The organism is Trichocoleus sp. AS-A1 (genome assembly GCF_039962015.1).
In the GTDB taxonomy this organism is placed as follows: domain Bacteria; phylum Cyanobacteriota; class Cyanobacteriia; order Cyanobacteriales; family FACHB-T130; genus FACHB-T130.
This window is the reverse complement of record NZ_JAMPKG010000015.1, coordinates 1-57,671: the sequence shown is the minus strand read 5'-3', so window position 1 is coordinate 57,671 and position 57,671 is coordinate 1. Positions and strand designations below refer to the sequence as shown.

Annotated in this window: 44 protein-coding genes and 1 pseudogene (1 of these 45 running past the window's edge); 23 read left to right on the top strand and 22 right to left on the bottom strand. The window is 47.8% G+C overall.

Going from position 1 to position 57,671, the window contains the following annotated elements:
- Positions 1–778, top strand: partial view of a signal recognition particle-docking protein FtsY gene (ftsY, locus tag NC994_RS13405; RefSeq protein WP_190434110.1) — the 3' end only. The gene continues 1,103 nt to the left of window position 1, outside the view; 778 of the gene's 1,881 nt are visible here — the last part of the coding sequence; the start codon falls outside the window, past its left edge; its stop codon occupies positions 776–778.
- 122 nt (positions 779–900) lie between these two features.
- Here ftsY and NC994_RS13400 read toward each other — a convergent pair whose 3' ends face one another.
- Positions 901–1,398 carry a pentapeptide repeat-containing protein gene (locus tag NC994_RS13400; protein ID WP_190434108.1) on the bottom strand — a complete coding sequence of 166 codons (498 nt, stop codon included), beginning with the start codon at positions 1,396–1,398 and terminating at the stop codon, positions 901–903.
- 277 nt (positions 1,399–1,675) lie between these two features.
- On the opposite strand from NC994_RS13400, the gene NC994_RS13395 reads away from it, so the two are divergent.
- Complete coding sequence (locus NC994_RS13395) at positions 1,676–3,031, top strand: glycoside hydrolase family 10 protein (protein ID WP_347276566.1); 1,356 nt, start codon at positions 1,676–1,678, stop codon at positions 3,029–3,031.
- Positions 3,032–3,065: 34 nt separating this feature from the next.
- Positions 3,066–3,680, top strand: coding sequence for a hypothetical protein (locus NC994_RS13390; RefSeq protein WP_190434106.1), 615 nt, complete (start codon positions 3,066–3,068; stop codon positions 3,678–3,680).
- 332 nt (positions 3,681–4,012) lie between these two features.
- Here NC994_RS13390 and NC994_RS13385 read toward each other — a convergent pair whose 3' ends face one another.
- The 5 genes from NC994_RS13385 to tig form a co-directional block, all read right to left on the bottom strand.
- The gene (locus NC994_RS13385; protein ID WP_190434104.1) at positions 4,013–4,918 is read right to left on the bottom strand and encodes a hypothetical protein; all 906 of its coding nucleotides are present in this window, start codon (positions 4,916–4,918) and stop codon (positions 4,013–4,015) included.
- A gap of 136 nt (positions 4,919–5,054) precedes the next feature.
- Complete coding sequence (locus NC994_RS13380; protein ID WP_190434102.1) at positions 5,055–5,960, bottom strand: alpha/beta hydrolase; 906 nt, start codon at positions 5,958–5,960, stop codon at positions 5,055–5,057.
- Between the two features lie 114 nt (positions 5,961–6,074).
- On the bottom strand, positions 6,075–7,415 hold the full coding sequence (clpX, locus tag NC994_RS13375) for an ATP-dependent protease ATP-binding subunit ClpX (protein ID WP_190414672.1): 1,341 nt from the start codon (positions 7,413–7,415) through the stop codon (positions 6,075–6,077).
- 9 nt (positions 7,416–7,424) lie between these two features.
- Positions 7,425–8,117 (bottom strand): ATP-dependent Clp endopeptidase proteolytic subunit ClpP, encoded by a 693-nt coding sequence (clpP, locus tag NC994_RS13370; RefSeq protein ID WP_190414673.1) that lies wholly within the window; start codon positions 8,115–8,117, stop codon positions 7,425–7,427.
- Positions 8,118–8,274: 157 nt separating this feature from the next.
- Positions 8,275–9,729, bottom strand: coding sequence for a trigger factor (gene tig, locus NC994_RS13365; RefSeq protein WP_190434100.1), 1,455 nt, complete (start codon positions 9,727–9,729; stop codon positions 8,275–8,277).
- Positions 9,730–10,177: 448 nt separating this feature from the next.
- Between tig and NC994_RS13360 the strand changes: the two genes are divergently transcribed.
- From NC994_RS13360 to NC994_RS13350, 3 genes are all read left to right on the top strand, one after another.
- A complete protein-coding gene (locus NC994_RS13360; protein ID WP_190414675.1) occupies positions 10,178–11,221 on the top strand; it encodes an aspartate-semialdehyde dehydrogenase in 1,044 nt (347 codons plus the stop codon).
- 106 nt (positions 11,222–11,327) lie between these two features.
- A complete protein-coding gene (gene dapA, locus NC994_RS13355; RefSeq protein WP_190434099.1) occupies positions 11,328–12,212 on the top strand; it encodes a 4-hydroxy-tetrahydrodipicolinate synthase in 885 nt (294 codons plus the stop codon).
- Positions 12,213–12,416: 204 nt separating this feature from the next.
- On the top strand, positions 12,417–14,246 hold the full coding sequence (locus NC994_RS13350) for a ribonuclease J (protein WP_190434097.1): 1,830 nt from the start codon (positions 12,417–12,419) through the stop codon (positions 14,244–14,246).
- 154 nt (positions 14,247–14,400) lie between these two features.
- Here the strand turns inward: NC994_RS13350 and NC994_RS13345 are convergent, their stop codons facing one another.
- Both NC994_RS13345 and NC994_RS13340 read right to left on the bottom strand, forming a co-directional pair.
- Positions 14,401–17,592, bottom strand: a complete 3,192-nt coding sequence (locus tag NC994_RS13345; protein ID WP_190434096.1) for an efflux RND transporter permease subunit — start codon at positions 17,590–17,592, stop codon at positions 14,401–14,403.
- Positions 17,593–17,701: 109 nt separating this feature from the next.
- Positions 17,702–19,087 carry an efflux RND transporter periplasmic adaptor subunit gene (locus NC994_RS13340; RefSeq protein ID WP_190434094.1) on the bottom strand — a complete coding sequence of 462 codons (1,386 nt, stop codon included), beginning with the start codon at positions 19,085–19,087 and terminating at the stop codon, positions 17,702–17,704.
- Between the two features lie 228 nt (positions 19,088–19,315).
- Here NC994_RS13340 and NC994_RS13335 point away from each other — a divergent pair, with 228 nt between their 5' ends.
- From NC994_RS13335 to psbM, 6 genes are all read left to right on the top strand, one after another.
- Positions 19,316–19,882 carry a PadR family transcriptional regulator gene (locus NC994_RS13335; protein WP_190429054.1) on the top strand — a complete coding sequence of 189 codons (567 nt, stop codon included), beginning with the start codon at positions 19,316–19,318 and terminating at the stop codon, positions 19,880–19,882.
- A 259-nt stretch (positions 19,883–20,141) separates the two neighbouring features.
- Positions 20,142–21,833 carry a TolC family protein gene (locus NC994_RS13330; RefSeq protein WP_242029014.1) on the top strand — a complete coding sequence of 564 codons (1,692 nt, stop codon included), beginning with the start codon at positions 20,142–20,144 and terminating at the stop codon, positions 21,831–21,833.
- Between the two features lie 127 nt (positions 21,834–21,960).
- Positions 21,961–22,260 carry a 2Fe-2S iron-sulfur cluster-binding protein gene (locus NC994_RS13325; protein WP_190414681.1) on the top strand — a complete coding sequence of 100 codons (300 nt, stop codon included), beginning with the start codon at positions 21,961–21,963 and terminating at the stop codon, positions 22,258–22,260.
- Between the two features lie 313 nt (positions 22,261–22,573).
- A complete protein-coding gene (locus NC994_RS13320) occupies positions 22,574–22,714 on the top strand; it encodes a hypothetical protein (protein ID WP_348225585.1) in 141 nt (46 codons plus the stop codon).
- A gap of 63 nt (positions 22,715–22,777) precedes the next feature.
- On the top strand, positions 22,778–22,930 hold the full coding sequence (locus NC994_RS13315) for a hypothetical protein (protein WP_348225584.1): 153 nt from the start codon (positions 22,778–22,780) through the stop codon (positions 22,928–22,930).
- A 45-nt stretch (positions 22,931–22,975) separates the two neighbouring features.
- Positions 22,976–23,092 carry a photosystem II reaction center protein PsbM gene (gene psbM / locus NC994_RS13310; RefSeq protein ID WP_190414683.1) on the top strand — a complete coding sequence of 39 codons (117 nt, stop codon included), beginning with the start codon at positions 22,976–22,978 and terminating at the stop codon, positions 23,090–23,092.
- A gap of 111 nt (positions 23,093–23,203) precedes the next feature.
- On the opposite strand, the gene NC994_RS13305 is transcribed toward psbM, so the two are convergent.
- On the bottom strand, positions 23,204–24,049 hold the full coding sequence (locus tag NC994_RS13305) for a universal stress protein (protein ID WP_190414684.1): 846 nt from the start codon (positions 24,047–24,049) through the stop codon (positions 23,204–23,206).
- A 293-nt stretch (positions 24,050–24,342) separates the two neighbouring features.
- Positions 24,343–26,313 carry an adenylate/guanylate cyclase domain-containing protein gene (locus tag NC994_RS13300; RefSeq protein WP_242030454.1) on the bottom strand — a complete coding sequence of 657 codons (1,971 nt, stop codon included), beginning with the start codon at positions 26,311–26,313 and terminating at the stop codon, positions 24,343–24,345.
- Between the two features lie 514 nt (positions 26,314–26,827).
- Here NC994_RS13300 and NC994_RS13295 point away from each other — a divergent pair.
- The 7 genes and pseudogenes from NC994_RS13295 (at position 26,828) to coaE (ending at position 39,446) form a co-directional block, all read left to right on the top strand.
- Positions 26,828–28,276 (top strand): folate/biopterin family MFS transporter, encoded by a 1,449-nt coding sequence (locus NC994_RS13295; protein ID WP_190434090.1) that lies wholly within the window; start codon positions 26,828–26,830, stop codon positions 28,274–28,276.
- Between the two features lie 273 nt (positions 28,277–28,549).
- Positions 28,550–30,070 carry a carotenoid oxygenase family protein gene (locus tag NC994_RS13290; RefSeq protein WP_190434088.1) on the top strand — a complete coding sequence of 507 codons (1,521 nt, stop codon included), beginning with the start codon at positions 28,550–28,552 and terminating at the stop codon, positions 30,068–30,070.
- Positions 30,071–30,245: 175 nt separating this feature from the next.
- Positions 30,246–31,139: pseudogene (locus NC994_RS13285) on the top strand (glycosyltransferase family A protein); the annotation flags it as partial.
- A gap of 942 nt (positions 31,140–32,081) precedes the next feature.
- Positions 32,082–36,074, top strand: a complete 3,993-nt coding sequence (locus tag NC994_RS13280; protein WP_190434083.1) for a PAS domain S-box protein — start codon at positions 32,082–32,084, stop codon at positions 36,072–36,074.
- Entirely contained in the window at positions 36,067–36,510 is a 444-nt protein-coding gene (locus NC994_RS13275) for a response regulator (protein ID WP_190413703.1), read from the top strand. The genes NC994_RS13280 and NC994_RS13275 overlap by 8 nt, the downstream gene beginning before the upstream one ends.
- A gap of 147 nt (positions 36,511–36,657) precedes the next feature.
- Complete coding sequence (locus tag NC994_RS13270) at positions 36,658–38,859, top strand: EAL domain-containing protein (protein WP_190434081.1); 2,202 nt, start codon at positions 36,658–36,660, stop codon at positions 38,857–38,859.
- Positions 38,856–39,446, top strand: coding sequence for a dephospho-CoA kinase (coaE, locus tag NC994_RS13265; RefSeq protein WP_190434080.1), 591 nt, complete (start codon positions 38,856–38,858; stop codon positions 39,444–39,446). The genes NC994_RS13270 and coaE overlap by 4 nt, the downstream gene beginning before the upstream one ends.
- 142 nt (positions 39,447–39,588) lie before the next feature.
- Here the strand turns inward: coaE and NC994_RS13260 are convergent, their stop codons facing one another.
- The 4 genes from NC994_RS13260 to NC994_RS13245 form a co-directional block, all read right to left on the bottom strand.
- The gene (locus NC994_RS13260) at positions 39,589–40,986 is read right to left on the bottom strand and encodes a TldD/PmbA family protein (RefSeq protein ID WP_190434077.1); all 1,398 of its coding nucleotides are present in this window, start codon (positions 40,984–40,986) and stop codon (positions 39,589–39,591) included.
- A 198-nt stretch (positions 40,987–41,184) separates the two neighbouring features.
- On the bottom strand, positions 41,185–41,745 hold the full coding sequence (locus NC994_RS13255) for a DUF1269 domain-containing protein (RefSeq protein ID WP_190434075.1): 561 nt from the start codon (positions 41,743–41,745) through the stop codon (positions 41,185–41,187).
- 248 nt (positions 41,746–41,993) lie between these two features.
- A complete protein-coding gene (locus NC994_RS13250; RefSeq protein WP_190434074.1) occupies positions 41,994–42,512 on the bottom strand; it encodes a BON domain-containing protein in 519 nt (172 codons plus the stop codon).
- Positions 42,513–42,590: 78 nt separating this feature from the next.
- Entirely contained in the window at positions 42,591–43,274 is a 684-nt protein-coding gene (locus tag NC994_RS13245) for a general stress protein (RefSeq protein ID WP_242028870.1), read from the bottom strand.
- A gap of 519 nt (positions 43,275–43,793) precedes the next feature.
- On the opposite strand from NC994_RS13245, the gene NC994_RS13240 reads away from it, so the two are divergent.
- Entirely contained in the window at positions 43,794–45,356 is a 1,563-nt protein-coding gene (locus NC994_RS13240; protein ID WP_190434072.1) for a hypothetical protein, read from the top strand.
- Positions 45,357–45,431: 75 nt separating this feature from the next.
- Here the strand turns inward: NC994_RS13240 and NC994_RS13235 are convergent, their stop codons facing one another.
- Positions 45,432–47,081: an alpha/beta hydrolase gene (locus tag NC994_RS13235; RefSeq protein ID WP_190434070.1), complete on the bottom strand. Its 1,650-nt coding sequence runs from the start codon at positions 47,079–47,081 to the stop codon at positions 45,432–45,434.
- Between the two features lie 382 nt (positions 47,082–47,463).
- Here NC994_RS13235 and NC994_RS13230 point away from each other — a divergent pair, with 382 nt between their 5' ends.
- Positions 47,464–47,766, top strand: coding sequence for a Dabb family protein (locus NC994_RS13230; protein ID WP_190434068.1), 303 nt, complete (start codon positions 47,464–47,466; stop codon positions 47,764–47,766).
- Between the two features lie 132 nt (positions 47,767–47,898).
- Here NC994_RS13230 and aspS read toward each other — a convergent pair whose 3' ends face one another.
- Both aspS and NC994_RS13220 read right to left on the bottom strand, forming a co-directional pair.
- Entirely contained in the window at positions 47,899–49,704 is a 1,806-nt protein-coding gene (aspS, locus tag NC994_RS13225; protein WP_190434066.1) for an aspartate--tRNA ligase, read from the bottom strand.
- 373 nt (positions 49,705–50,077) lie between these two features.
- Positions 50,078–50,383, bottom strand: a complete 306-nt coding sequence (locus tag NC994_RS13220) for a hypothetical protein (RefSeq protein ID WP_190434064.1) — start codon at positions 50,381–50,383, stop codon at positions 50,078–50,080.
- A gap of 207 nt (positions 50,384–50,590) precedes the next feature.
- On the opposite strand from NC994_RS13220, the gene NC994_RS13215 reads away from it, so the two are divergent.
- Positions 50,591–51,112 carry an orange carotenoid protein N-terminal domain-containing protein gene (locus NC994_RS13215; protein WP_190413679.1) on the top strand — a complete coding sequence of 174 codons (522 nt, stop codon included), beginning with the start codon at positions 50,591–50,593 and terminating at the stop codon, positions 51,110–51,112.
- A gap of 107 nt (positions 51,113–51,219) precedes the next feature.
- Here the strand turns inward: NC994_RS13215 and NC994_RS13210 are convergent, their stop codons facing one another.
- The 3 genes from NC994_RS13210 to NC994_RS13200 form a co-directional block, all read right to left on the bottom strand.
- Complete coding sequence (locus NC994_RS13210; protein ID WP_190434062.1) at positions 51,220–51,984, bottom strand: ABC transporter ATP-binding protein; 765 nt, start codon at positions 51,982–51,984, stop codon at positions 51,220–51,222.
- 76 nt (positions 51,985–52,060) lie between these two features.
- The gene (locus NC994_RS13205; protein WP_190434060.1) at positions 52,061–53,278 is read right to left on the bottom strand and encodes an ABC transporter permease; all 1,218 of its coding nucleotides are present in this window, start codon (positions 53,276–53,278) and stop codon (positions 52,061–52,063) included.
- Positions 53,279–53,365: 87 nt separating this feature from the next.
- A complete protein-coding gene (locus NC994_RS13200) occupies positions 53,366–54,952 on the bottom strand; it encodes an efflux RND transporter periplasmic adaptor subunit (RefSeq protein WP_190434058.1) in 1,587 nt (528 codons plus the stop codon).
- A 320-nt stretch (positions 54,953–55,272) separates the two neighbouring features.
- On the opposite strand from NC994_RS13200, the gene NC994_RS13195 reads away from it, so the two are divergent.
- Positions 55,273–56,157, top strand: a complete 885-nt coding sequence (locus NC994_RS13195; protein WP_347276127.1) for a tetratricopeptide repeat protein — start codon at positions 55,273–55,275, stop codon at positions 56,155–56,157.
- Positions 56,158–56,513: 356 nt separating this feature from the next.
- Here the strand turns inward: NC994_RS13195 and NC994_RS13190 are convergent, their stop codons facing one another.
- Both NC994_RS13190 and NC994_RS13185 read right to left on the bottom strand, forming a co-directional pair.
- Positions 56,514–56,837, bottom strand: coding sequence for a hypothetical protein (locus NC994_RS13190; RefSeq protein WP_190413671.1), 324 nt, complete (start codon positions 56,835–56,837; stop codon positions 56,514–56,516).
- 372 nt (positions 56,838–57,209) lie between these two features.
- Positions 57,210–57,671 (bottom strand): transposase (locus NC994_RS13185; protein ID WP_190434056.1); only part of this gene is annotated, 462 nt, incomplete at its 5' end.

Here is a 57,671-nt window from a genome sequence, read left to right as displayed (position 1 = left end):
TGAGGCGACAGACTCTATCATCAATACGCTCCAAAAGAGGCTGCGAGATGAGGTGTTACCGCCAGAACAAGCGATCGCCTACCTCAAGCAAATCTTGCGCGACTTACTCGACCAACCCATTCAGGAATCCTACAGCCCCACCTTTGTCCCGACAAAAGACACCCTGAATATCTGGCTGATGACTGGGGTGAATGGTGCAGGTAAAACAACTACGATTGGCAAAATTTCCCATTTAGCCCAAAAATCCGGCTATAACTGCTTAATTGGCGCTGCCGATACGTTCCGAGCTGCTGCTGTAGAACAGGTCAAGATTTGGGGACAGCGCAGTGGCGTTGAGGTGATCGCCAACCCAGGGCAGAATACCGATCCGGCTGCTGTTGTGTTTGACGCGATCGCGGCAGCCCAGGCACGGGGTACAGAATTACTCCTCATCGACACCGCAGGGCGTCTCCAGAACAAGAAAAATCTGATGGACGAACTGAGCAAAATCCGCCGTATTGTCGATAAAAAAGCTCCCGACGCCCAAGTAGAAGCCCTCTTGGTGCTTGATGCTACCCTCGGTCAAAATGGCTTACGTCAAGCACAAGTCTTCTCAGAAGCCGCAAAACTCAGCGGCGTCGTCTTGACAAAACTAGATGGAACGGCAAAGGGAGGCGTGGCTCTAGCCGTAGTGCAACAGCTTGGCTTGCCCATCCGCTTCATCGGTGCGGGGGAAGGGATAGAAGATTTACGTCCCTTTTCTAGCTACGAATTTGTAGAAGCCCTGCTGAGTGGCTGATAGTCTGCTAACCTAATTTTTTAGCTTGAAAAACCCGTTTTCTTCGAGAAAACGGGTTTTTGATTTGTCAGCAAATTTGTGTATGAAAACCGATAGCCCCGAATATCTAGATAAACAGGTTTTTACCGACAGCCTAAAGATTCGCGAGTTACCACTTTCGTCTTTGAATTAACACCTGTTGCTCTGGCACACAGTTTTTTTACTTGGACACCATCTAAAATCGCATTAGTAAAATCGGAACCTGTAATGTCCGCATCGTTAAAGCGCGATCGCAACATCATCGCGTCTTCAAACACTGCATCACTTAAATCTGCATTCGTGAAGTCAGCTAAATAGGCGATTCCATTGGTAAAGTCTGCTCCATGTAGATTCGCCTTGCTCAACACTGAACCATTAAACACCACACCCCGTAAGTCGGCATTGCTAAAGTTAATATTTTCCAGGTTGGCATTGGAAAACTCAATTGCTTGTAAGTTTTGACCGGAGAAATCCTTACCCGTAAGTTCCCCTTGACTAGCTGAACGGGAAATGGAAGAAGAGCTAGCGGCGAGTGCTGAAGGGGAAAAACAGATAAGCACGAGTGCCAAAACCAATGCTGTTAGTCGGAGAAAATGCTTCATACTAGATCGATTTTTTACGAGCCGCTTGAAAAACTATAACGATGTTTCGAGAACAGTCAAGTTCGCGACAATTAGATTAATCATGCCATGACTGGCTCAATGCTAGGTGATTGGATATTAGAGTTCCCGATCAGGCATTTTAAATTAGGATTTACTCAGCAAATGGCAGCGTTGCGGTTCAATTTCAAATTTTTGAACAAAAATTTCAGCTGAGGTGGACTCAACTTATGCCATTTTGGATGTTGGATTGACCGAAGCAATCTAGCAGGTATTTTTCGTGGTTAGAAATTATGCAAGTTCAAAGCCCAATGGTTTAAGGAGGTCGCGCCGCCGACAAAGGAAGGGGATTCATACCTGGTTCATTTCTTTGCTCTGTTTGGGGCTAGCGATCGCGTTCTCCATTTATTCTCCCCAGTTTAGAACCAACTCCCCGCCTTCTGTAGCTTCCACTGAATTGCGGGGCGTTTGGTTGACCAATGTTGCGAGTTCCGTGCTATTTATGCCCTGGGGAGTCAACCGGGCGATGCACCAGTTATCTCAACTACATTTCAATACCGTCTACCCTGTAGTCTGGAATCGGGGACACACTTTTTACCCCAGCACTGTGGCAAGACGGAAGACGGGTCGCCCTCAAGACCAAGGGTTAGAGCTTCTGGGGCTGGGGCGAGATGTCCTGGCTGAGATAATCAAGCAGGGAAATCGACAGCAAATTCGAGTGATTCCTTGGTTTGAGTATGGTTTTATGGCTCCTGCGAGTTCAGAACTGGCGAAGCGCCACCCAGACTGGATCTCACTTCGTCAGGACGGCACCAAGAATATCTTGCCGGAGATTTTGGAACAGGGCTTGCGCGACCCGGCAAAGCCAAATGTTCAGCCTTCTTCTCGAAAAATAGAACAATTTATCCGCAACCATTTTGCCAGGAAAGTCGTGTGGCTCAACCCCCTGCATCCAGAAGTGCAGCAGTTTATCCTAAATCTGATGGTTGAAGTCGTCACTGAGTATGATGTAGCTGGCATTCAGATGGACGATCACTTTGGTTTACCAGTTGAGTTTGGCTACGACCCTTTTACAGTCGAGCTTTATCAGCAAGAACACCAGGGTAAAAGCCCTCCCACCAACCCCAAAGATGCTGAGTGGATGAGCTGGAGAGCAAACAAGATTACTGATTTTATGCAGCGCCTCTTTCAGTCTATTAAGTCTGTCAAACCTGGCTGCTTGGTGTCTTTGTCTCCTAACCCCTACTCTTTTGCTTACAGATTCTATCTTCAAGATTGGCAGACTTGGGTACAACGGGGTTTGGTGGAGGAGTTGGTACTGCAAGTGTATCGAGATGACCTAAAAAGTTTTTTGGCTGAATTGTCGCAACCCTCTGTGCAGATCGCGCGTCGTCAGATTCCAGTGGGTGTCGGGATCTTATCAGGCTTAGTGAGTCGTCCGGTTGACATGAAGCAGATTCAGCAGCAAGTTCAGGCGGTGCGCGATCGCGGTTTTAGTGGGGTATCCTTCTTCTACTGGGAAAGCTTGTGGGGTTATATGTCTCCAGAGCCACCAAAGCGACGCCGAGAGGCATTCCGGGCACTTTTTCCTGCCAGCGCTACACGACCCCAGGTTTTGCCATCCGGTAATCGGTGATGAACAATTAGCAATTAGCCATCCGCAATTAGCAATGACCAATGACCAATCGCCGATTACCAATTACTACATTTTTTGGTTCCAGTGGGTATCTGTCACCCTCGTAGGATTTTTAGTCAGTTTGTTGTGGATTGAGGTGGGTGAAAGACCCGATATTGGCGTTGTAGAGGGTGCAATCGGCGGGGTTGCGGTTGGTTTGGCACAAGCGTTAGTTCTCAGACAACGAGTTGAGGTGGGCAAAGGGATGCCAAATGCGATCGCGGGTTGGTGGGTACTCACCAGCGTATTGAGTTGGGGGTTCATTGGCGGCAGTGGTATCGGAGCCATCGGCTGGGTGGCACCCAGAACGTTACTATTTGAAGCCAGGATGATCTTTGGAATCCTTAATGGAGCACTGGCAGGCGCTTTGCTGGGGCTGCTGCAAGGGCTTGTCCTGTTTGAGCAGGTGCAAAAGGCCTGGATATGGATCTTGGTCAGTTCTGTCAGCTGGGCAATGGGGCTAGGGATGGGTTGGGCTGTTGGCGGACTGTTGCGCGAAGCGACGCGCTTATTCGTTAGTGAGGTAGTCGGTTTAACCGTGGCATGGGTTGTCGTTGCTGCGATTACAGGCGTTGCCCTGATTGGGTTGCTACGCTTTAAACCTGGCTAAGTAGAACTTTTGTGGAGAGAGCGATCGCCCGGTAGCAAAACAGCGAAGGGAAAGGAAGCGATCGCCCAGTAGAACAAACAATATTAACCAACCGCTAACAGAGAATTTCTTGAATTTGAACTGTACTAATTTCACTTGACATATTCAATTCCTACCTTATCTTACAGACCAATCTTCTAGAGCCATTTTCACTACTCCTTCTACAGAAGTAAAATCAGAGTGTTTAATTGGGCTTAACTTCTGCCGAGACTTCATATACTTCCGGTAGTTGATATAGTAGTCCTCAAAACTGTAAAATGCCTCATCTATCTCTGGGATTTTTAGCGGATACTTTAACGTAAACCAATTGCCTTATGCAATGTGTAATTTAGATCCCTTAGTTCAGTCACCTTCACAAAATCATTAGTTTCTACATATATACTATCTACTTGTTTTGTTCGTTTATATGTTCTTGGGTTCATTTCAACAGTTGGTAGGTAAACCTGTAGAGATAGCTTTCCAGTAGGAAAATTTAGCCCGTAATTATAACTAAAAGCAGCACAAATTTTGTCTTTTGGCACTTGTCCTTGTTTATTGTATTTAGCAAATACAATTTCTTTGGAGACATTATCTTGCGAATACCTTGTGTAGCTGTCAAATCGTATATCTGAACTGTAAGATTGTATAGTTTGAATGATTCTCAATACATTTTCTCGGATTTGAGGTCTTTCCAACAAGTATGCCTGCATAAATGACGGCATAGCATCAAAGAGAGAATCCTCAAAGACCTCAATCTTCACTTGAGAAAATACAGTGCTAGCAATATTTTTAAATATTAAATAGTATTCGCCGTTTAAAGTTTTTTTGACTTGATAAGTCAAAAGCAAACAACCTGGTATCTTATTTTCAGCGTAGGTTCTAGTAGAATCTGAAAAGAAAGACGCTACAGCGATTAGAAGAAAATCTTTATCGAAATCTACCTTAGAGAATTCAGGAGTTTGCGGACAATTGTTAATTAAGTTATCCTTGTATCGTATAAGTTGGTCTATACTGCCTTTATCACCTCCTTTTTTAATCTCCAAAATTGCAAGTCTCCCGAAAGAATCCACCCCTAAAATATCCGCTCTATTTTGTTTGTTGATAATGTGTTGTTTCTTGAGTTTAGTTAAATTAAGCAAGGAACTGAGATGCAACCAAATGAATTCTTCAAGCAATGCTTCAGATTTGAATAAAAACTTGCCCTTAGATTGTCTTAACATACTTAGTGCAATGTCTCATTTTGCTATCGCAAATCAACGCTAGTTCTTGGTGAAGGTGGCATGACCTTCACCGTTTATACACTGTTATAAGAAAACCTAAAGGTTGACACTCTCTATGAGTCTAAAAATTTTGGAGTTAGTCCCGTCCCAGAAACTCTCGCACTACCTTCAGGTAAGCTTCCGGTGCCTCTAGCATCGGGAAGTGAGCGGTATCGGGAATCTCAACATACTCGACTTTGTCACTCAATGCTGCTGCTTGACGCCCCATTGCTGCGGGGATAATAATGTCGTATTCGCCAGCAACTAAAAGTGTTGGAACAGTAAGCTTGGCGAACTCATTCGGCATCACTTCAGAGGCTTTTTCGCTAACTGAGGTAATCATGGTGCCTACAGCAGCTTGGTAATCTGCCATGAGAAAATCGTCTAAGAAAGCACGACTGATAGCACTAGGTAGAGGGCGATGCAAGAATCGCGCCATAAACATTCGGTCAACAAACGGAAGTTGATACAGCCAACGGGGACGGAATTTAACGACGTAACCGCCAAATTTATGAAAGGCTTTAAATGATTTTTCGTCGTATTCAAAAACGCCGCTACAGGTTAAGATTGCCTTGAATACTCGTTCTGGGTAGCTGTTTAGAAAAAAGACGCCGACAGATGCGCCCATAGAATGAGCATTGATGTATACGCGATCCAGTTCTAAGGCATCTAATAAGCCTGCTAGGTCATCTGCGTATTCTTCCATTTCGTAAGTAAACTCTTCCGCTGTCGCCGGTTCGTCTGCTAGTGGAGACGAGATTTCTTCTGCTAAGACGCGACCGTTCCCCACAGGAGAAGGTTTACGCGATCGCCCGAATCCTCGCATATCGTACAGCAAACAGTCAAACGTATCTGAAAGGGCTTTTGCGGGGCTTTCCCAGTATCGAGAAGATCCCCCCCATCCGTGCACGAAGACCATCACCGGCTTATTTTTACCTTCCTCGCTGGGTGTCTTAATCCACTCGTAATAATGGGCGATGCCACGAACTTGAATATGAGCCATGTTGAAATTTTTGAGTTTTGAGTGATGCTTATTATGTAAAAAACCCGTCTTCGAGAAAGAAAACGGGTTTCTATATTATTTTCAGCTTTTTTGTGCCTAGGGCGAATACAAGCTTTAGGCAGATTCGGGCTTTGGCATCGAGGAGGGATGTACGATGAGTTCGGCAGTCGATCGCTTCTCGACCATTTCCCGCGTAATCATGCAGCGAGTCACATCCTTGCGGGACGGCAACTCGTACATCACATCCAACATCAGTTCTTCAACAATGCCGCGCAGCGCCCGTGCGCCTGTTTTCCGCCGATACGCTTCTTGCGCGATCGCTCGCAGCGCATCCGGCTTGAACTCCAGTTGCACGTTATCCATCTTCAGCAGCTTCTGATACTGCTTCGCCAAAGCATTCCGAGGCTCTGTCAGAATTGCCATTAGCGCCTCTTCATCCAGCGGATCGACGACCGCCACCACAGGCACCCGACCGATAAACTCTGGGATCATCCCAAACTTCACCAAGTCGTCCGGCTCCAGGTTCCGCACAATATCTGCTGTCCGCTTTTCTCGCGGTTGCCCTTCGCCACCTTGGACAAAGCCTATTGACTTTTTCCCAGTTCTCTGCTCTACTACTTTTTCCAGACCGACAAAAGCACCACCACAAATAAACATGATGTTGCTGGTGTCAATCTGGATGCAGTCCTGGTAGGGATGCTTGCGTCCACCCTGCGGCGGCACATTCGCAATCGTCCCTTCCAACATCTTCAGCAAAGCTTGCTGAACGCCCTCACCGGAAACATCCCGCGTAATTGAGGGGTTCTCGCTCTTTCGGGCAATCTTATCAATTTCATCTATGTAAATAATCCCCCGCTGGGCTTCCTCAACGTCGAGGTCTGCCACCTGTAGCAGTCGCAGTAGGATATTTTCTACATCTTCCCCCACATACCCCGCTTCTGTAAGCGTGGTAGCATCTGCTACTGCAAAGGGCACATCCAGAATACTCGCCAGCGTTTGCGCCAGCAGAGTTTTCCCGCATCCCGTCGGGCCAATCAGAAGAATGTTAGATTTTTGCAGCTCTACTTGATCTTCCTGCCCACCTTTGCCACTGCCTTTAGACTGGATAAAACTCAGGCGCTTGTAGTGGTTGTAGACCGCTACAGAAAGCACTTTTTTGGCTTCATCCTGACCAATGACGTGTTCATCGAGATACTTTTTCAGTTCTCTCGGTTTGGGAATTTGACTTAAAGAAATATTCCCCGACCGGGTTCGACGCTTCTGGGGAGGTTCGGCGCGAGGTACTGGTTGGGGTGCGGGTGCCCCTGAGTCCAGCAACTCCTCATCTAAAATTTCATTACATAGGTCAACGCATTCATCACAGATGTAGACTCCCGGCCCTGCAATTAACTTGCGTACCTGTTCTTGAGACTTGCCGCAAAATGAGCATTTTAGATGGGAGTCGTACTTAGACATACTTGCCTCTTACCTGAGTGAAGTAACAGTTGCTTCCGAGTGGGGAAGGTTCTGTCTGGAGATGACCTGATCGATCAAACCGTAATCTTTTGCTTCAGCAGATGACATGAAGAAGTCGCGTTCGGTATCTGCCGAAATTTTATCAAACGGCTGACCAGTATTTTGAGCTAGTAGCTCGTTCAGCTTTTGCTTATGATAGAGAATTTCTCTTGCTTGAATTTCTATATCAACCGCTTGTCCCTGAGCGCCTCCCAGGGGCTGGTGAATCATAATCCTGGAACTAGGCAAAGCCATACGCTTACCCTGCGCTCCACCTGCTAGCAAAAACGCACCCATACTGGCTGCTAAACCATAGCATATGGTAGCAACATCAGGGCGTATTTGTTGCATCGTGTCATAGATCGCCATCCCAGCGGTCACTGACCCTCCGGGGGAGTTGATGTATAGCTGAATATCTTTTTCTGGGTCTTCGGCGTCTAAAAAGAGCATCTGAGCCACAATCGAGTCAGCCACATTATCATCAACCGGCGTCCCCAAGAAAACGATGCGCTCTCGCAATAGCCGCGAGTAGATATCAAACGCCCGTTCCCCCATTCCGGACTGTTCCACCACCATAGGGACGACGTTGCTGGGGAGTTGCGAGTAAATATTACTCTTCCTCAGGTTTGTGATTTCGTAATTCCGGGACAGAGATAAATCCATAACGAGCGAAACTTATATTTAAACGCTGCACTATCAGGTGAACTGGCGAGTGGCTTGTCACCACATACTTCCGTTATATCCGAATCCGCTGTATTTGACCATTCAGGACTGCGTGTGCAGATGTTGGGGCAATTTTTAAATTGCCCCGACACAAGGTTTATTCAACCTCAGACACCTCAGCTTCTAGTACGGATTCAGTAGCGGTTGCTTCTACTTCCGAATCTTCCACTTGTGCCGCTTCTATTGCTTCTGGAGTGTTTGTTTCAGCCTGTTCCTCCGTCTCCTCAGGTGCGAGAGAGCCTTGGGGAACCAGTTCAATCGTGGCGTGTTCTTCCAGCCACTTAATCGCTTTTTCTTTGAGAAGATCGCCTTCGACAATGGTACGCAACCGTTCTAGGTCAATCTCTTGATCGGGGAACTGCTGGAGTAGCTCATTGACTCTGTCTGTCACCTCTTGCGGCTCGGTTTTGAGGGATTCGCGCTGAGCAATCTCCTCAAGTGCCAGAGTTTGTTTGATCCGCTCGATGGCTTCCGGACGCGATCGCACGCCCATTTGTTTTACCATGTCGGGAGTAAACACTTTCTTGACATCCATCCCCATCTGCCCCATCTGGATGATGGTTTGACGAAGCATGGTTTCAACTTCCCGCTGAATCAGGGTTTCCGGCAGGTCAATTTCAACTCTTTTCAAAAGTTCCTTGACAAGCGCTTGCTCTTTATTGGCTGACATTTCTTGATCGGCCTTCTCTCGGAATTTCTTCTCTAAGTCAGCTTGCAATTCAGCCAGGGTTTCAAACTCGCTGACTTCTTGGGCAAAGTCATCATCCACCGCCGGTAACTCTTTTTCCTTGAGGTCTTTGAGCGTGATGGTAAACATCGCTGTGCGACCGGCTAAATCTTGGCGATAATCTTCCGGAAACTTTACTTCTACTTCTTTGCTGTCTCCGGGATTCATTCCCACAATCCCATCGATAAATTCCCTCAAGAACCGCCCTTCTAACAGCTCTATTTGAGCGTCTTCTGCCTGACCCCCACTAATTTCTTCCTGTGCTTCATCTTCTTGTTCGCTGACAAAGCGGCTGGTATAATCGACTACCGCCACATCTCCCATCTGTGCCGGACGACCTGCCACTGGAATTAACGTAGCTTGCTCGACGCGACGCTCTTCTAAAAACTTCTCTATCGCACTGGAGTCATAGGGGACTTCTTCGGCTGTGATAGAGAGGTTGTTGTAATCGCTTAGCTGCACCTGCGGTTGGACATCTACCGCAGCTAAGAAAGTGATAGGTTCTCCAGGTTTAAACTGGCTGACTAATTCCTCGAAGTCAGAACGCAGCTCATAGTTACCAAGCGCCTCAATTGCTTCTTGCTTGAGAGCCTGCTGGAGACCATCTTGAATCAGTTCTTCCAAAGCAGTTGCTTTAATTCGGGTCGTTCCCAGTTGCTGTAGCAGGATCTGGCGAGGCACCTTTCCTTTGCGAAACCCAGGAATATTGGCTGAGCGTGCGAGCTTTTGAATCACCTGCTCGTAGGCATTTTTTGACATATCGGCTGGAATTTCAATTTCCAAGCCAATCTTGCTGGCGGGAAGCTTTTCCTGGGTAACTTTCATCAGTTAACTTCTCTCAAAACTCAGAGCGACAAGGTTGATAACAATTCGAGAGGGCGGGTATTGCAGACGTTTTCGGATGGTCGGTTCAAGCCAAATGGATACAATTTCTGTCTCAACCCCGTGATATCCTAGTTTTGCAACAGTTGGAGCTTTGGTAAATAAAACCTTACCTATCCCTCTCGTTGACATATTTGATGATAGTACATTGACTAAGCCATCGCTCTGTTGCGAATTCAATTTAGCTTGTTCGGGACTGGAAACTTCGACAAAGTCGGTGCTAAGCTGTGTAAAATTTCTTTAGAGATATTCGTTATATAACAAGCAACAGTCAATAAAAAGCGTCTTCCCGTACAAGCTCAAATTTCACGAAAAAAAATATTTAACTGTTTTGGCTCACTCTCATTAAAACTTTTGACACCTACTATGTATTCAAGAGGAGGAACCATCTTTGTCTGATTCCTATCGCGTTGCCATTCTGGGAGCAACGGGTGCGGTGGGTACGGAGTTGCTAGAACTCCTAGAATCCCGTAACTTTCCGGTTGCTGAGTTGAAACTCTTGGCTTCTCCCCGTTCCGCCGGTCGAACTTTGCAATTTTTAGGCGAAGATTTGCCTGTAGAGGCAGTGGGCGATCGCTCGTTTGATAATGTGGATGTCGTGCTAGCTTCTGCCGGTGGCTCTACTTCTAAAGCTTGGGCATCGAAAGCAGTAGACGCTGGGGCAGTGGTAATTGATAACTCCAGCGCCTTTCGACTCGATCCTGGGGTGCCTCTCGTGGTTCCAGAGGTAAATCCAGAAGCAGCAGCAACTCATCAAGGAATCATTGCCAATCCCAACTGCACGACGATTTTGTTGGCAGTGGCGGTTTGGCCCCTGCATCAAGTGCAGCCAGTCAAACGCATTGTTGCCGCTACGTACCAATCGGCAAGCGGTGCGGGTGCGAGGGCAATGGAAGAAGTAAAAACCCACACTTCAGCAATTTTACGGGGAGAAGACCCGAAACCAGGCATTTTTCCCTACACCTTAGCGTTTAATTTGTTTCCCCATAATTCCCCGATGACCGATCTGGGTTATTGTGAGGAAGAGCTGAAAATGCTTAACGAGACGCGCAAAATTTTCGGTGCGCCCGATCTGCGAGTGACAGCAACCTGCGTGCGGGTTCCCGTACTCCGCGCCCATTCAGAAGCGATTAACCTAGAATTTGAGCAACCCTTCCCGGTAGCAAAGGCAAAGGAAGTGTTAGCGAATGCTCCTGGCGTTAAGTTGGTCGAAAACTGGCAGACCAATTATTTCCCGATGCCTATTGAAGCCAGCGGTCGGGATGAAGTGTTAGTGGGTCGGATTCGGCAAGATATTTCTCATCCTTGTGGGTTAGAACTGTGGCTGAGTGGAGACCAAATTCGCAAGGGAGCGGCTCTTAATGCCATCCAGATTGCCGAATTATTGGTAGAACGGCATCTACTGAAACCAACAACCCCAGCTTTTTCTAAATAGTTTTTTAAGCGATTTACAACAGTAGGGGGCACAGTCGTTGTATACCCCTACCAACAAACAACCCATCACAAAACTAATCACGAAAACAGGGAGGAGTTCAAAGAGTGTGGTAAATTTTGGGCGCGTTCTCACCGCAATGGTGACGCCGTTTAAAGAAGATGGCAGTGTGAATTACGCTGTTGCAGAGCAACTGGCGGCTCATTTGGCTCAAAATGGCAGCGATGCCTTAGTAGTATGCGGCACGACGGGGGAATCTCCGACGCTAACTTGGGATGAGGAATACGAGTTATTTCAGGTAGTGCAGCGGGCGGTAGCTGGCAAAGCGAAGGTAATCGCAGGTACGGGGTCAAATTCAACCAAAGAAGCGATCGCAGCCACCGAAAAAGCCGCTAAACTAGGATTAGATGGATCTTTACAAGTTGTTCCCTACTACAACAAGCCCCCGCAAGAAGGGTTGTATCAGCACTTCCTCCGCGTCGCCCAATCCTGCCCAGACCTGCCCCTGATCCTCTACAACATACCCGGTCGCACCGGACAGAATCTCCAGCCAGAAACCGTGACTCGTTTAGCAGAGATTCCGAGTATTGTGGCAATCAAGGAGGCCAGTGGCAACTTAGACCAAGCGAGTCAAATTCGACGCGCCACCCCCGCGGAGTTTCAGATATACGCTGGGGATGATTCCCTGACGCTGCCTTTATTAGCCATTGGGGCTGCTGGAGTTATTAGCGTTGCCAGCCATCTGGTAGGGACTCAGCTCCAACAGATGATCCAAGCCTTTGAAAACGGTCAACCTCAGGTAGCAACCGAGATTCACCTGAAACTTTTTCCCTTATTTAAAGTTTTGTTTTGTTCAACCAATCCTATTCCGGTCAAAGCGGCTCTACAACTGCAAGGTTGGGATGTAGGGGCCACTCGTCCACCACTGTGCCATCTCTCAGAGTCAGATAGGCAAATGGTAGAGGCTGTAATGACTCAGATGGCTTTGATGTAAGGCGACGGTTTTTTGGAAAACTGAATACGTCCACAAAGGCAAGAGTAAAAAGGCAAGCGGCAAAAAAAGACAAAGTAAAAAGACCAAAGACACAACCTTCTCTTTTTACTTGGGGCTTTTTACGTGCCAAAGCTGCCCTATCTTATGCAAATTTTCAACGATTTTGTATTGATTGACATTGATTGACTTAATAGAAGGAAACAAATGACTAAGAACGAAGTATCTGCACCCATCCTGAATAAGAACGAATCATCCGCACCCATCCTAAATAAGAACGAATCATCTGCCCCCGCCCTGAAAGTGATTCCCCTGGGCGGGCTGCATGAAATTGGAAAGAATACTTGTGTTTTTGAATACAACGACGAAATTGTTCTATTAGATGCTGGATTGGCTTTCCCTAGCGATTCAATGCACGGCGTCAATATCGTCCTGCCCGATATGACTTATCTGCGAGAAAATCGCCACAAGATTAAGGGCATGATCGTCACCCACGGTCATGAAGATCATATTGGGGGAATTGCATATCACCTCAAACAATTTGATATTCCAGTCATCTATGGTCCCCGCCTTGCAATGGCGTTGCTAGAAGGCAAGTTAGAAGAAGCAGGTGTTTTAAACCGCACCACGCTCAAACGGGTAGGACCCCGCGATATGGTGCGAATTGGCGCTTCCTTCTTCGTCGAATTTATTCGCAACACTCACTCCATCGCGGATAGCTTCACCGTCGCTATCCATACCCCGGCTGGTGTCGTCATCCATACGGGTGACTTTAAGATTGACCATACCCCCGTAGATGGCGAGTTTTTTGATTTACAGAGGCTGGCTGAATACGGCGAAAAGGGCGTTTTATGCCTGATTAGCGACTCTACAAACTCGGAAGTACCAGGGTTTACCCCTTCTGAGCGCTCAGTTTATCCCAATCTTGACCGCTTTATCAGTCAAGCGAAGGGACGGGTGCTATTGACGACTTTCGCTTCGTCCGTCCACCGGATTAACATGGTTCTGGAAATCGCCCAAAAACAGGGACGAGTGGTATCCGTTGTGGGTCGTTCGATGCTGAATGTGATTGCCCAAGCACGCAATTTGGGTTATATCAAGTGTTCGGACAATCTCTTCCAACCTTTGCAGTCAATTCATCAGCTGCCTGAAGACAAAGTGCTCGTTCTAACTACAGGTTCGCAGGGGGAGCCAATGTCAGCAATGACGCGGATTGCCAACGGCGAACACCGGCAAATTAAAGTTCGTAAGGGCGATACGGTGATCTTCTCGGCAAACCCGATTCCGGGAAATACCGTTGCTGTGGTTAACACCATTGATAAGCTGATGATGCAAGGTGCGAATGTCATCTATGGTCGTGATAAGGGGATTCACGTTTCCGGTCACGGTTGTCAGGAAGACCAAAAGCTGATGATTGCCCTGACTCGTCCGAAATTCTTCTTGCCAGTTCACGGCGAGCATCGGATGTTGATTCAGCACTCCAAGACTGCCCAGAGCATGAGCATCCCGGCGGAAAATATGGTAATTATTGACAATGGGGATGTCGTGGAGGTGTCGGAAGATGGCATCCGCGTAAAAGGTAAAGTTCCTTCTGGCATTGAGCTGGTAGATAATTCTGGCGTGGTGAAAGCTAATGTGCTGAAGGAACGGCAGCAGTTGGCTGAGGATGGAATTGTAACGATTGCAGCGGCAGTCAGCTGGGAAGGCAAACTGAGTGCTAAGCCGGAAGTTCACCTGCGTGGTGTCGTGACATCAATGGAACGCGATCGCCTACAGGGAATTGTCCGCGAAACCCTAGAATCTCTTTTGGGCGATCGCTGGTCAGAATTCGCCCGCACCTTGGATGATGAACTTTTAGAAGTTGACTGGATAGGGCTGCAAACTCAAATGGAGTCTGCCCTCCAGCGATTGATCCGCCGCGAATTCCAGTCTTCTCGCCCGTTGCTCGTCTTCTTACTGCAAACTCCGGAAGAAGAGCCACCTGCGAAGGCTGCGGGAAGACGCCGCCGCCGTTCGACTGCGAAGGTCGCATCCTAATCAGGCAGATAGGGAGCTTGAGGATCGTTAATGTAGGGCGATCGCGCAGAGCTTCCCTAACGCTAGAAAAGATAACAGTGCAAAATTGGAGTTGGGAATAAAATTCCCTCAGAACTGGCGATCCAGAAAGGATCGCCAGTTTGAATTTGTGCGCTTAGTGATGGTGCAAAATATCAGCTTCTCGACTCGGTTCTGGTTTTTTAGTTAGTTTAGACTTTCCACCGGGTTTTTTTCCACCACCTTTTAAGCGATCGCGTGCCGTCACAATTACGATATACAGAACTGGCACAATGAATAAACTTAAGACAGTGGAGACAATGGTACCGCCTGCGATCGCAGTTCCTAGAGAACGTCGGCTGGCGGCTCCTGCTCCTTCGGGATTTACCAGAGGAGCAATACCCAAGACAAAGGCGAAAGTAGTCATCAGAATTGGTCGCAAACGCTCTTGGGAAGCTTCAACCACCGCCTTGGTTGCTGACATCCCGCTTTCTCGGAGTTGGTTGGCAAATTCTACAATTAAAATTGCATTTTTACTAGCCAAACCAATCAACATTACTAGACCAATTTGGCAATAAACATCATTAGACAACCCGCGCATCGATTGAGCTAACAATGCCCCTAAAATTGCCAGCGGAACTGAAAGCAGAATAATGAAGGGGTCAACATAATTTTCATACTGAGCAGCCAGCACCAAGAACACAAAAATAAGTCCCAAACCAAAAATTATTGGTGCTTGACCGCCAGACTCAATTTCTTCTAGTGAAGTCCCCGACCATTCATAACCTAAACCAACTGGTAAAACCTCTTTGGATACCTGCTCCATTGTCTTAATTGCTTGTCCTGAGCTATAGCCAGGAGCAGCAGAACCAGTGATTTCAATGGAGCGATATAGATTGTAGTGATTAATAGTTTGCGCTCCAGTCGTTGGAGTAACTTTTACCAAATTGCTCAAAGGAATCATCTGATTTTGTTGGGAGCGGACGTACAGATTACCAATATTTTCCGGGTTAGAGCGAAACTGTTTGTCTGCTTGCACGTACACCCGATAATTTCTTTGCTGTAAATTGAAATCATTTACATATTGCGAACCCAAGAATGTTTGCAGTGTATTAAAAATATCGTCTACCGAAACTTGCAACGCCTTAGCTTTGTTGCGGTCAACTTCGATTAGTAGCTGTGGCGTATTTGCAGCAAAAGTGCTAAACACTTGTTGCAATCCAGGTGTCTGGTTAGCACGACCTAATAGTTGACCCATTGACTGAACCAAAGACTCTAAGGGACTATTACCGCGTTGGTCTTGCAACTGATATTGGAAGCCGCCAAAACTGCCCAAACCTTGAATTGATGGAGGATTAACGGGGAAGACTCTTGCTTCGGTGATACCTGATAGCGTACCAAATAAACTGCCAATAATCGCTTGCACTGACTGCTCTTTTTTATGGCGTTCTTCCCAAGGTTTGAGAGTAGTAAATATAATCCCATTGTTAGAAGTATTACCGCTAAAACTAAAGCCACCTACTACGAAAGTTCCGACTACTTCAGGGTTTTTAAGAATTTCTTTTTCTACCTTGTCCATAACTTCGCCTGTATATTGCAGGGAAACGCCTTCTGGCCCTTGGACAAGCGTGATGAAATAACCCTGATCTTCTTCGGGAAGAAACGCTGTAGGTACGCTCAGATAAAGCCAAGCAGTTATTCCCAAAGAAACGATAAACAACCCGACGACGAAGCCTCGAAAGCGTGTCAGGAAGTTAAGCGATCGCTTGTATCCTCGCCGCGTCCAGTCGATCGCTCCATTAATTCGGTCAAAAATCCAGCCAAGCCATCCTCCAGGCTTTTGTCCCTGACGCAATAACAAAGCTGAAAGAGATGGAGTCAATGTAATAGCAATAAAGGTAGAAATAGCAACTGAAAAAGCAATTGTTAATGCAAATTGCTTGTACAGCGCTCCCGTTGTTCCGGGAAAAAATGCAACTGGAACAAACACCGCCATTAGCACCAGTGAAGTTGCAATTAAGGCGCTAAAAAGTTCCCGCATCGCTTCACTTGCAGCTGCACGAGGAGTCATCCCCTTTTGCTGGATCAAGCGATCGATATCCTCAACTACAACGATCGCATCATCAACCACCAAGCCAGTAGCTAATGTAATACCAAACAGAGACAAGCTATTAATCGAAAACCCGAATACCTTGATAAAAGCAAAAGTTCCTATCAAGGAAATGGGAATTGTCACTGCTGGAATCAAAGTTGTTCGCCAATCTTGCAAAAAAACAAAGATAACTAAGACGACCAAAACAATCGCTTCAAATAGTGTTTTAACTACTTCTTTGAGCGATTGTTCAACATACAAAGTTGTGTCAAACGCCACCCGATATTGCAAACCAGGCGGAAAGCGAGTAGCCAGTTTTGCCATTTCTGCTTTCACTGCTCTGGCAACATCCAAAGCATTACTACCGGGAAGCTGAAAAATACCCAAACCTACAGCATCATTGCCTCGAAATCGCAGAAAAGAGCTGTAATTTTCCGCTCCTAATTCTGCTCTCCCCACATCCTTAAGTTTGACAAGCGTGCCGTCAGTATCCGTTTTTAAGACAATTTCCTCAAATTCAGAAGCTTCTGTCAGCCGGCTGACTGCACGCAGGTCAATTTGATACATTTGCCCTTCTGGAGCAGGTTCCTGACCGATTCGCCCAGCACCGACTTGTAAGTTCTGTTCTTGGAGTGCGTTGACTACATCTTGAGCCGTTAAACTACGACTAGCAAGTCGATTCGGGTCTAGCCATAAACGCATAGAATATCGGCGTTCGCCGAAAATTTGCACGTCACCAACGCCCTTTAATCTTTTCAGAGAATCTGTTAAATAGAGGTCTGCGTAATTGCTTAAAAATATGTTGTCGTACTCTTTATTTTCGGCGTACAAACCAATTGCTAAGAGGATGTTGCTGGACTGTTTTGTTACCGTGACCCCAGTTTGTTGTACGGCTTGTGGTAGCTGCGGTTGGGCGACGGAAACTCTATTTTGAATATCGACTGCGGCGATATCTTTGTTCCGGGATGAGTCAAAGGTAGCTGTAATTGTACTGGTGCCATCGTTACTGCTGCTCGAACTCAGATATTTTAATCCCTCGACTCCATTAATTTGCCTTTCTAAAATGTTGGTCACAGCGTTTTCTACGACTTCAGCACTAGCTCCGCTGTAGTTAGCCGTAACGTTGATTTGAGTCGGGCTAATTTCTGGAAACTGGGCGATAGGTAGAGTAGGAATACTAATTCCTCCCACTAGCAAAATAACTATGGCGCAGACTGTAGCAAAGACTGGTCGCTTAATGAAGAAATCGGCAAACATATTGTTGGTAATTGGTAATTGGTAATTAGTGGGTATTAAGTATTAGATATTAGAGATTTGTGGAGAAGATTCTCCATTATCCTACCCATTACCTATTACCCATTACTGATTACTTAGACTCAGGAAGAATGGGAGCGCCATCCGACAAATTCTGAAGGCCTGAGATGATAACTTTTTCTCCTGGTTCTAATCCTTCTAGCACTTGATAGTTATTTTTCTGGATCTGACCCAATTTCACGGGCTTTTGCTTAGCCACAAGTTTGGGTTGTCCTGATTGTTCTGGTTGTCCTGGTTGAGGTTGTTGTGTTTGCGCCACAAAAACAAAAGTTGCTCCACCCAAGCGAGAAATAGCGCTAGTTGGGATTAAAACTCCCGGACGTTCTTGCCAAATCAGATTAGCTTTGATAAATTGTCCATCCCGCAGTTGTCCTTGTGAATTGTCAAAGCTAGCTTTTGCTTGGATGCTTTGAGAATTGCTCGTTACTCTAGGCGAAATGAAGCTAATTTGACCTGTACCTAGCACCTTTCCTTGAGAATCCTTCCCTTCAACTCTCTGCCCCAAGCGTAAATCTGGCCCTCGTTCTAGCGGGATAGATAACCGCAGGTCTAGCGCTTGGTTTTGAGTAACCGTGGCAATCGTATCGCCACTCTTAACGTAGTCCCCTAACTTGACTGGGATAAGTCCGACAACGCCAGCGATGGGGGCGATAATTGTGGCATCTTTCAGTTCTTCATTGGAAAGATTGGCGTTGGCTTCAGCTTGCCGTACCCCTGCTTGCGCTTCGGAAAGGCTGGCTTGAGCTGCCTGAATGCCTTGGTTGCTAGCATTTAAGGCGGCTTGGGCGGCGCGGATATCGCGGGTAACTTGGTCTAGTTGCGCTCTGGGCAACGCGCCTTGCTGTACGAGGGTGGAAGTGCGGCGGAGGTTTTCCTGTTGTAGTTCCACTTCAGCGACACGAGAAGCCCGTTCTGCTTCTAAGGCTTTAATTTGCGAGGCGGCATTGGCACGGGTGGCGCGGGCGGCGTTAACAGCCTGGAGGACGCCAGCTAATTCTGCTTGTCTCTTTTCGCGGCTGAGTTGGACTAAGGGCTTCCCAGCCGGAACGCGATCGCCTTCAGCAACAAAAATCTGACTGACTCGTCCGTCAATTTCAGGCTTTAATACCACTGAACGTTGCGCTTCTAAAGCGCCGACAAACTCGGAACTTTCCTGAATTGTCGCTGTCTCTATCGTTGATAGCTTGACAGGAACTCCTTGAGGTTGACCCGCCGCCGCCGCAGTCGCATTCGGTGCATCATTAGCACGGCTATGCCACCACCGCCAACCAAAACCTGCACCGACAATTAAAAGGATAATTCCCAGCGCCACAGACCAACGCTGTCTTTTTCTTGGTTGATACGCAGACTCATCGCTTTCAAGAGCCTGACGATCGTCTGCGATCGCAGACGGTTCTGCGTCAATTGGAACTGGAGACGGGGAATCAGGATCGGGCATTGTCGTTTCCTCTCCTTTTACTTAAGTTTGATAGCAAACCGCTCTACGCTTACAAAGCGGTACTTAAACGACTTTTAACAACGTCGCGATTGGCTTATATAGTTTTCTTAATCGGCTTGCGCTCATCGCCACCCCACCTCAGCCGGATGATTGCGAAAGAGAGACAGCAGATAACATCTACATATATTAAAATCAAATGCAACTATTAATTGTATCAGATTGATATAAATGCTGGAATTAGCTACTTTAGGTTTACTACAACGCGAACCGCTACATGGCTACCGCCTAAAACAGCAACTAGAGCTGTTCATGAGTGGTTGTATCAGCGTCAACTATGGAGCTATTTATCCGCTCTTGAAGCGCCTGGAAGAACGGGGTGCAATATCAGTGCTGGTAGAGGAGGAAGGAGAAGCGGGTTCGATTCGCAAGATTTACAGCATTACGGATCGAGGGCGCGAGCGATGGATGCACAAAATGATGGAATATCCCCATGAAAGCTGGGTGAATGCTCGCTCTCGCTTCACGATCAAGTTTTTCTTTTTTGGTCACTTAGAACCTGCCAAACGGATTAAGTTGCTGGAGCATCGCTTGATGGTTTGTCGGCTGCGCCTGGAAAGCCAAGAAAGAGAATCGCTGCCAGCAGAACCTTACCAGGCAGAAGTTTGGCACAGATGTAAAGCAGTGATTCAAAGCGAAATCGAATGGTTGAACGAACGACTGGCGTCTGAACGAAGCGAACCCTCTCTGGGAAGTTCGGGGCAAAGCCACGTAGAGGCGGAAATCATCGCCACTTGAGAGACATCGAATACTGCAATCAAATAATGGCAAAGCCATGTCAAGGGAAATACAGGGGCTATCTGCTTTAGGGCTAAGGAAATCAATTATTTCTGGCAGAATGCACCAATATCAGGCTTAGGGTTCTGCATTTTCAGGTTCTTGCCCCAATTCACAAAAATTCGTTTGCCAAGCACATTCGCAACCCAGTATCCTTCTTAAGGTGCTTGAGCTAAAGAAAAGAAGTTTTTCTAACAGCGCAGACCAAATTCAAAAACTTATGCCAAATTCTAGTCATCCGTTTCACTGGGTAGGAACTGGTTTCATGGCTGTGGGTGCGAGTGCAGCGATCGCCATGAGCTGTGCAAAAGTCAGTGTTGCACAAGAAAAGCCTCCGCTTACTCAGCCAAATCCTACTTCCGCTGAAAGTAAGGGAACCCCGTCGGTTGCCCCTACCCCAGCGCTTCCCGCAATCTCTTCCCAGACGCTAAAGGAAGCCGTTAGCCGAGATGGAGCTAACCCTCCAGACTCAACGGGAGCCAAGACAAGTGTTTCCCAGTCGGCTCCAGCACAATCGCCACAAGCACCCGCCACGCTGGAAAGCCTACCCCCTGAATATCTCAACCCCAGCGCTAATCCCCTACAATTTCCGACCAGATCTGAGGAAGTGCAAATTCAAAACTTCCAACGAATTACCCTACAACAAGCTCTGGAGCTGGCACGGCGCAACAATCGGGATTTACAAGTGGCAATTCTTACCCTAGAGCGATCGCGGGCATCCGTGCGAGAATTTCGGGCGGCTGAGTTTCCAACAATCGGCGTAGAATCAAATTTTACTAGGTCAGATTCCCCGAATGCTGAGCTACAAAATCGGCGACAACAGTCATCGCCATTAAACCCATTCTTGGGGAATGACGACGATAATACTGTTTCGACATCCTTTGACACCGGCCTGCAAGTGAGTTACGAACTCTACACCTCCGGGCGGCGCGGGGCACGTATCCGGGCGGCAGAAGAACAGCTGCGATTCGATCAGTTAGAAGTAGAACGCCAGTCCGAGCAACTACGCCTGGATGTCAGCAATGCTTACTACGATCTGCAAGAAGCCGATTCCCAAACTGAGATTTCCCAAGCAGCAGTGACAGATGCCGCCAGGAGTCTCCGGGATGCTCAATTGCTAGAACAAGCTGGACTTGGAACGCGATTTGACGTACTGCGGGCGCAGGTGCAGCTGGCAAATGCCGTGCAGGATCTCACTCGCAGCCGGAGTCAGCAGAGCATTGCCCGCAGGCAATTAACGAGGCTGTTGAGTCTAGGGGAAACCGTTGAGGTGGCGGCAGCAGATGAAATTGAGGTCGCTGGTGAATGGAATCTAACACTAGAACAGAGTATTATCCTCGCCGTGAAAAATCGCGCCGAGCTAGAACAGCTCTTGGCTCGACGGAACATCAGCCAAGAGCAAAGGCGCATTGCCCTGGCGGCAACCAGACCGCAAGTCAACCTCGTTGCCAACTACAGCGTTTTAGGGGTATTAAATGACGATATCGGGCCAGCCGATGGTTTAACCCTGGGGGCGCAATTCCGATGGGATTTTTACGATGGGGGAGCCGCCAGAGCGAGAGCCAGTCAGGAAGAAACGAACATAGCGATCGCTGAAACTCAATTTGCCGACCAGCGCAACCAAATCCGCTTGGAGGTGGAACAAGCTTATTTCAACTTAAGGTCGAATGCCGAGAATATTCAAACTGCCTTTTTTGCCGTTACCCAGGCAGAAGAAAGCTTGCGTCTGGCAGAGTTACGATTTAGATCCGGCGTTGGCACCCAGACAGATGTCATTAGCGCTCAAACCGAGCTAACTCGTGCTAGAGTAAACCGTCTTACAGCGGTTCTGGATTACAATCGCTCTCTGGCAGCTCTCGAACGGGCGATCAGCAATCTCCCAGATAGTCAACTTTTCGATCAGCCCCAATAGGGTGATGGAAGCCAATCGATCCTACGGTGTCTCAAAACACCACTGGCATTTCAGTAGAGATCGGCTTTGCTAAATTTGTATAATTTTTTAAGATTTGTTAATAGAAGCGAGGTGAGTTAAAAGGCGGATGGCTAATATTACATTTGTCAATGAAAATCAAGAAGCGATCGCAGCGGATGGGGCTAACTTAAGAGAAAAAGCCCTCCAGAACGGCATTGATATCTATACCTTTAGGGGAAAGATGATGAACTGCGGGGGCTACGGTCAATGCGGTACCTGCATTGTGGAAATTGTGGAAGGTATGGAAAATCTTTCGCCTCGCACTGAGGTGGAAAATCGCAAACTGAAGAAAAAGCCAGAAACCTATCGCTTAGCTTGTCAAACTCTTGTAAATGGCCCAACAAGTGTGAAAACAAAGCCGCGATAAAAAATTGAAGGTTTATTAACGCAAAGATCGCAAGGATTTCGCAAAGTTACGCAAAGGCAATGATAAATTCTCTGCCGGACTCTGCGATTCCTTTGCATCCTCTGCGTTTAAGTTTTCTCGCTCTACTGCCTAGAACCATCCTCCTAGCGGCACTAGCTTGAAAAATTCTTGCTTGATCTTTTGATAAATTGGAATCTTCCCGGTTGGATGTGAGTATACCCGGTCGTACCTAAAAATAAGGGAACATCTTGAGATCGCATCGCATCGTTTCAGAACTTTACCCAACCGATGCACAGCAGCACCAGAAGCGCCGATGATTGGTCGTGAAATTCGGCAATTATGGGTCGGAAAACCAAGGAAATATCCCATTCTATTTGTGGTCGAACAAGATGTCGTAGCCGTTTTTCATGTTCGGCACAGTCGCCAAGCTTATTTGGGTGACGAGTCTGAGTAAGGTTGTTGCGTAAAATATGCGATCGCTTTTCTCTTTCCTTTAAGAATAAAGCGCGATCGCGAAGTGCCGACCTGTCGGTTCGCTTTTTATATTGGTGAGAGCGCGATCGCCTCAATGTCTGCTCCAGGAGAGCGATCCCACTGTTTAGGGGAAGAGTGCGCGATCGCTATTTTGGCTTCTTGGGATCGCACTCTCCTCAAGACAGACACCGGATGATATGCTTAAGGGTGGTGCTTTAAAGTTAATTAGAGGCTGGGTTCAATGCAAGTTAACGATCTTGGTTTTGTCGCCAGCATCCTGTTTGTGCTGGTTCCCACAGTTTTCTTGTTGATTCTGTACATCCAAACTGCTAGCCGCGAAAGCAACAAGAATCCTTAATCATCTGTATCGAACAAAATCCCCCCGCTGTAGTACGGACAAGGCTCTTGCCATGTCCTTCTGGCGAGGGGAATTTTTTTATGGTTAGGCTTGGCTTAGGTTTGGCGTTTCTTAGGTAGTCGCTGTGCGTCCTAAGAGAACGGGACAATTTGCATAGACTCGCACGTAGTCGGATAGCGAGGTTCCCAGCAAGCGATCCAAATCTGGTAAACCTTTGGCAATCGAAGGACGGCGATCGGGAGAACCCAACATCAACAAATCAACATTTGATTCCTCTGCCAAACGACAGATTTCTGGGCCTGCTTTACCATTTCCGGTGACACACTTATAAGAAATGCCTTGTTTTTTAGCGGCAGCGATCGCAGGAGCAAGTACAGGATCTTTTTCAGCGTTAGCGGCTTCTTCAAAACCTGTCCGAGCTTTGTTGACGTGAACCAGAACCAACTGCCCACCCTTTTTATCTCGCAACAGAAACAAAGCCAGATTTAAGCATTGTTGTGCCGATTCTGAGCCGTCCATTGCAACCATGATGCGGTTGATTTTCTTGACGTAAATATCGTCTTTCACCAACAACATTGGGCGGGAAGACAATTGGAAAACATATTGGCTGACCGAATTTTCTAAAATGGATTCCAGACGCTTTAGGCCCCGCGAACCCATAATAATCAAATCAGCATTTATTTCTTCTGCTACCTGGCAAACCGTATCCTTCGGATCGCCCTGCCTCAGCATGGTGTTAACGTGATTTGGGTCTAGGTTCAGAGTCTGGATGGCTGTAGCGAGAATCCTGCCTCCCTCTTCCCACTTTGAAGTCATGGACTCAGTGGTAATTTGAGAAGGAACGACGTGCAAGATAGTGACCGCTGCCCGTTGGATCGAAGGCAGTTCTATCAAAGCCTTGAGCATCTCTTCAGAATGTCCAGTTCCAGAGTCTGCTAACAAAATTTTTTCAATCATCGAAATGCCTCTTTATCAGAAAAAATCGCTCTGTTTTTATTGCTTTCTGACCCAATGAATCGGGAAGTAGATGTTGATGAAAGTGTGATAACTGCTAACAACAGTAACCGATTTATCTGGGAAGTGAGTTTTTTCATCATTCAGCATACTTCTGATAGTGACGTTAATTTTTAACGATTTATGACACTGCTTTAATAAGCGCAAAAAATATTCATTAATTTTTGTAACTTAATTAATCGGAACACGTCAAAGGAGCATCTACACTCGCTGTATCTTAGAAAATTTGCTAGTCATCAAACTTCTGACGCTCTTTCCCTTTGACGCCCCACCACAAGATAGACATCAACCATTTGCTGTTTGCCCTTCAGTGGCAATGGTCCCCAAGATTCAACCAGAAACTGGTTATCAAGATGAACCAGGGTTTCCTTGCCGATCAGGACGCGGCAGTTGCTTGGTTGGCGGTGTTTCTCGCAACTTTCCAAGCGAGCGGCAGTATTAACGCTGTCCCCAATGACGCCATATTCTAGGCGGTCTTTGCCTCCTAAACTGCCAACGACGACGGGACCCGTAAAAATTCCAATTCGCATCTGGATGACTGGCAAGCCACGAGTTTTCCAGTTTTGGTTCAATTCCTCCAGAATTTCGCCGATTGCTAGAGCGCATTCTATCGAGCGCTGGGCATCAAGAGCGACTTCCTCCTTGTGGATGCGATCCATCGGCACGCCAAACACAGCCATGAAGCCATCCCCGGTAAACTTGTTGATAATGCCTTCATGGCCGATGATTTCGTGGGTGACGACATCCAGCATTTCATTTAACCATTCCAGCAAAGCTTCCGGAGGCATTTGTTCGGCAATGGTACTGAAATCTTTGATATCTGCAAACATCATGGTTGCGATTAGCTTAATTCCTGGTAATTTCCCAGATTTGATCAAGCGATCGCGTCCTTTCCAGAGAGCTTTGGCAACTTCGGGTGAAGTATTCTGTCCCAAAAGCTTCATGATAATTTGTTGCTGCTGCTGTGCATCATACGAGCGGTAGGTGATGACCACCCCGCTGGTGAGGATAAATCCCAGTACGGGAGCAGACAGAGGCACCCATCCTTGCAGAGTAAACAGATAGAAGCAGGTGCCCAACAAAACCCCCAAACCAACGCCGCAGCCCAAAATTAAGACAACGGGATGCCGCAACCACCAAGCCGCGATCGCACCTAGCAGCGTCCATCCGACAATCCATAACACCTCTATCCGTTCATCCCAGAACCAAAATAGGGGTCGCTCCCCCGTGGCAGCGTCAAGGAATTGGCTGACCATCTGGGCATGAACCAAGACGCCGGGCATCTTGGCGATTGTCTTTTCGGCTGGACTGTAGGGGGTTGAGAAAGTATCTTTGGCGCTGGGTGCCGTTGTGCCAATCAGCACAATCTTATTTTTCACCCAGTTCGGGTCAATCTGTCCCTTTAATACTTGGGTGAGCGTAACTTGCCGCGCTACGTTTGAAGATCGGTAATTCAGCAGAACTTGGTAGCCCCGCGCATCCATATTTTGATACCCGCCAGAGTTTTGTTGGAGCGGGACAAATACCGCTTTTGCCAGTTGAATATAATCGGGATTTTGTTGGCTGGACTCTGGTGTGATGCCTACACTTTCTAAGTAAGCGATCGCTAGCCGCAGGGAAAACGAGAAATAAGTGCTTGTATCATCCGAGACAAACAATAGATTGCGACGGACAACGCCATCCGGATCGAGCAGCAAATCGTTAAAACCAACTCGATCCTCTGGAAATCCCGGCGGCGGCGACACCAGTTCCAGCTCCGTATCGCCAAATTTCTTAATGGCAAAGATATTTTTTTCCCGGAGTTGCACCTTAAGTTCGGCATTTCCTGGTTGTTGCGGGATTTCCCGATACACATCTAAGCCAATTACTTGAGGCTGCAATGATTGCAACTTTGCCAATAGCTGCGCCATTGTCCGGTCGGATAAAGGCCATTGTTTCTGAGTGCGAATGTCGCCTTCTGTAATGCCCACAACTAAGAGCCGAGGGTCGGGACCTGGATCGGAATGTAACCGCACCAGTTGGTCTAAAGCGACGAGTTCTAGAGGTTGTAGACCGCCCAAATGACGCACTCCTAAAACGAACCCGCTCACAACAAGACTAGCGATCGCTACCACTCGCACACCCGTGAATTCCGACAACGCAATCTTGAGGCGATCGCTTAGATCCAATAGCGTGGATGTCTGGGACTTAAAAAAGCCTTTCATCATCGCCCTAGCCTTAGCGGAGCTAACATGGGGAGAAACAGAGGCAAAGACAGAGCCATAGCATTTTCTACTGTAGCTTTTGGGCTAATTTCGGGAATTGAAAACTGGTAAATTTACCGACTGCTGATTTGGCATTACCACATTATGGCACTTGGACAGTGACGGGCTATACCCCTCATTCTGGGTAAACAGTCAGGAATCATGGAAAAAGAAAAAATTGCTAATTTCTAGAAATGGGTTCGATCGAGATGGGAAAACGACTTACAAATATCGCCAACCCTATACAAGTCAATCTTTATAGACGACTTCTTTCCCACAACAAGATTACCGAATGCAGTTATTTCCACATTCTCCCCAGAAGCCTCTGAAGTTCCTATCCTGCCTAATTTGTACTCTCTTGAGAGGAAGGAATTAAGGGCTACCAACCACTGAATCATCCCGGCTTTGGACTGACAACACATCCAAAGTGGGAGGTTATCATAGGGTGAATGTTGATATTTCTTAAAAAAAGTTATCAATGCAGTTTTCCCCCTCTGGTATGTCCGAAATCAAGAACTCCGCGATCAAAAAGGTGTTCTTTGGTCATGAGCCGACTCCTGAGTTATGCGCCATTCTAACGGTCTATTTGGTGCAGGGAATCTTGGGTTTAGCGCGTCTAGCAGTCAGCTTTTTTCTCAAAGATGAACTGTCGCTAAGTCCGGCTCAAGTTTCGGCTTTGATGGGCATTGCTGCCATTCCTTGGGTGGTAAAGCCGTTATTTGGTTTTCTGTCAGATGGTCTACCGTTGTTTGGCTACCGGCGGCGACCCTATCTGATTTTATCTGGACTATTGGGAGCGATTTCCTGGTTTAGTCTGGCAACGATTGTGCATACAGCTTGGGCGGCGACAGTGGCGATCGCGCTTTCGTCCCTCTCGGTAGCGTTTAGCGATGTGATTGTAGACTCGTTGGTGGTAGAACGAGCTAGGGCAGAGTCTCAGAGTGATGCCGGTTCCCTGCAATCCCTGTCCTGGGGTGCCTCATCGCTGGGAGGCTTAGTAACTGCGTATTTTAGCGGTTTCCTTTTGCAACACTTCGGGAGCCATACTATTTTTGCCATTACCGCTGGTTTCCCCTTAATTGTGTCAGCGGTTGCTTGGTTAATCGCAGAAGAGCCAATTAGCGATCGCCCTAACGTCTCCACCGTTGCCAACCAGATCAAACAACTGGGAAAAGCCGTCAGCCAAAAATCAATCTGGCTCCCAACCGCCTTTCTATTCCTTTTGCAAGCCACACCGACCGCAGATAGTGCCTTTTTCTACTTCACTACCAACGAACTAGGGTTTGAGCCAGAATTTTTGGGACGGGTACGTCTCGTCACCAGTCTCGCCTCCCTGCTCGGAATTGCAATTTTTCAACGATTTCTCAAAGCCGTCCCCTTTCGCACCATTTTCACCTGGACAACGATCATCGCAGCGGCACTCGGAATGACCACGCTGCTGCTGGTGACTCATACCAACCGCTCTTTAGGCATCGACGATCGCTGGTTCAGCCTGGGAGACAGTCTGATTCTGACCGTTATGGGACAGATTGCTTATATGCCCTTGTTGGTACTCGCGGCGCGGCTATGTCCGCCTGGAGTAGAAGCAACCTTGTTTGCGCTGCTGATGTCGGTGACAAATATGGCAGGGTTATTGTCCCACGAACTGGGAGCCGTCCTCACCTATTGGCTGGGCATCACCGAAAGGAATTTTGACCATCTCTGGCAGTTGGTCGTGATTACGAATCTATCAACCCTTTTGCCGCTGCCACTGATTGGTTGGCTACCCGCAGGCAAACCGGAAACCGAGCCATCTGGCGAGATGCCAAGCTTGCAACCGTCATCAGCCATACATATTCAGTCAGCCCCCATTCAGCATCGGGAACGGTCTTTTGTTCCTGACTTTCTTCCAGAACTCATCCCCACAGTAGAAGAACCCGCCGACTAAAAGAGGAAGGATCGAGAGTAGGCAGTGCTGATTCCGCTTCCCGTTTCAGACTGGAAACGAGAATCAGAAAGCTGCTGCACTCACTAGGCGGATGCAATTAAATTGCAGATTTTCGTCGGTTGGGACGCCAGGAAACCCAACACCTGCATAGGGTAGCGATCGCTATCCCATCCGACAAATCATTCATCCGTGCGACTTAACGTGCAGCGGCGCTAACACGTCTGTCCTAGTTCACGATCGCGTCACGAGTTTTTCTAAGCCGAATCGTTTAATATGCAAATACCCACACCAGAACGCTTTCCGGTGCCCACAGAGGTGCCCGATCAACTTCCCTACCACATTAAAAAGTGGCAAAAGGGCTATGAATCTTTGCCGCAAGAATTCGATTATTGGATTGATGACATTGAAGGGGAGATTCCCGCAGAACTAGAAGGAACGCTGTTTCGGAATGGCCCCGGGTTGCTAGATGTCAAGGGTCAACGCATCCATCACCCATTTGATGGAGATGGCATGATTGCCAAGATCGCCTTTTCAGAAGGTCGCGCCCACTTTCGCAATCGCTTTGTCCGCACACAGGGCTATGTGGAAGAACAGAAAGCCGGTAAAATTCTCTATCGCGGCGTCTTTGGCACCCAGAAGCCCGGTGGTTGGCTAGCCAATGCTTTTGATGTGAAACTCAAAAATATTGCCAACACCAACGTCATTTACTGGGGGGGCAAACTCCTGGCGCTTTGGGAAGCTGCCGAACCTCATCTTTTAGACCCCAACACCTTGGAAACCCTGGGGAAAGAATATTTGGACGGGGTTTTGCAAAATGGTGACGCCTTTGCTGCTCATCCTCGCATTGACCCTAGATGCGATCGCCAGGCTGGTGCCCCTTGCCTGGTGAACTTTGCCATTAAACCGGGTCTTTCCAGCACCATCATCATCTATGAATTAGACGCGGCTGGCAAAGTTGTGCAGCAGAACTCTCACAGCGTTCCTGGCTTCGCCTTCATCCACGATTTTGCGATTACGCCCAATTACTGCATCTTCTTCCAAAATCCTGTTTCCTTCAACCCAGTGCCTTTCCTGCTGGGATTTCGGGGTGCTGGTGAGTGTGTCAAGTTCCAGGCGGAGCAACTCACCCGGATTGTGGTGATTCCCCGCAACCCCCAACCAGGGGAAAAAATGCAAATTTTTGAAACTCAGTCGGGTTTTGTCTTCCACCATGCCAATGCCTTTGAGCAAGGGGACGAAATTTGTATTGACTCAATTTGCTATGAGTCTTTTCCAGAAGTTGAGCCGGAATCAGACTATCGGGAGGTAGACTTTCAGGCGCTATCCCCCGGACAAATGTGGCGGTTCCAGTTTAATTTAAAGGATAAAGATAAAACGGTACGGCGGAGGCTTTTAGAAAGCCGTTGCTGCGAGTTTCCCTTCGTTCATCCCGAACGAGTCGGACGCCCTTATCAGTATCTATATCTGGGTGCAGCTCATGCTGCCGAGGGCAATGCGCCTCTCCAAGCTATCCTCAAGGTGGATTTAGAATCAGATTGTCGCCAACTCTGGAGTGCAGCACCCCAAGGCTATGTTAGCGAACCGATCTTTGTCCCTCGTCCGGGTGCTACCCGTGAAGATGAGGGTTGGGTGCTGACGTTAGTTTACGACTCTTCTCACCACCGCTCTGATGTCGTTATTTTAGATGCCGCACACGTCGATCGAGGCCCGGTGGCGCGATTGCACTTGAAGCATCATATTCCTTATGGGTTGCATGGCAACTTTACGTCCCACTGCTTTGCGCCCAGCCACTAAATATCTAGTCAGCCAATTTTGGATTTTAAAGCGGTTATGGAGGAGCGATCGCTGCTCTAAAAGCTAAAATTGGCTGACCGTTGTAGTATAAAGCTTTGCAAACCTAGTAATCTCCACCTTCTCTTTTGCACAAAGATAGGCTACTTTTGGCTGAAGTATCCCAAGCGGAGCTGGGATGAAATTCAGCATCGTTATTACGACTTATAATCGCCTTTCCTTGCTAAAACGGGCAATTGACACTTCTCTTGCCCAAACATTCCCCTGTGAAGTCATTGTTGCGGATGACTGCTCCTCAGATGGCACCCAAGCCTATGTAAGCGGTTTAGTGGCAGCGCTTCGTGCCAAAGGTGACGAACGCCTCGTTTATCACCGCAATCAGATTAACCTGGGTCACTCGGCGACGATGAATGCTGGAGTGCAGCTTGCTAAAGGCGAGTGGATTAAGCCGGTTGATGATGATGACTATTTAGCACCGAATTTTCTAGAGGAAATGAATCGGGCGATCGCGCTGTGTCCAAACGCTGTCATTGCCTCTTGTCAGGCGGCGCAGGTTGATGTCAACGAGGTCGAACTTTACAGAACCCGACAAATTGGTCCCGGCAAAGCTTTCTCTATTCCCCAAGAAGACCTTCATTTTGGGATGCTACTAGAACTTATCCCTTTTGGTACTCCGATTCAAGTTGTCTTCGCTCGTTGGGCTTTTCTGAAATCCGGCGGCTGGGATTCTAGCTTAGATGCGAACTTTGATGACATTGATTCTTGGATCAAAATTGCCCAGTTTGGAGATGCTGTTTTTGTAAATCAGTGCCTTGCTTATCGCACAATTTGGCCTGGAGCTTACAATCAAAAGTTTCCTCTTAAAACGAGGATGGATACTAATATTTTGATGAAGGAAAAAATCTATGCTTTGGTGAGTGAAACTCACCGTGCTGAAACTCCACCAATTAAAAATATTCAAGCTTATCTTAAACTACATTGGAGTCTGGTAGCTCTCAAGCAAGGAAAAATATTGAGTGCTATTAAAATGGCATTTCCCTCAGTTTTTTCACTAAGTGCATGGAAGATTTTAGTAATTAATAATCTATCGAATCCTCGGCAAGTCTTCTTGGCTCAAAAGCAAGTTGATGCCAATAGTTCGCTGTCTAAATCGATTCCTTATTCGGAATCTATTCATGGCTCCATCGTTCCAAAGAATCGGTTTAAAACAGCACAACTTCAAGAATTACGCATTTCTCTAAAATTCCGCTGTAGCCGGATTGCTTTCAAGCAAGGAGAATTTTTCAGCGCTATTAAAATGGCTGTAAATGGTGTCGTTTCGCTAGGTGCATGGAAGATTTTCGGGATAACGGATTTTCCTCAATCTCTTAGTAAGAAACCCCCGATTCAAAATCGGTTACTAGATAAAAATATTCTAGTGATGGAAAAAATCTATGCTTTAGTTAGCGAAAAACACCAATCTACTATTTCCAACCTTCAAGACTGGCAAGCTTATTTCAAACTGCGTGCAGGGTTTTTAGCGATTCGGCAAGGAAAATTGGCGATCGCGTCTCAAATGGCATTCCCGGCTATATTTTCCTTTGCTGCCTGGAAATTATTAGTAAAAGTTATCTTATTGCGGCAGCGTCATCATAAAGAACCCTTGATTCGCAGGTTAGTGCTATACAGATTACCAGAAGGCAAAACTAAGGATTGAATAGGGAAGTAGTACATTTCAAGATTTGGAAAAATATTGTTTCTCTGTCCCTCTACCTCAATCGCCTTTTTTTACTTCTAAATAATATTGCTTGAATCGCTCTTTGATGTTGATATGTTGTCGTCTTAAATAATTTGTGAAGCGAGATACCCGACTTTTGTAAAAAAATTGGGTAGCTGAAACACTAGCATCTCAAAACTAAAATAGGATTGCTATATTATGTTTCATCTCACCCCAAGCTTTAAAAAGCCCTTAGCGAAGCGGCAGCCATTCACCGGGGTATAGCCTTGCTCCTGCACAAAAGGAAATTGTTGAAGAATGGGCTGGCCTAAGCGATCGCAATCAAAATTACCGAACTCTGTTGAACCGGGTTTGCGAAAAGCAAAAACATACGCATTTTCACTGCGATCGCGCCTCATCGGCTTGGTATTGCTGGTTGTCGTTCTGGTATTGGCGTTGATATACACAAACTTTGAGGAACGCCGACACCAAACAACTCAAATTCAGGCAGAGGCGCTACAAATAACTAGGCTGGCTACCGCTAACCAAGAGCGCTTGATTAACAGCCAAGGGATAATTTTAGCTCGCTATCCTAACCCCGAAACCTGGGTCGCGCAAGCCTCACCGGAAGCACCTTTGGTTAAAACGATGCTGACGCAAAAAAGGGCAGGCATGGTGGAGGCTTCCGGAGTGGATGGTGTAACGAGCTTGTATGCGATCGCGCCCTTGGAGGGCACTTGTAGAGATCAGGGCGATCGCTGCAACCTCTACGTGTCAGTGGGCATCCCCAAAACCGTCGCCTTTACTGCTGCCGATCGGCAGTTGCACCGCAACTTAGCAGGCATGGGATTAGTCGCCGTGTTAGCGATCGCTGCCACTTGGGTGGGTAGCGAGGTGTTGATGTTGTGTCGGGTGAAGGCGCTCCTGAAGGCAATGCAGCAGCTCTCAGAAGGCGATTTGAGCGTTCGTAGCGGGGTGACTCACGGTTTCGGAGTCAGGGAATTGGCGGGTGCTTTTGACACGATGGCGGCGTCGCTAGAACGTTCTGAGCGCGATCGCCAGTCGGCAGAAACTGTTTTGCGAGAACGAGAAAAAAAATATCGCTCATTGGTGAACAGCCTGCCACAGGTGCTATTCCAGACTGATGAAGCCGGATATTGGACATTTCTTAATCCCGCCTGGAAAGAAATTACCGGCTTCGCCCTCGAAGAAAGTATTGGTAAGAATTTAATCGATTTTGTTCATCCGAGCGATCGCCCACAACACCTGGAAGAATTTCGCTCCCTCATTGAACGCCAGCAAGAATCTTATCGGTATCAGGCGAGATATCTGAGTGCAAATGGCGACTATCGTTGGCTGGAAGGACACGGCAAATTAACATTGGCTTCCGACGGAACGATTATCGGTACGTCCGGCACCCTGAGGGACATTACCGATCAAAAACAGGCACAAGAAGCCCTATTAACCACAAATCAAACGCTGCAAACCCTAATCGAAACTTCACCGTTAGCGATCGTGACGCTCGATGTTAATAGGAACGTCACCCTGTGGAATCCAGAGGCTGAACGTCTTTTTGACTGGAAATCGGCAGAAGTTGTCGGCTATCCGTTGCCGATTTTCCCCCCGGATCAACAGGAAGCGTTTCATGCCTTGCTTCAGGCTGACTTACATGGCGGAGGAGATCGTGGTAGCGGTGGCAGGGAATTCCGCAGCCAAAAGAAAGACGGCACCTTGATTGACGTTAGCCTTTGGACAGCCCTGCTGCAAGATGTCAATGGCAAGATGAGCGGCAGCATTGGCATCTTCGCCAATATTAGCGAAAGCCTACGGCACGCTACGCTACGCAATCGCGCTCTGGAAGCGCTGCGGGAAAGCGAAACCCGTTACCGCCTCGTCGCTAAAGCCAGCAACGATGCAATCTGGGACTGGGATTTACTGACAAACCGCGTAGAGTGGAACGAATCCTTGCAAAAACTCTTCGGCTATGCGGAAACTGAAGTAGGTTTTGATGCCAGTTGGTGGTACGAGAATATACATCCAGAAGACAGAGAGCGGGTTGTCAGTGGGATTCATGCTGCAATTGACAGTGGAAGACAAATCTGGTCGGATGAATACCGCTACCGTCGCGCCGATAACTCTTATGCCTTAGCGAGCGATCGGGGATTTATCGTCCATGACGATAAGGGGAATCCAGTGCGGATGATCGGCGCGATGATAGACATCAGCGAAAGCCTGCGGCACGCTACGCTACGCAAGCAAGCTGAGGCGCTGATCGCAGGGCAAAAACAGGTACTCGAAATGATTGCCACCGGCGCAGCACTGGGTGATGTTCTGGATGTTTTGGCTCGGTTTATCGAGACCCAATCCGGTGAGGGCTTTTGTTCGATTCTGCTAGTTGACGAAAAAGAGAACAAGTTACGACATGGAGTCGCTCCTAGCCTTCCCGAAAGCTACACTCAGGCGATTGATGGTATCGCGATTGGTCCTGGTTTTGGTTGCTGTAGTAAGGCAGCGTATTTCGGTAAACCCGTGATTGTCTCAGATATTGAGAGCGATCGCCTTTGGGCGGATTTCCGAGATTTGGCATTAAGCCATCAACTACAAAGCTGTTGGTCTACGCCTATTTTTTCCAGTAACGGTAAGGTATTAGGCGTTTTTGTAATGTATCATCCCGACGCGAGGCGACCGAATCGGGATGAGTTATATCTGACCGAGATTGCGACCCAAATTGCGGGAATTGCTCTGGAACGCCAGCAAGCAGAGGCAGCATTGCAACAGAGTGAAGATCAACTGCGCTTGATTACAGATGCTTTGCCGGTGCTGATTGCCTATGTCGATTTGGAACAGTGCTATCGCTTTAGCAATCAGGCTTACCAACAATGGTTCGGCAAATCTCAGGCGGAAGTCATCGGACAGCCCATTAGAAAAATTTTAGGGGACTCGGCTTATCAGGCAATTCAGCCGTATGTCGAGGCAGCATTGTCCGGGCAGGAAGTAACCTACGAAAGCCCTATATCCTATGAATATGGAGGGATGCGTTGGGTCAATGCTACTTACCTGCCACATTTTGGGGAACACGGTGAAGTCAAAGGATTTATTGCCCTAGTCAGCAACATCACCGAACGGAAAGCAGCTGAGGAGGCGTTGCGGCAGAGTGAGGAACGATATCGTTCTTTGGCACGCGCGACCTCCCAAATGGTTTGGATTTGCAACCCCCAAGGTGAGGTTGTGACGGATCAACCGGATTGGAGAGCCTATACGGGTCAAAGCGAGGCAGAAATACTAAGCTGGCACTGGCTAGATGCCATCCATCCAGACGATCGCGATCGCATTGCCGAGCAGTGGTCTAACGCTATCCAAACGAAAAGCCTCTATGACACAGAGTTTCGGCTGCGGCGTGCTGATGGTATTTACCGCTACTTCAATGTCCGTGGGGTTCCAGTATTATCAAAAGACGGCGACGTGCGAGAGTGGATCGGCACCTGCACCGACATTACCGAAAAAGTCCAGGCAGAGGAAGCAATTCGACAGTTGAACGCGGAACTTGAACAACGAGTCATCAAACGAACCGCGCAACTGGAAGCTGCAAATCAAGAGTTAGAAGCTTTCTGTTATTCCATCTCTCATGACTTGCGATCGCCCTTGCGTGCTATCAACGGATTTTCGCGGATTTTGCTGGAAGAATATCTAGAACAACTCGATCCGGAAGCCCAACGTTACCAGAAACTGGTGCGGGATAATGCTCAGCAAATGGGACAACTGATTGATGACTTGCTGACATTTTCGCGCCTTTCGCGCCAGCCACTGAGAAAACAAGCTGTAGCGATCGCTGATTTGGTACGTCAAGTACTGGCAGACTTATGGCACGAACAGCAAAATCGCCAATTTGAAATAAATATCGGCAATTTACCCGCCTGCGAAGGCGATCCTGCTTTACTTAAGCAAGTAGTTGTCAACTTGCTGACAAACGCTCTAAAATTCACGCGCGGTCGGGAAGTCGCCCAGATTGAAATTGGCTATCGTCATCAGTCATTTACGAATGACCCAGAACTAGAGACAAATGACTTTTCAACCACTGTCGTTTATTTCGTCAAAGACAACGGCGCAGGCTTTGATATGCGATACGCTCATAAACTCTTTGGCGTCTTCCAACGGCTGCATCGTGCGGAAGATTACGAAGGAACCGGAGTCGGACTCGCGATTGTGCAGCGCATCATCCATCGCCACGGCGGACGGATTTGGGCTGAGTCAGGCGTTAACCAAGGCACAACATTTTACTTTACCCTGGCAGAGGGAAATATTCATGAGTGAGCGCACAGCAGAATGTTTGCTGGTCGAAGACAATCCCAACGACCTAGAATTAGCACTTTATGCTTTGCGAAAGCACAACCTTGGCGATCGCATACAAGTTGCCCGCGACGGTGCGGAAGCCTTAGACTACATTTTCCGGACAGGTGCCTATCGCGATCGCTATCCGGAAAACTACCCCAAAGTCATTCTCCTCGACCTCAAACTCCCCAGAGTAGACGGCTTGGAAGTCTTGCAACGCCTCAAATCTGACCCCCAAACCCGCATGATTCCAGTCGTCATCCTCACCTCGTCAAACGAAGAACGCGACATCGTAGAAAGTTACCAGTTGGGCGTCAATAGTTATATCGTTAAGCCGGTGAACTTTGAACAGTTTACCGAAGCAGTGCAGCAATTAGGCTTGTACTGGCTGCTGTTAAACCAGCTGCCAAGCCGCTAGCAGCTAGCATTCTTGAGGCTAAAAATTCTAAAAACCGCAATTAAATTTACGCTCAACACCTCATAATTCAGACTGCACGCTCTCTAAAAGCGAACAGTGGTGTAACCCCGCCCACGGCTCAATTCCCTTGCTTACAAGAAGGTCATCATGTCCGCTCCGCTCCAGATTTTACTGCTTGAGGATTCCCTGGCTGATGCTGAATTAACTTTGCACGAACTACGTTTGGCTGGCTTTAAACCCGACTGGCAGCGTGTAGAGACAGAAGCCGACTACCTCGCCCAACTGCATCCCGGTATCGAGCTAATTTTGGCTGACTATAGCTTGCCTCAGTTTGACGCCCTCAGAGCGCTGCAACTTTTGCAAGAGCGCGGCTTAGATATTCCATTCATCGTTATCACGGGTACGGTGAGCGAAGAAGTGGTAGTGGAGTGCATGAAGCAGGGGGCAGCGGATTATCTACTGAAAGACCGTCTGATGCGGCTAGGATCGGCAGTAGCGCAAGCCCTACAAGCCAAACAAATGCGCGACCAAAAGCGGCAGACTGAGGTGGAAAAAACCAGATTAATCGCCGCTTCACAAGAGAGTGAGCAACGATTTCGAGCGCTGATCGAAAATGCGACTGACATCATCATCATTGTTAACGCCAGCGGTCAAGTGACTTATGTGAGTCCCTCTGTCAATCGGATTCTAGGATACGCACCCGATGGACTCATAGGCAAAAATGCTTTGACATTTATTCATCCAGAGGATGTGCTACTGGTTAAGCAAAGGCTGAAAAATTCGATTCAAAATCCCAATGTGACTCAGCGACTCGGTGAGTATCGCGTGCAGCATCGCAATGGCTCTTGGGGGATCTTCGAGGCAGTCACCACTAACCTCCTGAACGATCCGGCGGTGCAGGGGATTGTCGTCAACTGCCACGACATTACTGAGCGCAAGCAAGCCGAGGAGCAACTGCGACACCATGCGTTCTACGATTCGCTTTGCGGTTTGCCAAATCGGACCTTATTTCTCGAACGTCTTGCCAGCCAAATCAAGCATTCCCAACGATACAAAGATAGTTTATTTGCTGTTCTGTTTCTGGATTTGGATCGCTTCGAGATGGTCAAATATAGTCTAGGACACTTGGTAAGCGACCAACTGCTCATCGCTACAGCTCGCAAACTAATGACCTGTCTCCGTCCCACGGACACCCTAGCTCGGATTGGCACAGACGAATTTGCAATTCTGCTGGAGGATATTCACGATGTTAGCGATGCGATTCGCGTTGTCGAGCAGATCCAGGGGGAACTGAATTCGCCTTTTAACTTGGATGAGCGCGAAGTATTCACCACGACTAGCATTGGGATTGCCTTTGCAGGAAAGGGACAAGAGGGATGGGAGCCGGTTCGGAAAGCATCTGCCCCTATGCCGCTTTGTCCCTCTGCACCCTCTCACAATAACCTCTTGCCTCGTCCGCAAGACCTGCTGCGGGCAGCCGACACGGCTATGTATCATGCCCGGTTAGAGGGTAAAGGTCGCTATGTTGTCTTCCATCGGGCCATGCATACCCTTGCCGTGGCACATTTGCAGTTAGAAACGGATCTGCGACGAGCGATTATCGCTACGGAATTTCAACTTTACTACCAGCCAATCGTCGAGCTGGCGACGGGTAAAATTAAGGCTTTTGAGGCTCTGGTGCGTTGGAATCACCCGACTCGTGGCATGGTTCCCCCAAGCGAGTTTATCCCTGTGGCAGAAGATACGGGTCTGATTATTCCCTTGGGTACTTGGGTATTGGACGAAGCTTGCCGTCAGCTAAAAGTTTGGCAGCAGCTGTATTCTACGACTCAGGGTTTAGCAATTAGCGTAAATCTCTCTGGTAAGCAGTTTTCGCAACCAAATTTGATTGAGCAGATTGACCGAATTTTGAGGAAGACTGGCTTGGATGGACACTATTTAAAGTTGGAAATTACTGAAAGCTGCTTGCTGGAAAATGCTGAAGCTGCCGCCATCCTGCTTTGGCAATTGCGAGATCGAAATATTCAATTGTCGATTGATGATTTTGGTACGGGTTATTCATCCTTGAATTATCTGCACCGCTTTCCCGTTAATACATTGAAAATTGACCGTTCTTTTGTAAACCGAATGGGAGCGGGTGGCAAGGATGCAGAGATTGTCAAGGCAATCGTGGCGTTGGCTCATAATTTAGGAATGAGTGTGACGGCGGAGGGGATAGAAACGGCTCAACAATTGGCACAACTCAAGGCATTGCAATGCGAACGAGGACAGGGATACTTTTTCTCGAAACCTGTAGATAATGGGGCTGCGGGACAGTTAATTTTGGCACAGTTGCAAGTGAATTCATGATGCGCGTTATTGGTCTGACGGGAGGCATTGGTACTGGCAAAACGACTGTCTCAAATTATCTTGCCAATCACTACAATTTGCCGGTTTTGGATGCGGATATATATGCTAGAGAAGCTGTAAAAGTAGGTTCGCCGATTCTTGACGAAATTGTTGAGCGTTACGGAACCGATATTCTGCTACCGGATGGAACACTTGACCGTCGAAAGCTGGGCAATATTGTCTTTAATTCGCCCGAAGAGCGGCGTTGGCTAGAGCAACAGATTCATCCTTACGTGCGCGATCGCATGATTGAAAAAATGCAAGCACTCAACTCGCATCCGACTGTAGTGTTGGTGGTGCCTTTGCTGTTTGAAGTGGGGATGACGGCTCTGTGTACGGAAACTTGGGTCGTATACTGTTCCGAACAACATCAACTTCAGAGATTAATCAAGCGAGATCGCCTAACTTTAGAACAAGCGCAAGCCAGGATTACTAGCCAAATGCCCATTCAGGAGAAATGCGATCGCGCTGATGTAGTTTTAGATAATTCTTCTACGCTTGAAGATTTGCTCAAACAGGTAGATACGCACTTAAAAATTAAAAATTAAAAATGTGGGAGTTGTTAGTGTCATGAGTTTTTTATCGCCTATATCTTGACTTCTTCTCTGTCTCTTGAAAGGAAGAATGCCGAGGTTTAGGTCATTCCAATCGTGAAAACTTCATGACACTGACGAAATTTCTAATTTTTAACTATTCTGCATCGCCTCCCACAATGACATTGCGAATGCGGAGACTTGGCCCACCACAACCAACTGGCAAGCCGTTCTGACCTCCCTTACCGCAGCCGCCGGATTCATCCCAGTAGAAATCATCCCCAATTGCTTCAATATCCGCCAAGGTGCTGAAAACATTCCCCGAAAGCGTCACATCCCGAACGGGTTCGGCAATCTTGCCGTCGCGGATCATCCAAGCTTCAGCGGCGGAGAAAGTAAACATTTCCCCATTTGTCATACCACCCAGCCAGTTACGAGCGTAGACACCTTCTTTGATCCCTGCAAATAAATCCTCCACGGGCGTTGTACCCCGCTCAATCCAAGTATTCGTCATCCGAACAAGGGGGGGATAGTGGTAATTCAGACAACGGGCGTTGCCAGTGGGGGCTTCGCTCAGCTTTCCAGCAGTTTCGCGGGAGTGGAGGCGTCCAACTAAGATGCCATCCTTAATTAGCTGAGTCGTGGTAGCAGGCGTCCCTTCATCATCGTATAAGTAGCTGCCACGATGACCGGGAGGAGCAGCACCGTCAAAGATTTGCAGTTCTTTGGGTCCAAATCGGCGTCCCAGGGTCATCACTTCTAAGATATCCGGGTTTTCATAAGCCATGTCTGCTTCTGAAAGGTGCCCAAAAGCTTCATGGACAAATAAACCGCTGAGAATGGGGTCGATGACGACCGTGTAGGTATTGCCTTTCACAGGAGGCAGAGAGAGGGCGTTCACGGCACGGAGAGCAGCACTCCGAACCTGATCGTCCAAATTTGTTAAGTCTTCGTAGGCTTTGCGGGAGCCAGTCGTTTCGCGTCCAGTTTGCACGGTTTCGCCATTCCGCGCAGTGGCGGCAAAGCGCATTTCCATATCTACCCAAGACTGCTCAATCAGCGTTCCGTCTGAGGTGGCGAGGATAATTCGCTGGGAACTGTCGCTGTAGCGCACAGAGGTGGTGGTGATTGAAGGGCTAGCGCTTTTGAGGATTTCAGTGTAGCGATCGCACAATTGCTTCTTGGTTTCCAGCGATATCTCTCGCGGATCGCTGCCTTCTAGGGGAAGTTGGCAAGTCGCCTGTACTGGCTCAATCGGAGCCAACAGGGTTTCTTCATCGCCAATAATCCGAGCGGCAGCGATCGCTTCTTCAATTCGGTCTGCTAAGGTAGAAAGCTGATTAAAGCTGGCAAAGCCCCAGCCGCCCTGGTAACAAGCCCGGACTTGTCCACCAATGGAGATGCCTTCAGTGAGGGTTTCGACCTTATCGCCGCGCAAAAAGATATCAGTTCCTTCGGCTTCTTCTATCCGAACTGCCAAATAATCGACTTGAGGTGAGTAACGAGCGATTAAGTCGGCGAGCAAGTTTTTGGCATCAGCCAGTAAGGTCGGCATTTGTCTTGCAGCAACATTGATAAACTGCTTCCATTGTGCAATTATTTGGTCTCACCTTGCCACTGGAAGCAGGAAACGAGGAGCGGGGGAGGTTATGGTAATCAATAGAGATACAAAATACGAAAACCCCTTTTCCCTAGGAAAAGGGGTTTTTAAAGTCAGATGCACCTGTTACTACCTGGACAAGAATCTCTAATATTAAAGAGGCATTTCATTGATGGATGGCGGTGGTGATGCCGCAGCATCGTAAATTCTTAATTCTTGGACGTTCCAACGGTTGAGAATTGCTTCAGCTTGACGCACCTCTGCTTCTGTGCCCTCAACGATCAAGAAATAGTCCCCATGATGAATGCGATCGTTGTAAATTGCGGCTTGCTCATCAGGAATCCCGTAGCCAGTCAAGGCACCTAATAAGCCGCCTGCGGTTGCACCAATCACACCACTGGTTAAAGTAGTCGCTAAAGCCGTGGCTGCCACCCCAATAATGCTAATTGGCCCTAATACGGGAATGGCGGCAATGGTGCCTAGTCCCAGCGCCAAACCCAAGACGCTTCCGGCTGCACCACCCGCGATCGCGCCAAGGGTCGTTCCTTCTTGCGCTTTAGAAGTCGGTGGCGGGGATACTGGCTCAGACTCTTTGTTGATTGCAGAAACCTGATTCATTGGAAAGCCAGCAGCTTTTAATTCCTGAATTGCGCCTTCTGCATCTTGCAAGCTTGAGAACACGCCAAAAGCTCGTTTTGGCTGAGTAAGCACCATTACCCTTTCCTCTCTAACTCTTTAGGGATCTATTCGTGGTTTTGCCACAAGCGAAATCAAATTACAGTTTCACCGTTATTACACAGGACTTATCCAGTTGCCCTGAACTAAAGCCCACTAAAGTTACGGCTTCATCGCTCAAAGCCATGAAATGGATTGGTTTGAGTTTTTTTAGTCAGTTTAAACTGACTTAGGCTTTCAGCCAGGAAATTGATTTCCTGGTTTCCAGGCCCTAAGTCCTAGTAAAGTTAATTTTTCTGGGCTGGCGCAACTTTCGCTTGAACAGCTACTGTCTTAACCCCCTTGATTTCCTTCGCCAACGGTTCTATTTTTGCCACTTGATCTGGCTTTTCTACAGTTCCTACAACTGTTACAGCTCCGTCTTTAGCATCAATTTCTAATTTGCTGCTGGGCAAGTTCGCTTCTAACTTGCTACGAACCTCGCTTTCCAAGTCGCTATCAGCTCTTTTTAGGGGGTCGCCAGCAGCATTATTACGTTGCTCGCGTGCCCGAATATCAGATTCTAGCTGTCTTTTGCGGACATCACTCGATGCATCATTCTTCGCGCCTTGATCGGGTTGTGCTGAAGCATCAGCCGAGGGTGATGCTGGGGCACTGGCATTTGGACTGGCGGCTCCGGTTGCAGCAGGCGAAGAAGTCTGACTTGAATCAGAATTCGCTCCATCAGACGTTTTCTCGTTGTTATCGCAAGCAGCAACACTCACTAACAAGACGCCACTAAACAGTAATGTTAAAAACTTGTTCATTTTTCAATTCCTCACTTCGAGCAGATAAGAGGTGGAAGTATTTTTCCTTCCACCCCATTCAATCGTTCTCAAATCAGCCTAAAGAGTCTGTTCCCGACGGTCGATAATTTGAACCGGGGTATCCGTGCGTGGAGTTGTATCAACTACTGGAGTTTGATAGGTACCACTGGGATCGGCAATATCAGATGTGCGAGTTGTCGTTGTAGTGGTTGTATTGGTGGCAGGAGCATCGTAGATACCCCAATCTTGAATTCCCCGATGACTGAGAATCGCTTCGGCACGACGGATATCGTCGTCGCTGCCGTCTACCATTACTAAATAATCCCCACGGGATACTCGATCGCTATAGTGTCTGGCTCTTTCTTCAGGAATTCCCAAACCGATTAATGCACCTAAAAGACTTCCTGCGGCTGCACCAATGGCACCGCCAGAAAGGGTTGTAGCAATAGCGGTGCCTGCTGCTCCCGCTAGCATGACAGGGCCAAGTCCCGGAATTGCCAAGGCTCCCAGACCAACGAGCAAGCCTGTTAGACCGCCCAAAGTACCGCCGGTGACGGCACCTGCTTTCGCACCTTCGTCGGCTTTATTGCCAACGCGATCGCTTACATCGGCACCAGCAATGTCGTTTCCTTTGTCCGCGTCACGAGCTACTACGGACACGTTGTCCATAGAAAAACCAGAATTTTTTAGTTCAGTCAGTGCTACTTCGGCGTCTCGATAGTTTGAAAATACGCCAACAGCACGCTTATGTTGTCCTAACATCAGTGTTTTCTCCGATTGCCACTGAACCTAACCAAATTGTGTTACTAACACAGCAGCATTAGTCTGTCAGTAACAGTTCAATTCTTGCTTTTTATTTGACCAAAGCCATCAATCTTCAGATATAACTTCAATCTCCAATTTTCTGTTTTTTTGCAATTCCCCATCTTCCTTAGGAATTAGATCGTTACTAATTGAGGGAGTTGCACTTTGACCGTCTACTCTTTATTAACAATCTTTTTAGGGGTCTTCAACTAGCAAGCACAGTAAGAGTTTGAGAAACAAAAGCTTATTTTCTTAACAAAAAAACATATATTAGGAAACGCTAGTAAAAAGAAAACAAATAGTTAGAGTTCTGTAGACTGTTAAATAGGAAGCGCAAGAAGTGATAGACAAAAAAATTTTTCTCCTATTCAATGATTTTATTAAAAACAGAGGACTTTAATTTTTGGGTCAAAACAGGGAAGTATAAATAAGGTCTACTGGGTTGTTTTATCAAGTTGTCAGATTGAGGAGTTTCAGATGCGGTACTTATTATTAATTTTTGTGTCTTCCCTACTAAGCTTGGTGTCCGGACAGGCGATCGCGCAGGCAGAGTCCCAAAGGCTGGGTGTAAGCCGCCAAATCCCTTCGAGTTCAGCTTCGGATCAAAGTTTCTGGCCCCAAGCTCAGCGATTGGTACAAACTCAAATCAATTTAATTAATCGAATCGAAAGAGCGAGTGGGTCTCCCGAACCCTACCCGGCTTTTGCGGCGGAGGGGCAAATCCTCCTCCACCAGGGAGAAGTAGACCGCTTTCTCAAGAGCCAATATCCCAATCCTGCTTTGCTGTGTACCCGCACGAACGGCGTTACCCCGGCAGGCTCTAATTTAACCTTAGAGCAGGCGCAGGTGTACTGCGCTCTCTATGCTTCGACGCAGCAATTATTGCCCCTGCGTCCGGTGCTAGAACGGCGACAGTCCATTCTCGCTCCTACCAGAGGAAATCCTTTGGCAATTGGTCAACCGTCGATTTTGACCGTACCTCCTCAGCGTTTGGCGGTTCCAGTGCCCAGATTTCCCGCTCCGGAACCGCCAGTCGTTGGTGTAGCGGCAAAGACACCGATTTCTGGCTATCAGCCGCCAATTCAGCCAGCGATCGCGCCCTCCCAGCAAACCGTGACAACCCTACAAACTGCCAAAAAGTTCTTGGGGCAAGCTGTGGCAGCATTTCCCCCCTCCGCCCGTTTTACTGATATCGCGGAAACGTACCAATTAAACGAACGCAACTCTTACGCCCTATATCGGCAAGAGCCAAGCCTGTATAGCGAATTTCTTTCTCAACCCAACACCGGCATTGCCCGCGTTTTACCCTCTGAGGCTTACCGTCAACAACTGAATCCGCTAGGAAATCGCCTCTCGCCCAGCGTAGCAGAGCGTTTCCCATTTCCAGCCTTGCTGCGGGGAGTTGGCGGCGGTAGCGATGAGGAATCTACTCCCTCATCGGTGCGAATTGGTCCTGGGGAAGAATTTACTCCGCGCTTTGCGGTTCGGATGGAAGGGGGCAACTTTGAGATTGCCCAGCAAGGGCTAGATTATGGCTTTATGGTGGATTTGGGAGAAGTCCCCTTAGAAAACCTCGATCCCACCTTGAAGAAAGTCCGCGCCTTATCGCCGCAAACACGCCAGTTTTTCCTGAATTATCGTCCGCCGAATCAATTGGCATCGATTCAGGTAGATCGACAGCGGTTTATCACGGGAAAGCTGGGTCAGGTGGCTTTCAGCGAACCCGTGCAACAGACGAGAGCGATCGCATCCTCGATCGACCGCCTCTCTCCAAATGCACCAGCGATGCTGAACCACACCTACTTAATGCGATTAGTCCAATTCCAGGTGCCGGAAGTGGTTCAGACGGGAGGTACCGTTTCCAGGGAACAACGCCGCTATCTTGACCAAATTTTAGAATTGCCCAGTAGCGATGTCCTGGTCGCCTTCCGTCCCGTCAGCCGCCGTGCTGATGGCAGTTACACGGTTTTATGGCAAGTGCTAACTCAGTTTCCAGATCCCCAGATTGAAGATGTGGAGAAGTACATCAAGTTGCAGTAGTGGGTAATCGGTGATTTTATTTCGAGCCAAGGCGCAAAGAAGTTATTCTTAGCATCTTGGCGTCTTGGCGCGAAATTATCTCTTGGATTGATTCTGAAGAAAATCGTCAACCACAGCTTGCGCTTGGGGCGGAATCTCCGTGACGAGGCGAATCGGGAAAGCATCGGTTGATGCCAACTGAGCATATTCTGGGGTGAGGAAAATCGCGTACTTGGCAGCATCATCGGTGAGTTGTGCTGCCATTGCCAGCGCGATCGCTTTCATGTAGCTGCGGATGGCAACCGCCTGTTCGCCAACGATTTCCCCGCCCGTGTACAGTGTATTCGGCTGTCTCGCTTGATCTTGGGTAGTGCTAGGATCTTTCACACTTAAATGGGTGCTTCCCACCACACCCACCAGCCATTTTGGGGCGGGTATTTTAGAAAATCCAATAATTTGTTCGGTTAAAGCCGGAGTCGTCTTATCGGCGGAAGCGGCTTCAATTAAAGTGGGGACTTGCACGGCGCTTAAACCCGTTTCGCCAAAAAGCAAAGACGTGGTGGGATTAAACGCGATCGCTGCTTTGACTCTGGGATCTCGCAGTTGATAGCGGTCTTCTGGAAGTCCGCTCGCAAAACACTGGGAAGCTTCCCCAAGATTGAAGGAAATTACATTCCCTTTACAGCGCTCTTTTAAAGACGCTAATTGCAACTCGGCACCCGCAACCGATAAAGCTGTACTACCCCCCAGAGAATACCCGATTACCATGACGCGATCGGGTGCCAGTTTCCCCTGAAGTTCCCCGGCTTGATTCAGCTTTTCTAGTTCGTCGATAACAAAACTGATATCCTTGGGACGATTCAAAAACTCCTGAGCATCCAATAAGGGAGCTTTGCCTCTAACTACCTGCTTCACATGACTTTCGTTACTCCCAGGATGTTCTAAGGCTGCCACTACATAGCCATAGGATGCCAAATGCTCTGCCAGGTAGCGCATATCAGTGCGAACCGAACCTAAGCCATGCGATAGAACAATCATCGGCTTGGCAGGAGAAGCCGCTTCCGACCAGTAAACATCAAGGGGAATTTCCCGGCGGCGCTGGGTATCATTGAGTTTCAAGTTCAGCACCTGCATGGTTGCAGTTCCCGGTAGCGTCGGATCGAAAGGTAAATTAAGTTGGGGGCGCTTGACAGTCAGTTGGGGGGCAATCTCTGCCATAAACCACTGAGTTTGCCAAAAAGCGCTGTTAAAATTTTCGACAACTTTAAACGCCCGACTTAAGTCTATATCAAGCGTTTGACGGGGATAAGCTTCGATAAAGCTGAGTAAAGACAGTCCTTCTGGTGCCCTAGCCCCTAATACGAGTCCCGATCGCACATCTAGCACTCCGACATTATCCTGACGCGATGTTGTACTAGCCAAAGAAGATGCGATCGCGCTACCAATTTGAGTATCGAGTAACCGACTCACTTGCACAACATCAATATCAAATTTTGCCCTCAGCGCTGACAGAATTTGGCTTCGTTGTTGCGAAGACAGGTTTCTTGCAAAACTTCTCAAAGACGATGGGGTGGTTCCCGTTTCCGCAAGCTGGCGGAGATCCGCGATATTGATGGATTCAGTAGAGGAGCCTTTCCGAACCACGATGGTTTGAGCGGCTTGTACAGAAGGAGTTGCGCTGCTGATGTAGGCGCAACCACTGAGGACGCTGATAACTGACAACAGCCATCTCAAGCGCGATCGCATGAATATTTCTCCTTGTTTGTGCTTTTTGGCTATCTACTTGCAATTATTGTAGGGGCGCACGGCTGTACGCCCCTATAGATGTATACCGTGCAATTTATTCTTCACAGGCACGAAGCGGATGACGTTAGGTTGTAGCCTTTGTCTGTACAGCCGCGACTTTCAACCATAGAGCAAGTGCAGCAAGCAGCTCACAAGCAGCAGAATAATTGAGAACCATTTGGTCTTGCGAGTGAATTTGTTGAAGACAGCAAGCACCCAAAGAAGCAGGGTTAAGGGGCGAGCGCTTGTGACAGAATTTTATTGAGAGCGATCGCGTCTGGCTGTATGTTCTTTCTGTTCCCAGCTAAGCTTTTAGAGACTCTGCTATCAGTAACCTAAGCAAATGCCTCAGATTCAACACATGGTTCTGCTCAAATTTAAACCAGAAATAACGCAGGAAAAGATTGCAGATTTGTTAAACCAACTGGGTGAACTTCAGCTATTAATTCCAGGTATTACCTACTATGCTGGGGGAGCCTATTCTAGTCACGAGGGGCTGAACCAGGGCTATAACCACGGATTTTTGATGACATTTGAGAGCGCGGATGCCCGCGATTTCTATCTGCCGCATCCCGAACACGAACGAGTGAAGTCTGCGATATTAGAATGCTTAGATGATTTCATCATCTTTGATTTTGCAGCTTAATAGTTTTTTGGGAGATTGGGAAGAGAGCGGAGCGATCGCTATCTTTTCCTCACGCCTCTGTTTCCCTTTCCCAAAATTTTAAAGGCGCACAATTCATTGTGCGCCTCTAAATCTTGATTGCGATCGCGCGAGTTACTGCTTTTCTTTTTCGTTGGATTTCGGCTTGTATGTCGAAGCGACGTGCAATTCCTTCAACTGCTTCCCATCGACACCAGAGGGCGCATCGGTTAATAAACAACGAGCCTGCTGCGTCTTCGGGAAAGCAATCACATCCCGAATCGATTCTTCTCCTGCTAAGAGCATCACCAAGCGGTCTAAACCGTAGGCAATCCCCCCGTGTGGAGGCGTGCCATATTCAAATGCCTCTAGGAGAAATCCAAACTTGCCATAAGCTTCCTCTTTCCCTAAGCCAATGGCTTCAAACACCTGCTCTTGAACCTCGCGCTGGTAAATCCGCCGACTTCCACCGCCAACTTCCACGCCATTGAGAATCAGGTCATAAGCTTGCGCCCGTGCCGTCTTCAGGTCGTGCAAATCATCGGGATGGGGAGCAGTAAAGGGATGATGCAGCGCTTCTAGGCGCTTCTCATCCGCATTCCACTCAAACATGGGGAAGTCTGTCACCCAAAGCAGGTTATTTTTGTCAGGAGCGATGAGTCCCAATTCGCGACCAATCACCTGGCGCAATCTATCGAGGGTTTTATTAACCGTATTCGTATCGCCCGCACCAAATAGCAAAAGATGACCGGGTTTTGCACCTGTGCGACTTAGTAATTCTTGCTTTTGCGCTTCGGTGAGGTTGTCTTTAATCGCGCCAATGGTGTCGAATTCGCCGTCATCTCGCACGCGAATATAGGCAAGACCCTTAGCACCGGCTTCGCTAGCTTCTTTAAATAGGTCACCGCCTGGTTTAATCCGCACGTTGGAGAAGGCGTCGTTTCCGCCAGGAACGGGCAATACTTTGACGATACCGCCAGAGGCGACAGCGCCGGAAAATACCTTAAACCCAGAATCTTTCAGCAAATCGGAAACGTTGACAAGTTCTAAGCCAAAGCGGGTGTCTGGTTTATCGCACCCGTAGCGATCCATCGCGTCTGCATAAGTCAGGCGCGGGAAGGGGCGGGGTAAGTCGATGCCTTTGACCGTTTTGAAGATATGGCAAACTAAACTTTCGTTGAGCTGGAGAATCTCTTCTTGAGACATGAAGCTCATCTCCATGTCTAACTGAGTAAATTCTGGCTGTCTGTCTGCGCGTAAATCTTCATCTCGGAAGCAACGAGCAATCTGGTAATAACGGTCATAGCCGGATACCATCAGCATTTGCTTAAATAGCTGCGGCGACTGAGGAAGCGCATACCACTCGCTGGGATTGACGCGGCTGGGGACGAGGTAATCCCGTGCGCCTTCGGGAGTCGATTTGGTGAGAATCGGCGTTTCGATTTCGATGAAGTTTTCGATGTCTTCTAGGTAGCGACGGATGGCTTTGACGACTTGGTGACGCAACTGGAGGTTGCGAGTCATGCGATCGCGTCTTAAGTCTAAATAGCGATACTTCAAGCGCAAGTCTTCGCGCAGGGATTCTGTGTCTCCCGCCCCTACTTGGAAGGGCAGCTGCTTGTATACCTGATTGAGCAGTTCAATTTTGTCTGCGTAAATTTCAATTTCGCCAGTCGGGAGGCGAGGATTGAGCGAGTCTTCGGGACGTTTGCTGACTCGACCCGTAACTCTGAGGACGTATTCGTTGCGCTGATTTGCCGCCTCTGCGTAAGAGTCAGGCGTCCGCACTGGGTCGCTGATAATTTGAACGATGCCGGTGCGATCGCGCAAATCTAAAAATATCACCCCCCCGTGGTCGCGGCGACGGTCTACCCATCCACACAAGGTGACAGTTTGTCCAATATGTTCGCTTCTAGGTTCGCCGCAGTAATGGGTTCGCATGGTTGCCGATCGAATGCTTGCTGAAAGATTGGGATTTAAAGGTAACAAAATGTGAAAGCTTTGCCCATTATCCTGCATTCTTTGTAATTCTGTTCAAACTGCTAGGGGCTGAACCTACCGAACCCCTAACAATTCCTGACATTGGTACCAAAATAACTAAAGCTCAACCAACGCTTGGTTGAGCCATATTTTTGCATTTTTAGCGATTGGGATACGTCGCAGTGACCCTAAACTAGCCTAGAGCCGAATCATTGCGGCATTGTCTACGCGATCGCTATCCTGATTTTTTTTAAGTGAATACGGCTTTACTTCCCTGGTTTACCCAGTTCTATTGCTTTTTCCACGATTTATCGCTTTTATTGGCTGTTTTTTTTTAAGCTCTAGGATTGACATCCTTCGCCATTTCCCGGAAGTCGTCCGGATTGCTATGAGCCTCTGGTGAGGATTTCATCTCTGTTGGCTGGGGCATTTTCCGGGCAGCACCTGTTGCCGCTTCAGCAGCTTGGGCACCAGCACCACTCTGGTCAACTTCACTGACGCTAAGCTCTTTTGATGCTGCGTAGTCAGCGTCGAAATCGACACTTTGCGTTGCTTCTTCACCCGCAGCCATGCGTTCGGCAGCTAGCTGGGCATCTTGAGTTGTCGCTTGTTTCGGATCGGGTTTCACTTCTTCAGTCATAAGTAACTCCTATTTATTTAGACTTTTTTATCTGCAATTTAGATTTTAAGGGAGCGATCCCCGTTCCTTTGACCCTCTTGAGATAGATCCTTACCCAACTCTCAATCTGCAAAATCGAGTGAGTCAAACTCTCTCTCTTGGAGGGCGATTTTAACCCGCCAAGTTTGCAACTCTTGGAAATATTAACCTCACTGTTGGATAAAATTTATGACTACAAACCAAAAATCTCAAGCTCTTTCCAGTGAAACTCAAAAAGTGGTTGAGGCTTTTGAAGCGTTGAACACGGATGACAAACTAGCATGGTTTTATTACGTTTATGAAAAGATGGGAGACTCAATTACTCCTGCTGCCCCAACTGCAACCGATCCAGAACTGGCTCCGAAGCTGTTAGGAGAATTTTTTGATTTGGATGACGATCGCCAGTTGGCAATTATGCGAGAAATTGTCAATCGCGAAAACACAGAATATTCCCATGCTTATGGGGCTTTGAAAGAGAATAATCAGTTAATGGTTTGGTATGCTTGGGCGCAGGGTATGGGTGATACGGTCGTAGATGTGCCCTCGGACTACCAAGCAAATAACCCCGTTAACGACCTAATGGGTCAAATTGAAGGTCTTGACTTTGAGGGACAAATTTCTATGTTCCGGACAATCGTTAGCAACATGGGCTATACAGACGTGAAGCCAATTCCCTCTCAAGCTGAAACTGGTAAGACTGCCAGCCTGTAAATTATTTCCTTATGCGATCGCAGGGGCGTATAGCCGTGCGTCCCATGATTTAATCCGAAATGCCATAAAAGAAGAGCGTTCTTGGGATTGAACGCTCTTTTTTGCAATTAAGAAACGGCGACTTTTCCAATATCGCCTGGGGTCAGATGGGAATGCAGCACTTGTCCATCGCGGAACCAGACGATGCGTTTGGTGAGACGGGCAACTTCGGGTTCGTGCGTAACCATGACCACAGTGATGCCGCTGGTATTCAGTTCTGTGAAGATGTCCATCACTTCTTCGGTCGTTTTGGAATCCAGTGCGCCAGTGGGTTCATCAGCAAGCAGCAAGACGGGTTTGTTGACAATCGCACGCGCGATCGCGACCCGCTGCTGTTGTCCCCCAGACAGTTGATTCGGTCTGTTATTCAGCCGATGCTCTAAACCAACGCGAGTTAGAGCAACTGTTGCACGTTGGCGTCTTTCAGCACTCGGAATACCCGCATAAACCATCGGTAGCATGACATTTTCTAACGCTGTTAGTTGTGGCAAAAGATGGAATTGTTGAAACACAAAACCAATTTTACGATTGCGAATTCCCGCTAAGTCAGCGTCTTCTAGAGACGATACATCCACGTTATCTAAGTAATATCGTCCGTCGGTGGGTCGGTCGAGACAACCGATAATATTCATCGCAGTGGATTTGCCCGATCCAGACGCCCCCATAATCGCGCAATATTCGCCCTCCTCTACAATTAAGCTCACACCAGCAAGGGCGCGAACTTCTGTATCGCCGACGCCGTAAACCTTGGTGACATCCTCTATACGAATGACGACAGGTTTTTTTGAAGGATTAAGGGCTGAGGACTCAGGAGTGAGTTGTTGATTGCTCATTGAAGGATTGAAGAATTGCTAACTGTTCAAACGCCCTTAGTTATGAACGATGAACCATGAACATTGTTCGTGCATTTTAAGCACTCCGCAAAGCCACAATTGGGTCAAGTTTAGCGGCTCGTCGTGCCGGGACGACGCCAAAGAATAGCCCAATCCCGCCGGAGACACTGACAGCAATAACAATTGCCACGGGTGAAATGCCAGCTTTCAGAGGGGTGAAAGCGCTGACGAGCGAGATCCCGCCAACGCCAATCAGAGTCCCTAATAAGCCACCCGCCGCTGAGAGAATTACTGCTTCGATGATGAATTGAATCAGGATATCTTGCTCCCGTGCGCCAATCGCCTTGCGAAGCCCGATTTCTTGGGTGCGTTCGGTGACGGAGACGAGCATAATGTTCATGACGCCAATGCCTCCGACAAACAGGGAAATTGCCGCGATCGCAGCTAACATGAAGGTCAAGCCGCTAGTAATCGTGTTTACAATGCCCAAAAGGTCTTTTTGACTGCGAACGGTAAAGTCATCTTCACCGTTGATTTTGTGCCGCAACCGCAGCAGATTGGCTACCTGAAATTGAGCGGCTCCAATGCTATTTTCATCTTTGGCAGAAATAGAGATAGCTGTCACTTCAAGACCATAGGGAGACGTATTTCCCACGATCCGATTCGCTAGGGTGGTGATAGGTAAATAAGCTGCTTCATCCGGATTATCTCCCAGCGCCGAACCTTTGGGTTTCATCACGCCAACAATTTGAAAGCTGATGTTTTTAATCCGCAGTTGTTGCCCGATTGGATCTTGATTGTCAAATAATTTATCTGCTAATTCTGACCCCAGGATGACAATTTGATTACTCCGCTTAATATCAAGATCGGTAATAAATCGTCCTCGATCCACATCAAAACTTCTCGCTGAGAGATACTCTGGCGTTGTCCCGAGAACCAAGGTAGTGGTGTTTTTGCTGCGGTAGGTAACTAATTGTCTGGAATTGATCTGGGGAGCAACATCTTGGATGGAAGGCACCTGAGACGCGATCGCTCTGGCATCTTCAAGAACTAGCGTTTTCGGCACCTCAAAGGTCGTATTCCGAGTTTTCTGGGAACCAGGAACCACAAACAGCACGTTTGGTCCCAACGACTCAAACTGTTCGGCGGCTAGCCTTTGCGCTCCTTGTCCAATTCCCACCATCGCAATCACCGAGGCATTGCCAATCATAATGCCCAGCATGGTGAGACTGCTACGCAGTTTGTTTGCTACCAGCGTCGTGGCAGCCATTTTGACGCTTTCTACAATATCCATATTCGGTAATCGGTAATTGGTAATCGAGAAGGGGTAATCAGAAACCTGACTAATGACTAATTAGCTATTACCCATTACCAACTCTCCTTATTCCTCTGGCTTGGGTTTGCGGTCTTGGGGCAAATCGATGAATACGCGATCGCCTTCGTTGATACCATCTAAAATCTGCGTTTGGTTTTCAATCGATGGGCCAATCGTCACCGCTTTAAACTGGGGTTTGTTCTCTTCATTAGGGACTAACACACCCGTCTTTCCTTTCTCGGTGACAATTGCCACGGTGGGAACGACCAAGGCATTAGTCGCAGGTTTCCCCAAAAAAGTCAGGTCAACATTCATTCCCGACCGCAGTTGTTCCTTACCCGTTTCCAGAGCGACCCGCACCTGAAAAGACGTGACATTTTGCTCGACCACCGCTTCCGGCGCAATCAGCTTGACCTTGCCTTTAAACACTTGGTCGGGATAGGCATCTGCCACAATCTCAACCGGCTGTCCTTGGGTAATTTGCCCAACATCAACCTCTGGGACTTTCGCCAGAATTTCTAAATCTCTGGCAATGGCAACAATCGAAGTTGAAGTGGCGGAAGCCGTAGTCGAAGCAGAAGTTGTGGGAGTGACGAAAGCGCCTTCTGTGGCGTATTTCTGCGTCACAATCCCCGAAAAGGGAGCGATGATTACCGTGTCGGAGAGCTGGACTTGCACCGCCTGCATCGAAGCTCTGGCGGCGTCAGCGGCTGCTTTTAACCCAGCAATCTCCTCTCGGCGCGTCCCATTTTCTAACTGTCGTAGAGCCGCCTGAGCTTCTGCGACATCCGCTTCTCGCTGAGAAATTTCCTCGCTGCGACCACCCTTTTGGCTTTGCTGTAAGGCAGATCGCGCTTCTGCTACTGCCGCTTGACGCTGCTGGATTTCTTGGCTAGTGCGGTTTTTGAGTTGCTCCAACCGTCGTTGGGCTTCTCTCAGGTTGGCGCTGGCATTGCGGTACTCTGTCAGCACCTCATCCAACTGGTCTTTAGAAATGGCTCCTTGAGAAGCGAGCTGTTGATTGCGATTGGCTCGTTTTTGTGCCAATTCTACCCGCGCTTCGGCGGCAGAGATTTGAGCTTCAGTCTGGGCAATTTCTTCAGGACGACCAATTTGTACCGATGCTAGATTCGCTTCGGCTTGCTCCAGACGAGCTTTGAATTGGGAAATTTCTTCGGGACGACCCACCCGCGCCGCGGCTAAACGAGCTTTCGCTTGCTCTAGACGGGCTTTTGCCTGATTGATTTCTTCAGGACGGCTCCCAGCTTGAGCTTGTTGCAGTTTGGCTTGAGCTTGCTCCAGATTGGCTTTGGCTTGAAAGAATTGAGCCTGAAGCTGGGAATTCTCCATTTGGGCGATTTTTTGCCCTTGCTGGACTCTATCTCCCTGCTCGACGTATAACTTTGCCAAACGCCCAGATGTTGGAGGGCTGAGATTGACGCTTTGAACGGGCACGACGGTACCGCTAGCGATAATCCGTACTTTCAAGGTTTGCGATTTAACAGGTACGGTCAGGCTCTCAATGTCTAGTTTGGGCGTTGCCCGACCCATGATGAAATAAGTGGTAGAGCCAACTACCAAGATGCTAGACGCTATCAGCCCAATGACCCACCGAGAAGGGTTCTTGACTTTGCTTATTAGTGGAAGTTGCATTCGCGTAGTTTTTAAGTCCGGTAGTACGAATGAACAGACTGCTCAATGAGGGTATTTTTAATGACGATGGGATTCAGCTTTAGCACCAAGGAGTCACACTCAACTGCATTTATCTACAGCAAGTTGCTTATTGTTTCCCTATTTTAGCGAGTTTGAACTTCCTGACGGATCGAACCTTGTTTAGTGTTTCCCGTCAATCCGTTATAGCGATCCCCAAATTGACGTGTAGCTTTGCTCTCGATTTCTGCTACGGTCAGTTAAATTATTGGTAAGGTTGCTGAACATTTCTTCTCTTCGCATTATTTCTTTGAGGCTGCACCGTGCCTAAACGTTTCTCGATATTCCCGCTTCTTGTTTTCCTTGGTTTAGGGAGCGTTGCTCTCCCCGCCTCTGGGCAAGCGCTTGTGCCCTATACGCTACAAATGGAGTCAAAAGAGCTAGAGCAGCAGGGCTTGAACCTGGCACAAGATGCGGCTCAGCTAGCGCGATTCCAACAATACGATCTAGCATTGCCCAGAGCGCGACTGGCGACTCAGCTGGCTCCCACCAGTTATCAAACCTGGTTTTTACTGGGGAGTTTGTTTTTGCAAGCGCAGGAGGTAAATAATGCCATTGATGCCTTGCAACGGGCGAGAACCCTTCAACCCAACGAACCGGGGATTCTATTTGCTCTGGGAAGCGGGCACTTTCAGCAGGAAAAGTATCAGGAAGCTGTTAGTGTTTTGCAAGCTGGGTTAAAGATCAAACCCGATGTCCCGGAAGCTTTGTTTGATTTAGGCAATGCTTACTACAAACTGAAACGGTTTCCAGATGCGATCGCTCAGTACCAAAAGGCGGTTGCTAAGGAGAAGAAATTCTGGCCTGCCATTAATAATATTGGGCTAGTTAAGTACGAAATGGGCGATATAGATGGGGCGCTTAGTGAGTGGCGTTCCGCTAGCTCTCTCGATAAGGAGGCGGCAGAACCCCGGTTGGCGATGGCGGTGGCGCTGTATGCGAAGGGCGATCGCGAACAGGGTTTGTCTTTGGGAGAGGCTGCGATTCGGTTAGACAGTCGCTACGCCGATGTAAAATTTCTCCAAGAAAATCTTTGGGGCGATCGCTTACTCACAGAAACGAAAAAGTTCCTGTTAACTCCCAGAATTCAGGAAACAATTGCCCAAAATGACAACGAACCCCGACAACCGCAAAACGCCCCTGAGTGAAGCATGAAGAATAAAGGACGAAGGATAAGATTTTATCCTTCGTCCTTTATTTTTTTGCCGGTAGTTTTACAAATTAGGGCAGGTAGGTAATGGGTAATTACTATTTTCCGGCTGCTCTGCTCCAAACGCCATAACTGCAAGTCTTTTACAAACTCAAGACTGACGCACAGACACCAGATAGGGTGTAGGATCTACGCCAGGTGCATCAAGATGGTCAACCGCTTACTATTTTGATCGGGTTTTGAGCTGACTGACCATAATCCGTAATCGTGCAACGGATACCTTTACCCTAAGAACTTGAGACCTTGGTCTAAATTGTTCAGATTCGATAGCACAGACGAAGTGAAAATTCTGCCTTATTTTTTGGAGTGATCGCTCTCAAAAAAGAGTTTATAAGCAACCCAAACCACTGCCCCAACTATAATCACATAAGAAAGGGTTCCTGCTAGCTGAATGCTGACAACGATGGTAACAACGATGGCTACAAACTTTCCAAGGTTCGCCAGTTTCTTGTACCACGGCTGGGGTGAACGCTGAGAGTCTTGATGCTTAGTAGTTTGATGCAGCGGCGGTTGATTAATTTCTGCCTCTATCTCTCGGAGTCGATTAGCTCTTTTGCGCTCCTGAAGCTCTCGTTCCCTGCGTTGAAGTTCGTTATCTTTATTGTCTGGATAATTCATAAGTGTTTATACTGTATAGGCTTATAAAAGTGTGTGATTATTAGCGTCAATCTTAACCTCGGAACCTCGCAACTGACTAGAGCAAATTAGAAAAAATTTAGTTAAAAAATTTTAGGCAGGCAAGCAAAGAAAGTACATTTGCTCTGTCTCTACCTGTAAATTCTTACGATTCATGTGTTAAATAGCACACTATCGTAACTCAAAAAAAATATATATAAAAGCTATCGCTATCTAGAACAAGTGTAAAATTCCTGTTATATTAATCCGCCGTGGTTACTACATAAGCCATAAAATAGGTGATTTTTTCACTATATCTACAAAAAAATTGTTGATTGTGTAATAGATTCAATTTTGCTTTGAAGCTGTAAGTAGCTAGGATGATTTAAACCTAAAACGCTCTAACGTATATCCCCCTTGTTCACTCCGTGATTCCATGCCGTCCATTACAGCAAGGGCTAAATCATATTCATTGTCGAACATTCGTCCTGAAATTTCATGGGTTTTGAGTTGATGCCACTGTCCTTCGATGGGGTTCATCTGGGAGCAATAAGCAGGCAAAAAGAAAATGAATAATCCTTGCGCTTGCCAGCGTGCCCACTGCTGACGAACCACTTTACTGGTGTGAATCGGTCCATTGTCTTGAACGATAACGGTAAGCCGTCCCGTTTGTTCGAGTGTTTGGGCCGCTCTGGCTGCAATCCCATCCATCACACTGATGTAACTTGCACTCTTAAATCCTCCTTGCACTAGCGCATACTCGAAGCGTTCATCCGGTTGCCAAAGACCCAAAATGCTAATTCGACTTCCGTAGCGTTGCTGGGTCTGCTCCAGGCA

Excerpts from the sequence above, each read along its gene's own strand:
- NC994_RS13400 (WP_190434108.1), bottom strand. The coding sequence starts at position 1,398 with ATGAAGCATTTTCTCCGACTAACAGCATTGGTTTTGGCACTCGTGCTT.
- NC994_RS13390 (WP_190434106.1), top strand. The coding sequence starts at position 3,066 with ATGACCAATGACCAATCGCCGATTACCAATTACTACATTTTTTGGTTC.
- NC994_RS13385 (WP_190434104.1), bottom strand. The coding sequence starts at position 4,918 with ATGTTAAGACAATCTAAGGGCAAGTTTTTATTCAAATCTGAAGCATTG.
- NC994_RS13380 (WP_190434102.1), bottom strand. The coding sequence starts at position 5,960 with ATGGCTCATATTCAAGTTCGTGGCATCGCCCATTATTACGAGTGGATT.
- clpX (WP_190414672.1), bottom strand. The coding sequence starts at position 7,415 with ATGTCTAAGTACGACTCCCATCTAAAATGCTCATTTTGCGGCAAGTCT.
- clpP (WP_190414673.1), bottom strand. The coding sequence starts at position 8,117 with ATGGATTTATCTCTGTCCCGGAATTACGAAATCACAAACCTGAGGAAG.
- tig (WP_190434100.1), bottom strand. The coding sequence starts at position 9,729 with ATGAAAGTTACCCAGGAAAAGCTTCCCGCCAGCAAGATTGGCTTGGAA.
- NC994_RS13350 (WP_190434097.1), top strand. The coding sequence starts at position 12,417 with ATGACTAAGAACGAAGTATCTGCACCCATCCTGAATAAGAACGAATCA.
- NC994_RS13345 (WP_190434096.1), bottom strand. The coding sequence starts at position 17,592 with ATGTTTGCCGATTTCTTCATTAAGCGACCAGTCTTTGCTACAGTCTGC.
- NC994_RS13340 (WP_190434094.1), bottom strand. The coding sequence starts at position 19,087 with ATGCCCGATCCTGATTCCCCGTCTCCAGTTCCAATTGACGCAGAACCG.
- NC994_RS13335 (WP_190429054.1), top strand. The coding sequence starts at position 19,316 with ATGCTGGAATTAGCTACTTTAGGTTTACTACAACGCGAACCGCTACAT.
- NC994_RS13330 (WP_242029014.1), top strand. The coding sequence starts at position 20,142 with ATGCCAAATTCTAGTCATCCGTTTCACTGGGTAGGAACTGGTTTCATG.
- NC994_RS13325 (WP_190414681.1), top strand. The coding sequence starts at position 21,961 with ATGGCTAATATTACATTTGTCAATGAAAATCAAGAAGCGATCGCAGCG.
- NC994_RS13320 (WP_348225585.1), top strand. The coding sequence starts at position 22,574 with ATGATTGGTCGTGAAATTCGGCAATTATGGGTCGGAAAACCAAGGAAA.
- psbM (WP_190414683.1), top strand. The coding sequence starts at position 22,976 with ATGCAAGTTAACGATCTTGGTTTTGTCGCCAGCATCCTGTTTGTGCTG.
- NC994_RS13305 (WP_190414684.1), bottom strand. The coding sequence starts at position 24,049 with ATGATTGAAAAAATTTTGTTAGCAGACTCTGGAACTGGACATTCTGAA.
- NC994_RS13300 (WP_242030454.1), bottom strand. The coding sequence starts at position 26,313 with ATGATGAAAGGCTTTTTTAAGTCCCAGACATCCACGCTATTGGATCTA.
- NC994_RS13295 (WP_190434090.1), top strand. The coding sequence starts at position 26,828 with ATGCAGTTTTCCCCCTCTGGTATGTCCGAAATCAAGAACTCCGCGATC.
- NC994_RS13290 (WP_190434088.1), top strand. The coding sequence starts at position 28,550 with ATGCAAATACCCACACCAGAACGCTTTCCGGTGCCCACAGAGGTGCCC.
- NC994_RS13280 (WP_190434083.1), top strand. The coding sequence starts at position 32,082 with ATGGGCTGGCCTAAGCGATCGCAATCAAAATTACCGAACTCTGTTGAA.
- NC994_RS13275 (WP_190413703.1), top strand. The coding sequence starts at position 36,067 with ATGAGTGAGCGCACAGCAGAATGTTTGCTGGTCGAAGACAATCCCAAC.
- NC994_RS13270 (WP_190434081.1), top strand. The coding sequence starts at position 36,658 with ATGTCCGCTCCGCTCCAGATTTTACTGCTTGAGGATTCCCTGGCTGAT.
- coaE (WP_190434080.1), top strand. The coding sequence starts at position 38,856 with ATGATGCGCGTTATTGGTCTGACGGGAGGCATTGGTACTGGCAAAACG.
- NC994_RS13260 (WP_190434077.1), bottom strand. The coding sequence starts at position 40,986 with ATGCCGACCTTACTGGCTGATGCCAAAAACTTGCTCGCCGACTTAATC.
- NC994_RS13255 (WP_190434075.1), bottom strand. The coding sequence starts at position 41,745 with ATGGTGCTTACTCAGCCAAAACGAGCTTTTGGCGTGTTCTCAAGCTTG.
- NC994_RS13250 (WP_190434074.1), bottom strand. The coding sequence starts at position 42,512 with ATGAACAAGTTTTTAACATTACTGTTTAGTGGCGTCTTGTTAGTGAGT.
- NC994_RS13245 (WP_242028870.1), bottom strand. The coding sequence starts at position 43,274 with ATGTTAGGACAACATAAGCGTGCTGTTGGCGTATTTTCAAACTATCGA.
- NC994_RS13240 (WP_190434072.1), top strand. The coding sequence starts at position 43,794 with ATGCGGTACTTATTATTAATTTTTGTGTCTTCCCTACTAAGCTTGGTG.
- NC994_RS13235 (WP_190434070.1), bottom strand. The coding sequence starts at position 47,081 with ATGCGATCGCGCTTGAGATGGCTGTTGTCAGTTATCAGCGTCCTCAGT.
- NC994_RS13230 (WP_190434068.1), top strand. The coding sequence starts at position 47,464 with ATGCCTCAGATTCAACACATGGTTCTGCTCAAATTTAAACCAGAAATA.
- aspS (WP_190434066.1), bottom strand. The coding sequence starts at position 49,704 with ATGCGAACCCATTACTGCGGCGAACCTAGAAGCGAACATATTGGACAA.
- NC994_RS13220 (WP_190434064.1), bottom strand. The coding sequence starts at position 50,383 with ATGACTGAAGAAGTGAAACCCGATCCGAAACAAGCGACAACTCAAGAT.
- NC994_RS13215 (WP_190413679.1), top strand. The coding sequence starts at position 50,591 with ATGACTACAAACCAAAAATCTCAAGCTCTTTCCAGTGAAACTCAAAAA.
- NC994_RS13210 (WP_190434062.1), bottom strand. The coding sequence starts at position 51,984 with ATGAGCAATCAACAACTCACTCCTGAGTCCTCAGCCCTTAATCCTTCA.
- NC994_RS13205 (WP_190434060.1), bottom strand. The coding sequence starts at position 53,278 with ATGGATATTGTAGAAAGCGTCAAAATGGCTGCCACGACGCTGGTAGCA.
- NC994_RS13200 (WP_190434058.1), bottom strand. The coding sequence starts at position 54,952 with ATGCAACTTCCACTAATAAGCAAAGTCAAGAACCCTTCTCGGTGGGTC.
- NC994_RS13190 (WP_190413671.1), bottom strand. The coding sequence starts at position 56,837 with ATGAATTATCCAGACAATAAAGATAACGAACTTCAACGCAGGGAACGA.